Origin of the sequence: Weizmannia sp. FSL W8-0676, from assembly GCF_038593015.1 — a bacterium.
In the GTDB taxonomy this organism is placed as follows: Bacteria; Bacillota; Bacilli; order Bacillales; family Bacillaceae_C; genus Weizmannia; species Weizmannia coagulans.
Genome location: NZ_CP151954.1, coordinates 749727 through 807397 on the forward strand (window position 1 = coordinate 749727; position 57671 = coordinate 807397).

At 45.6% G+C, this 57671-nt stretch carries 51 protein-coding genes (1 of these 51 only partly in view); 39 read left to right on the forward strand and 12 right to left on the reverse strand.

Going from position 1 to position 57671, the window contains the following annotated elements; translation table 11 throughout:
• Nucleotides 1–40: 40 nt before the first annotated feature.
• Together NST20_RS03545 and NST20_RS03550 are read right to left on the reverse strand one after the other, a co-directional pair.
• Nucleotides 41–1303: a LysM peptidoglycan-binding domain-containing protein gene (locus tag NST20_RS03545; protein ID WP_342400086.1), complete on the reverse strand. Its 1263-nt coding sequence runs from the start codon at nt 1301–1303 to the stop codon at nt 41–43.
• 466 nt (nt 1304–1769) lie between these two features.
• Nucleotides 1770–3272: a methyl-accepting chemotaxis protein gene (locus tag NST20_RS03550; RefSeq protein WP_342400087.1), complete on the reverse strand. Its 1503-nt coding sequence runs from the start codon at nt 3270–3272 to the stop codon at nt 1770–1772.
• A gap of 117 nt (nt 3273–3389) precedes the next feature.
• On the opposite strand from NST20_RS03550, the gene NST20_RS03555 reads away from it, so the two are divergent.
• Together NST20_RS03555 and NST20_RS03560 are read left to right on the forward strand one after the other, a co-directional pair.
• Nucleotides 3390–5396 carry a penicillin-binding transpeptidase domain-containing protein gene (locus NST20_RS03555; RefSeq protein ID WP_342400088.1) on the forward strand — a complete coding sequence of 669 codons (2007 nt, stop codon included), beginning with the start codon at nt 3390–3392 and terminating at the stop codon, nt 5394–5396.
• A gap of 482 nt (nt 5397–5878) precedes the next feature.
• Nucleotides 5879–6916: an MraY family glycosyltransferase gene (locus NST20_RS03560; protein WP_013858600.1), complete on the forward strand. Its 1038-nt coding sequence runs from the start codon at nt 5879–5881 to the stop codon at nt 6914–6916.
• Nucleotides 6917–7227: 311 nt separating this feature from the next.
• Here NST20_RS03560 and NST20_RS03565 read toward each other — a convergent pair whose 3' ends face one another.
• Entirely contained in the window at nt 7228–7866 is a 639-nt protein-coding gene (locus tag NST20_RS03565) for a YigZ family protein (RefSeq protein WP_013858601.1), read from the reverse strand.
• Between the two features lie 273 nt (nt 7867–8139).
• Here NST20_RS03565 and NST20_RS03570 point away from each other — a divergent pair, with 273 nt between their 5' ends.
• Nucleotides 8140–9303 (forward strand): sensor histidine kinase, encoded by a 1164-nt coding sequence (locus NST20_RS03570; protein ID WP_327077345.1) that lies wholly within the window; start codon nt 8140–8142, stop codon nt 9301–9303.
• Between the two features lie 2 nt (nt 9304–9305).
• Nucleotides 9306–9989 carry a response regulator transcription factor gene (locus tag NST20_RS03575; protein WP_013858603.1) on the forward strand — a complete coding sequence of 228 codons (684 nt, stop codon included), beginning with the start codon at nt 9306–9308 and terminating at the stop codon, nt 9987–9989.
• A 280-nt stretch (nt 9990–10269) separates the two neighbouring features.
• Here NST20_RS03575 and NST20_RS03580 read toward each other — a convergent pair whose 3' ends face one another.
• A complete protein-coding gene (locus tag NST20_RS03580) occupies nt 10270–11694 on the reverse strand; it encodes an amino acid permease (RefSeq protein ID WP_161655628.1) in 1425 nt (474 codons plus the stop codon).
• A 565-nt stretch (nt 11695–12259) separates the two neighbouring features.
• Here NST20_RS03580 and NST20_RS03585 point away from each other — a divergent pair.
• The 14 genes from NST20_RS03585 to NST20_RS03650 all read left to right on the forward strand — a co-directional run bounded on the left by NST20_RS03585 (nt 12260) and on the right by NST20_RS03650 (nt 24442).
• Nucleotides 12260–13102 carry a DegV family protein gene (locus tag NST20_RS03585; protein WP_342400089.1) on the forward strand — a complete coding sequence of 281 codons (843 nt, stop codon included), beginning with the start codon at nt 12260–12262 and terminating at the stop codon, nt 13100–13102.
• A 295-nt stretch (nt 13103–13397) separates the two neighbouring features.
• Nucleotides 13398–14783 (forward strand): DEAD/DEAH box helicase, encoded by a 1386-nt coding sequence (locus NST20_RS03590; protein WP_061564853.1) that lies wholly within the window; start codon nt 13398–13400, stop codon nt 14781–14783.
• Nucleotides 14776–15483 carry a ComF family protein gene (locus NST20_RS03595; RefSeq protein ID WP_342400090.1) on the forward strand — a complete coding sequence of 236 codons (708 nt, stop codon included), beginning with the start codon at nt 14776–14778 and terminating at the stop codon, nt 15481–15483. The genes NST20_RS03590 and NST20_RS03595 overlap by 8 nt, the downstream gene beginning before the upstream one ends.
• Before the next feature lie 66 nt (nt 15484–15549).
• Nucleotides 15550–15945 (forward strand): TIGR03826 family flagellar region protein, encoded by a 396-nt coding sequence (locus NST20_RS03600; protein WP_315958108.1) that lies wholly within the window; start codon nt 15550–15552, stop codon nt 15943–15945.
• A gap of 70 nt (nt 15946–16015) precedes the next feature.
• Nucleotides 16016–16282, forward strand: coding sequence for a flagellar biosynthesis anti-sigma factor FlgM (flgM, locus tag NST20_RS03605; protein ID WP_013858611.1), 267 nt, complete (start codon nt 16016–16018; stop codon nt 16280–16282).
• A 12-nt stretch (nt 16283–16294) separates the two neighbouring features.
• Complete coding sequence (locus NST20_RS03610; RefSeq protein WP_342400091.1) at nt 16295–16765, forward strand: flagellar protein FlgN; 471 nt, start codon at nt 16295–16297, stop codon at nt 16763–16765.
• A gap of 22 nt (nt 16766–16787) precedes the next feature.
• The gene (gene flgK / locus NST20_RS03615) at nt 16788–18404 is read left to right on the forward strand and encodes a flagellar hook-associated protein FlgK (protein ID WP_342400092.1); all 1617 of its coding nucleotides are present in this window, start codon (nt 16788–16790) and stop codon (nt 18402–18404) included.
• A gap of 14 nt (nt 18405–18418) precedes the next feature.
• Nucleotides 18419–19312, forward strand: a complete 894-nt coding sequence (flgL, locus tag NST20_RS03620) for a flagellar hook-associated protein FlgL (RefSeq protein ID WP_342400093.1) — start codon at nt 18419–18421, stop codon at nt 19310–19312.
• A gap of 206 nt (nt 19313–19518) precedes the next feature.
• A complete protein-coding gene (gene fliW / locus NST20_RS03625; RefSeq protein ID WP_061564847.1) occupies nt 19519–19968 on the forward strand; it encodes a flagellar assembly protein FliW in 450 nt (149 codons plus the stop codon).
• A gap of 4 nt (nt 19969–19972) precedes the next feature.
• Nucleotides 19973–20227: a carbon storage regulator CsrA gene (gene csrA, locus NST20_RS03630; RefSeq protein ID WP_342400094.1), complete on the forward strand. Its 255-nt coding sequence runs from the start codon at nt 19973–19975 to the stop codon at nt 20225–20227.
• The gene (locus NST20_RS03635) at nt 20220–20558 is read left to right on the forward strand and encodes a nucleotidyltransferase domain-containing protein (RefSeq protein ID WP_043052582.1); all 339 of its coding nucleotides are present in this window, start codon (nt 20220–20222) and stop codon (nt 20556–20558) included. Before csrA ends, NST20_RS03635 begins: the two co-directional genes overlap by 8 nt.
• A 146-nt stretch (nt 20559–20704) precedes the next feature.
• Nucleotides 20705–21910 (forward strand): SEC-C metal-binding domain-containing protein, encoded by a 1206-nt coding sequence (locus NST20_RS03640; protein ID WP_052042106.1) that lies wholly within the window; start codon nt 20705–20707, stop codon nt 21908–21910.
• A 282-nt stretch (nt 21911–22192) separates the two neighbouring features.
• The gene (locus NST20_RS03645; RefSeq protein WP_017551640.1) at nt 22193–23437 is read left to right on the forward strand and encodes a flagellin; all 1245 of its coding nucleotides are present in this window, start codon (nt 22193–22195) and stop codon (nt 23435–23437) included.
• Nucleotides 23438–23878: 441 nt separating this feature from the next.
• On the forward strand, nt 23879–24442 hold the full coding sequence (locus tag NST20_RS03650; RefSeq protein WP_342400095.1) for a glycerol-3-phosphate responsive antiterminator: 564 nt from the start codon (nt 23879–23881) through the stop codon (nt 24440–24442).
• Nucleotides 24443–24483: 41 nt separating this feature from the next.
• On the opposite strand, the gene NST20_RS03655 is transcribed toward NST20_RS03650, so the two are convergent.
• From NST20_RS03655 to NST20_RS03670, 4 genes are all read right to left on the reverse strand, one after another.
• Nucleotides 24484–25182, reverse strand: a complete 699-nt coding sequence (locus NST20_RS03655; protein WP_017551642.1) for an MgtC/SapB family protein — start codon at nt 25180–25182, stop codon at nt 24484–24486.
• Entirely contained in the window at nt 25175–26002 is an 828-nt protein-coding gene (locus tag NST20_RS03660; RefSeq protein WP_017551643.1) for an HAD-IIA family hydrolase, read from the reverse strand. The genes NST20_RS03655 and NST20_RS03660 overlap by 8 nt, the downstream gene beginning before the upstream one ends.
• Before the next feature lie 95 nt (nt 26003–26097).
• Nucleotides 26098–26874: a sugar phosphate isomerase/epimerase family protein gene (locus NST20_RS03665; protein ID WP_017551644.1), complete on the reverse strand. Its 777-nt coding sequence runs from the start codon at nt 26872–26874 to the stop codon at nt 26098–26100.
• On the reverse strand, nt 26858–28135 hold the full coding sequence (locus NST20_RS03670) for an MFS transporter (protein ID WP_342400096.1): 1278 nt from the start codon (nt 28133–28135) through the stop codon (nt 26858–26860). Before NST20_RS03670 ends, NST20_RS03665 begins: the two co-directional genes overlap by 17 nt.
• 519 nt (nt 28136–28654) lie before the next feature.
• On the opposite strand from NST20_RS03670, the gene NST20_RS03675 reads away from it, so the two are divergent.
• From NST20_RS03675 to NST20_RS03725, 11 genes are all read left to right on the forward strand, one after another.
• Nucleotides 28655–28861 (forward strand): hypothetical protein, encoded by a 207-nt coding sequence (locus NST20_RS03675; protein ID WP_328229570.1) that lies wholly within the window; start codon nt 28655–28657, stop codon nt 28859–28861.
• Nucleotides 28798–30066, forward strand: a complete 1269-nt coding sequence (locus NST20_RS03680; RefSeq protein ID WP_342400097.1) for an amino acid permease — start codon at nt 28798–28800, stop codon at nt 30064–30066. The genes NST20_RS03675 and NST20_RS03680 overlap by 64 nt, the downstream gene beginning before the upstream one ends.
• Nucleotides 30067–30443: 377 nt before the next feature.
• On the forward strand, nt 30444–32864 hold the full coding sequence (locus NST20_RS03685) for an ATP-binding protein (protein ID WP_342400098.1): 2421 nt from the start codon (nt 30444–30446) through the stop codon (nt 32862–32864).
• 284 nt (nt 32865–33148) lie between these two features.
• Nucleotides 33149–33472, forward strand: a complete 324-nt coding sequence (locus NST20_RS03690) for a hypothetical protein (protein WP_342400099.1) — start codon at nt 33149–33151, stop codon at nt 33470–33472.
• A 401-nt stretch (nt 33473–33873) separates the two neighbouring features.
• Complete coding sequence (locus NST20_RS03695) at nt 33874–34455, forward strand: DNA-3-methyladenine glycosylase (RefSeq protein ID WP_342400404.1); 582 nt, start codon at nt 33874–33876, stop codon at nt 34453–34455.
• A 719-nt stretch (nt 34456–35174) separates the two neighbouring features.
• Nucleotides 35175–35543 carry a flagellar protein FlaG gene (gene flaG / locus NST20_RS03700; RefSeq protein ID WP_017551657.1) on the forward strand — a complete coding sequence of 123 codons (369 nt, stop codon included), beginning with the start codon at nt 35175–35177 and terminating at the stop codon, nt 35541–35543.
• A 12-nt stretch (nt 35544–35555) separates the two neighbouring features.
• Nucleotides 35556–37667, forward strand: a complete 2112-nt coding sequence (fliD, locus tag NST20_RS03705; RefSeq protein WP_026684155.1) for a flagellar filament capping protein FliD — start codon at nt 35556–35558, stop codon at nt 37665–37667.
• Between the two features lie 18 nt (nt 37668–37685).
• Nucleotides 37686–38090: a flagellar export chaperone FliS gene (gene fliS, locus NST20_RS03710; RefSeq protein WP_014095877.1), complete on the forward strand. Its 405-nt coding sequence runs from the start codon at nt 37686–37688 to the stop codon at nt 38088–38090.
• Nucleotides 38087–38434, forward strand: a complete 348-nt coding sequence (locus tag NST20_RS03715; RefSeq protein WP_026104639.1) for a flagellar protein FliT — start codon at nt 38087–38089, stop codon at nt 38432–38434. The genes fliS and NST20_RS03715 overlap by 4 nt, the downstream gene beginning before the upstream one ends.
• A 249-nt stretch (nt 38435–38683) precedes the next feature.
• On the forward strand, nt 38684–39247 hold the full coding sequence (gene raiA, locus NST20_RS03720) for a ribosome-associated translation inhibitor RaiA (protein ID WP_017551661.1): 564 nt from the start codon (nt 38684–38686) through the stop codon (nt 39245–39247).
• Between the two features lie 481 nt (nt 39248–39728).
• The gene (locus tag NST20_RS03725) at nt 39729–41339 is read left to right on the forward strand and encodes a gamma-glutamyltransferase family protein (protein ID WP_342400405.1); all 1611 of its coding nucleotides are present in this window, start codon (nt 39729–39731) and stop codon (nt 41337–41339) included.
• A gap of 229 nt (nt 41340–41568) precedes the next feature.
• Here NST20_RS03725 and NST20_RS03730 read toward each other — a convergent pair whose 3' ends face one another.
• Entirely contained in the window at nt 41569–41709 is a 141-nt protein-coding gene (locus NST20_RS03730) for a ribbon-helix-helix protein, CopG family (protein ID WP_013860635.1), read from the reverse strand.
• 87 nt (nt 41710–41796) lie between these two features.
• Here NST20_RS03730 and NST20_RS03735 point away from each other — a divergent pair, with 87 nt between their 5' ends.
• The 6 genes from NST20_RS03735 to cccB all read left to right on the forward strand — a co-directional run bounded on the left by NST20_RS03735 (nt 41797) and on the right by cccB (nt 50313).
• On the forward strand, nt 41797–42915 hold the full coding sequence (locus tag NST20_RS03735) for an RNA-guided endonuclease TnpB family protein (RefSeq protein WP_342400100.1): 1119 nt from the start codon (nt 41797–41799) through the stop codon (nt 42913–42915).
• Nucleotides 42916–43547: 632 nt separating this feature from the next.
• Nucleotides 43548–44858: a transposase family protein gene (locus tag NST20_RS03740; RefSeq protein ID WP_013858128.1), complete on the forward strand. Its 1311-nt coding sequence runs from the start codon at nt 43548–43550 to the stop codon at nt 44856–44858.
• A 322-nt stretch (nt 44859–45180) separates the two neighbouring features.
• Nucleotides 45181–47697, forward strand: a complete 2517-nt coding sequence (gene secA / locus NST20_RS03745) for a preprotein translocase subunit SecA (protein WP_017553902.1) — start codon at nt 45181–45183, stop codon at nt 47695–47697.
• 91 nt (nt 47698–47788) lie between these two features.
• Nucleotides 47789–48890 (forward strand): peptide chain release factor 2 gene (gene prfB / locus NST20_RS03750; protein WP_100181625.1). Its coding sequence is split into 2 segments (ribosomal slippage): nt 47789–47860 and nt 47862–48890, totalling 1101 coding nucleotides; the frame shifts between segments, so codons are not numbered across the junction.
• A gap of 139 nt (nt 48891–49029) precedes the next feature.
• Nucleotides 49030–49893, forward strand: a complete 864-nt coding sequence (locus NST20_RS03755; protein ID WP_029142509.1) for a YitT family protein — start codon at nt 49030–49032, stop codon at nt 49891–49893.
• A 93-nt stretch (nt 49894–49986) separates the two neighbouring features.
• Nucleotides 49987–50313, forward strand: coding sequence for a cytochrome c551 (gene cccB / locus NST20_RS03760; RefSeq protein ID WP_328014359.1), 327 nt, complete (start codon nt 49987–49989; stop codon nt 50311–50313).
• Between the two features lie 75 nt (nt 50314–50388).
• Here cccB and ltrA read toward each other — a convergent pair whose 3' ends face one another.
• Entirely contained in the window at nt 50389–51798 is a 1410-nt protein-coding gene (ltrA, locus tag NST20_RS03765) for a group II intron reverse transcriptase/maturase (protein WP_013860158.1), read from the reverse strand.
• Between the two features lie 807 nt (nt 51799–52605).
• On the opposite strand from ltrA, the gene NST20_RS03770 reads away from it, so the two are divergent.
• Together NST20_RS03770 and NST20_RS03775 are read left to right on the forward strand one after the other, a co-directional pair.
• Entirely contained in the window at nt 52606–52764 is a 159-nt protein-coding gene (locus NST20_RS03770) for a hypothetical protein (protein WP_200897832.1), read from the forward strand.
• A 28-nt stretch (nt 52765–52792) separates the two neighbouring features.
• A complete protein-coding gene (locus tag NST20_RS03775) occupies nt 52793–53167 on the forward strand; it encodes a hypothetical protein (protein ID WP_328013734.1) in 375 nt (124 codons plus the stop codon).
• Between the two features lie 177 nt (nt 53168–53344).
• Here the strand turns inward: NST20_RS03775 and NST20_RS03780 are convergent, their stop codons facing one another.
• Nucleotides 53345–53719, reverse strand: a complete 375-nt coding sequence (locus NST20_RS03780) for a hypothetical protein (protein ID WP_342400101.1) — start codon at nt 53717–53719, stop codon at nt 53345–53347.
• Nucleotides 53720–54279: 560 nt separating this feature from the next.
• Entirely contained in the window at nt 54280–55662 is a 1383-nt protein-coding gene (locus NST20_RS03785) for a transposase (protein WP_342399745.1), read from the reverse strand.
• Nucleotides 55663–56174: 512 nt separating this feature from the next.
• Here NST20_RS03785 and NST20_RS03790 point away from each other — a divergent pair.
• Both NST20_RS03790 and NST20_RS03795 read left to right on the forward strand, forming a co-directional pair.
• Nucleotides 56175–57338, forward strand: a complete 1164-nt coding sequence (locus NST20_RS03790) for an ABC transporter permease (protein ID WP_161655475.1) — start codon at nt 56175–56177, stop codon at nt 57336–57338.
• Nucleotides 57339–57671, forward strand: the 5' portion of a protein-coding gene (locus NST20_RS03795; protein WP_202622427.1) for an ABC transporter ATP-binding protein. The gene runs 366 nt beyond the window's last position; the window shows 333 of its 699 coding nt (coding positions 1–333); its start codon is at nt 57339–57341; its stop codon lies off the right edge, out of view. It abuts the gene before it with no gap.

The following is a 57671-nucleotide window of genomic DNA, read 5'->3' on the forward strand; positions in this document are numbered from 1 at the left end:
ATCTTCCGCGGTTTTTTAGTTCAATTTATAGAACGGCAAATTAATACAAACGTTTATAGCTGTCAAAATGGGATTTCCAGTAATTGTAGCTGACAGAAGAAACAGACACGCCATCGGAATTCGCGGCGATAAACCGGCCGCCGCCGAGATAGATACCAACATGCGTGATCGCGCTCGGATTGGTTCCGTACGTGCCTTCAAAGAAGACAAGATCTCCCGGTTTCGGGCTGCTCACATAGTAAGAACGGTTATAAAGGCCTGCTGCATTCGTACGGGAAATATCGTACCCGGCTTTTTTATATACATAATAGATAAAGCCGCTGCAGTCAAATCCGGACGGGCTCGTGCCGCCCCACACATACGGCGTGCCGATTAAGCTGTTCGCAATGCGGATTAAAGACGATACAGAATGGCTACTGCCTGAAGTGGTATCGTCCGCTGTGACCGATGTGGAAGAACCGGACGGGCTGCCGGTTACTTTCAGCTTCTGGCCGGCAAAAATCAAATCGGAACTCAAATTGTTCAAAGATTTGAGCTTGCTGACGGATGTCCCAAACTGTTTGCTGATGCCGGATAACGTGTCTCCGCTTTTAACCGTGTATGTAGCTGTAGCCGTGGAGCCGGAACTGCCTGAATTTGCAGTACCTGCCGTTCCCGATGTGGAAGAACCGGACGGGCTGCTGCCGGTTACTTTCAGCTTCTGGCCGGCAAAAATCAAATCGGAACTCAAATTGTTCAAAGATTTGAGCTTGCTGACGGATGTCCCAAACTGTTTGCTGATGCCGGATAATGTGTCTCCGCTTTTTACTGTGTATGTAGTCGTGGAACTCGAACTGCCAGCTGGACGCGGACTGCTGCTTGGACTGCTGCTTGAACTGGACGGGGTAGCGGAACCTGCCCCTTTGGAAATGGCTAATACGTCACCGGGATGGATCAGCGATGAAGAGAGTTTGTTCCAGCTTATTAAGTTTGAAACCGATATGCCGTGGTTTAAGGCAATCGCGCTTAATGTATCCCCCGATTTGACCGTGTACGTTTTGGCAGAAGAGGAGGGGGCCGAAACAGAACGGGCCGAAGCTTTTGCCTGGGACCCCGAAACGTTCAGCACCTGGTTCGGGTAAATCGTGTCGGATGCCAAATGGTTGGTTGATTTCAATGCACCGACGGACGTATTATACTTCTTTGCAATTTTCCAGAGGGAGTCCCCTTTTTTGACTTTATATGTCTGGGCAAATGTCTGCGATGTAAACGAAGTGGCCAGAATGGTTGTAGCGGCAACAGAAAAGATTGTTTTCTTTCTCACACTCGTGTAACCTCCATTTATATTTTTATCTCTCTATTTATCATTCTATCAAAATTTTTTCACAATGGTACCCCATTTCGGCATTTTATAGGAAAAGATTGCACTTTTTTCCAATGAAAGCAGCGCAAAACAGCGAAATGGAGCAGATGGTGCTACTGGGAGTGGATGGATTTACCATTTTGGCCAAACAGCGGGGCCGCTGGTCAAAATGCCTATCCCTCACGCGGGGCTCCCCTGTAAAACCCGGGCGGCCGTTTTCCGCATTTGCCGGAAAAGGAAAAACCGGCAAATGTTTGCGTTTTTCCTTTTCCGGCAAAACCCGCGGCTGTATGCGCATGCGCAAAATGTAAAACCCGGAAAACGGTGCAAACAAATTTGCCCTGGAAGCGGCCGTACACGCATGCGCGGAAAGGAAAACCAGGACCGGGATATGTTCTGCTTGTCCGGAAAAACGGCAGGCCGTCTGCTAAATGATTTGATCGGCAAACTTTTTCTGCATTTTTTCGGTTTTTGCCCGGAACTGCTCCGCCTGGACAGCCGCTTCGTTGAGCGTTTCTGCGATCGTATGGTGGTCATTCGTTAAGCTTTCAATCGTGGCTGACATTTCTTCCAGGCTGGCAGAGGTTTCTTGAATGATGGCCGCGAGTTCGCTTGATGCGCCTTCCACGCCATGCGCCTTTTCGGTCACTTTTTTGGATAACGTATCGAATTCTTTAAACTTCTCAACCTGCCCGTTTAAAGTTTTTAATAGTTTACGGAAATAGGTCGTTACATTTTGGCTTGATTCCGCTGTCGTCAAAATTTGCGTGCTGCTTAATTCCAGCTTATCCCGTGCCGCCGCGTTGCTTTGATTCAAATCAGCCAAATTATGGTTAATTTTTTCGGTTGTCTCGTGTGTCGTTTCCGCAAGGCGCCGGATTTCATCGGCAACAATCGAAAACCCGCGGCCCGCTTCCCCGGCGCGTGCCGCTTCAATCGAAGCATTCAGCGCAAGCAGGTTCGTCTGTTCCGTAATTTGTTTGATGCTGTCGGTAAACGTATTCGTTTCTTCCACTTTTTGCGTTAACACTGTAAATGTGTTGTTCAGCTCCATTATCGTATCTACCACATCACTGATTTCAAGCGTTAAATTTTCCACCGCCTTTTCCCCGGCTTTTGCCGTTTTCTGTGCTTCAAGTGATTCGTTTGTTAGTTCACCGGACATTTGTGTTAAAAATTCCATCGATTGCACCGTATCCCCGGCGTGTCCGGCAATTTGCGCAATCTGCTCACTTTGGGTTACACTGCCTTTAGAGATTTCATGAACGGCGGATTTCATTTCGTTCTGGGCGTGCAAATTGGTCTGGATATTGTCGTTCACATTGGAAACGCGGTCAATGATTGCTGCCATTTCCTGCCGGTAAGCCGCGCCTTGGTCTTCCATGGTTTGAATCGTTTTCTTTATGGATAAAAGAAAAGAATCCATCAAATTTTGATGCAGGTAGATCATGGCGTATAATAAAATTGCGGTTAAAACATAGCAGAGCACAGCGGTCGGGACCAGGTTGTGAATGAGGCCCGCATCGGCGGCCGGCAGCCAGTAGCTGGCAAGAAATCCGGCAATGCCAAGGCCGGCTCCGATAAAGAAAAGGACATTTTCAAACTGCAATGCCGCATAAGCAAGCAGAAAGAAAAACAAAATATTTACGGAGAAGCTGTTTTGGACAAAAAGGATGGCATATATTCTGAACAAATAAGAAATGATGACGCTCGCATAAGAAAACAGGCGGAATTTTTTCATGGCGCGCCCGAGTGCAAAATACAGGGCCAGAAGAACAACAATTTCCACTCCGTACAGGACAGCCATTCCGGCCTCTTGTTTGTACAGATAGGCTGCAAAAATGACGAGCAGGGCAACAAGCAAGGTAATAAACATCAGAAGGCTTTTTTTGCGCATGTTGTCTGCTTTTAACTGTGTAATGGTGTCCACGTTCTTACCTCCAAATCTAGTTCTTCTTATCTAATACAAATGTAACACAAAAACCGGTAAACTTCTCCATTTTTTTCTCAAAAGTTGGAAGCTTGCCGGTATCAGGGAGGAGATTTTTTGAGGAAATATGTATTCGTAGTTGCTTTGCTGCTGGGGGTTTTTGCGGCCCTTGCCGGTTGCGAAAAAACGCCGACACCGAATGAACGCCTTGCAGATTATGTAAAAGCGTGGGAGCAGGAAAAATTTGCGGAAATGTACCAAAGTTATGTATCGGCTTCCACAAAGAAAACGTATGCGAAAAAAGAGGTGGCGGACCGGTACAAAAAAGTGTACGGGGACTTGAATGTTTCAGATTTAAATGTTTCATACAAACCGTTGGATAAAGACGCCTATAAAAACAAAGAGAAAGTTACCGTACCGGTCAAAATTTCGTTCCAAACCTCAGCCGGAAAAGTCGCCTACAAGGATAAAGTGGCGCTTGTAAAGGAAAAACGGGACAAAAAAGAAAACTGGTATGTTGATTGGAAGCCGGATCTCATTCTCCCGCATTTGGCCAAAGGGGATACGATTAAAGTGTCCGAACAAAACGCTGTCCGCGGGGAAATTTTGGACCGGAACGGAAAAGCATTGGCCCAAAACGGCAGCGTGTACCAAATTGGCGTCATTCCGGAACAATTGAAAGGGGATAAACAAGCGGATATGCAAAAAGCTGCCGACCTGCTTGGCATGCCAGCAGATGAAATCAAACAAAAACTGGACGAGGACTGGGTGCAGCCTCATTTGTTTGTCCCATTAAAAAAAGTCCCAATGGAGAAGAAGGATCTCGTAAAAAAAGTCACATCCATCCCGGGCTTTTCTTCGCAAACGGTTGATGCCCGCGTTTATCCTTACGGGAAAGCCGCTGCGCATTTAACCGGTTATATCGGTGCCATCACTGGCGAAGAACTGAAAAAGCTGGAAAAGAAAGGCTATACTGCTGAGAGTGTAATCGGCAAGCGCGGGCTCGAACAGTTGTATGACCAAAAGCTCCGCGGCCGGGCAGGTGAAAAGATTTACATTGAGAAGCAGGACGGAAGCACCTACACCGTTGCTGAACAAAAAGTAAAAAACGGCGAAAATATCAAAGTCACAATCGATGCCGAATTGCAAAAGAAAATTTACAATCAAATGAAGGGGGATGCCGGCACGGCCGCGGCCATCCAGCCGAAAACGGGTGACGTGCTTGCCCTTGTAAGCACGCCTGCTTTTGACCCGAATGATTTTATTTCAGGCATGTCTTCTTCCACTTACACGAAGCTTGAAAAAGATCCGGGTAAGCCGCTCATTAACCGGTTTGCCCTTACGTATGCGCCGGGTTCAACGATCAAGCCAGTCACAGCTGCCATTGCGCTTGATACCGGGACTACAACAGCCGCGGCAACAAAAACGATTACAGGGACTTCATGGCAAAAGAGCGCTGACTGGGGCAGCTATAAAGTGACCCGCGTCCACGCCAACAACAGCCCGGAAAACATGGAAAAAGCGCTAGTGTTATCCGATAATATCTTTTTCGCCCAAACCGCGCTTGATATCGGGGCGGACAAATTTGCAAAAGGCCTGAAGGGTTTCGGATTCGGGGAAGACATTCCGTTTGCGTATCCGTTAAAGGCATCGCAAATTTCGTCCACCGGCAAGTTCAGCAGCGACATCCAGCTTGCGGACACAGGTTACGGCCAGGGGCAGATGCAAATGAATATTCTCCATCTCGCCATCAGCTATACGCCGTTTTTAAACAGCGGCGATGAACTGAAGCCAAATTTGCTTGTGGGTGAAAAGACAAAAGTGTGGAAACATGCTGCCAGCAGCAAAACTAGCGGGGAGATTTCCGGCATGCTCCGCCAGGTTGTTGCGGATCCGTCCGGCACGGCGCACGCTGCCAATATCTCCGGGGCGCAGCTTGCGGGAAAAACGGGCACCGCTGAACTGAAAAAGAGCCAAAAAGACCAAAACGGCAAAGAAAACGGCTTTTTCGTCGTATATGACGAGAAAAACCCGAATATGCTTGTTGCGATGCTGATTGAAGATGTTAAACACCGCGGCGGCAGCGGGCTTGTCGTGAATAAAGCCGTAAATCTGTTTCGATAAGTAAAATTTGCAACGGCCATCCGGCCATCCCCCTGCAGAAAACGGTAAAGCTCAATTCCGGCACAAAAAGCAGTATTCCGGGGAGCGGCACGGATGCCCGTGTGGCCGCTAAAAAGGCCTGTTTTTAGATGCCGGCCGCTTCGCTTAAACAACGCGATTCTTGTTCCAAAGGCATCCTGACGCTAAAATGGTCAGGGATGCCCTTTTTTGCAGTTTTTTGGGCACGGCAAAAAACCGCTGGCGGCCATCCCACTGCGAAAAAAAGCATGAAAAATAGTAGATTCGCTCAAATGATAGTGGATAAATTGTCGGAGAACAATTATAATGATTACAGTGAATTTCGGGTAAATATTTTTTTGAGATTGCGTTAAGGTATGATGTTTTCAAAAAGAAGTGAAACGGTTATCATGCTCAGGCATCGGTGGCGCGTTCACGACCACTTCAATCCTTATTGGTTATGATCAACCAAAGGAGGCAGCACATTGATATTCCTGACCTTGTTTATATGCTTTATGCTCACAATACTCCTGACGCCGCTGATCAAAAAACTGGCGATCCGGATCGGGGCAGTTGACAAACCGAACCAGCGGAAAGTCCATATGAAAGTCATGCCCCGTTTAGGCGGCCTCGCCATTTATATTAGTTTTATTGCCGGCGTGCTGTTGCTTCAGCCGGACAACCCGCATTCGCTGCCTATTTTGCTCGGCAGCTTGATTATTGTTTTAACGGGCATCATTGATGATATAAGAGAGCTGTCGCCGCGCGTCAAACTCATGGGCCAGCTGGCAGCCGCACTGGTTGTCGTTTTAAGCGGCATTCATGTCGAATTCATCAATCTTCCTTTCGGCGGACAGCTGGAATTTGGGATTTTCAGCATCCCGCTGACGATTTTGTGGATTGTCGGCGTCACGAATGCCATCAACTTAATTGACGGATTGGATGGGCTGGCTGCGGGGGTTTCCTCGATTGCGCTGCTGACGATTTCCGGCATGGCGATCATTATGGGGGACGCCTATGTGACGGTGCTCGGCCTGATTTTGATGGCCAGTACGATTGCGTTCTTATTTTATAATTTTTATCCGGCAAAGATTTTTATGGGCGATACCGGCGCGCTTTTTCTCGGCTACATGATTTCCGTGCTGTCATTGCTCGGCTTTAAAAATGTAACCTTTATTTCCTTGATTATTCCGGCACTTATTCTCGGTGTGCCGATTTCGGATACCTTCTTTGCGATTATCCGCCGGCTTGTCCATAAGCAGCCTTTATCGGCCCCGGATAAGTCGCATTTGCACCATTGCCTGCTGCGCCTCGGCTTTTCACACCGCCAAGTCGTGCTGATTATTTATGCGATTGCTGCCATGTTCAGCCTCGCCGCCTTTATCTTCTCGATGGCGACGCTTTGGGGCTCGCTCATTTTTATCGGTGTGATCCTGATTACAATTGAAATTTTCGTTGAAAGCATCGGCCTGGTCGGAAAAGATTATAAGCCGCTGTTAAATTTTATAAAAAACCGGTCATAGCCGTCCGGATCCACCGGGGCCGTTCCCGCAATAAATAATCCGGGGCGGTACCTGCACACAACCGCAACTGGCAGTTTCGGGTTTGCGGTTTTGGCAGCCCCTGGTCATTGTAACGATGATGCCGTTCCGGCCGGCTGAAAACCTGTTTTGCAAGTCCCAAATTTTACGTCAATCTGGCTGAGATTTCAGTATCTCCCGCCACGGCCGGTTGTGTCCGGCTCAGCGCTTGTTCAGCCGTTTGCGGTATAAAAAAGCAGAAAGCCGGATGACGGGCTTTCCGCTTCTGCTTTTTCTAATTTGTGCGTTTCTCTTTACCGGGCAACATCCGTTTCCAAATAAAGTTTTTCTCCCTCGGCCACATCCGCCTGCCCGTTCGTTAAATCTGAAATCCACGTTTCAAAAGCATGCTGTTCCCCTTCTTTTACATAAATATCCAGCTCCACCTGCCCGAGGTACCGGATTTCTTTTATTTCATAAGGGGAATGGTGCAGCGCATTCTCGACTTTTCCGAGCCACGTATAATCCAGTTTGACATGGAAAGTGGCGGTAAGCGTCCTTTTGACGATGCCGCATGCGTTGATGCCTTCTGAAGCTGCTTTGCTGTACGCACGGATCAACCCGCCGGCTCCGAGTTTAATCCCGCCGAAATAGCGCGTCACCACGACTGCCGTATCCTTCAAATCCTTCTTTTTCAGCACTTCTAGCATCGGAACGCCCGCTGTGCCGGCCGGTTCGCCGTCATCCGATGCTTTCTGAATGAGATTCTGCTCACCGATCATATAAGCGGAACAGTTGTGATTAGCGTCCCGGTGCTTCTTTTTCACAGAAGCGATAAAACTGAGCGCCTCCTCTTCCGATTCCGCCCGCTTCACATGGGCGATAAACCGTGATTTCTGGATATCTATTTCATGCACAGCCTCGCCTTTGACTGTATAATATTCTTTTAACATTGCAACCTTCCTTTAGCAAAACCTGTTTTTCTCTCATTATAACATGCTTTTGTATGATATAATTTCAGTATATAAGAATATGTTGGAACTGCCGTATATCGGTTCGTGTTTTCCTACGAAAGTACCTGGGAAAATAGTCCTGATATACGGTTATACTTTATTTTCTGATCGTTTACCGGCGGTTTTCGCGTTAAAATAACATTAGCTGCGTGTGTGCTGTGGCTTGCCCTGCTTTCGGATAAGCCTTTATTTATACCTTTTGGGGGAAGTAAGATGACTTTTAAAACATTCGACTCCAAAGCATTGGATGCGATCCTAGAGAAAATGGTTGCAACAGTTGAAGAAAGCAAACACGAAATTTTTGAAATCGGAGAAAGATGCCGCCAGGATTACGATGCGCTCATCAATGAGCTTGAGGAAGTCAAAGCAACAGTGGCTAAAGTCATTGAGCAGACAGACGAGCTGGAAACGAAGTCCAAATTTGCAAGGCGGCGCCTGGCGGAAGTAAGCCAGCATTTCCGGGACTTTTCCGAAAAGCAGGTGCGCGAAGCTTATGAGAAGGCACATACGATCCAAATCCAGCTGTCCATAAACCGGCAGCGCGAACTTCAGCTGCGTGAAAGAAGAAATGAACTGGAACGCAGGCTGTATTCATTAAAGGATACGATTGATCGGGCCAATCATCTCGTCTCGCAAACAACGGTCGTGTTAAATTATTTAACAAGCGACTTGCAAAATATCAGTGAGGCGATTGAAGATGCAAAGCATAAACAGGAATTCGGTTTGCGTGTCATTGAAGCGCAGGAGGAAGAGCGGAAACGTATTTCCCGGGAGATTCACGACGGTCCCGCACAAATGCTGGCCAATATGCTGCTCCGTTCCGACCTGGTGGAAAAAATTTATCATGAAAATGGCATGGAGGAAGCCATTGCTGAAATGCGCACGTTAAAAGAACTGGTGCGCGATTCATTGAAAGAAGTGCGGCGCATTATTTACGATTTGCGGCCGATGGCATTAGACGATCTCGGGCTGATTCCGACGCTAAAAAAATATTTGTCTACGATTGAAAACTATAAAGGGAGCCCGGTTATTACATACAGGCATCTCGGGGAAGAACGAAGGCTTCCGACCAATTATGAAATCGCGCTTTTCCGCCTCATCCAGGAATCCGTCCAAAATGCGTTAAAGCATGCGAAGGCAACAGAAATCCAGGTGAAGTCGGAGCTGAGGAAAAACAGTTTTATCGCGACAGTCAAAGACAACGGCACCGGTTTTGATGTCCGCAGCATTCGCGAAGGGGCTTTTGGCATTGTCGGCATGAGGGAACGAGTCAGCCTTTTAAATGGTGAAATTTCCATCCATTCAAAAAGAGGAGCGGGAACATTGGTGATTATCCAAATCCCGATGCAATTAGACTTGGAAAAGGAGAAAAGGTGACCATGACGGTAAAAATTGCGATTATTGACGACCACCAGTTGTTCCGGGAGGGCGTCAAGCGAATTTTGGAATTTGAAAAAACATTTGAAGTGGTAGCCGAGGGGGAAGACGGCGAGGAGGCGCTCGGCATTATTGAAAAATACCATCCGGATGTTGTCCTGATGGATATCAATATGCCGCACCAAAACGGGGTAGAGGCAACAAGAAAGCTGATCGAGGCCTACCCGGAAACAAAAATTATTATTCTTTCCATTCACGATGATGAATCGTATGTCACTCACGCATTAAAATCGGGCGCAACCGGTTATTTGCTAAAAGAAATGGATTCCGATGCGCTGATTGAAGCCGTGAAGGTGGTTGCTGAAGGCGGCAGTTACCTGCATCCGAAAATTACCCATAATCTCGTGGAAGAGTTCCGCAAATTGTCGAACCGCTATACACCGGGTGGCGCCTACCAGCAGCCGCCGGCAGTTGTCCCGCCGCTGCATTTGCTCACGCCGCGCGAGTGCGAGGTGCTGCAGCTGCTCGCGGACGGAAAAAGCAACCGGGCGATTGGAGATGCTTTATACATAAGTGAAAAAACAGTGAAAAACCATGTAAGCAATATTTTGCAAAAATTAAAAGTAAAAGACCGTACCCAGGCGGTGGTAACCGCCATTAAAAACGGGTGGGTTGAAGTCCGCTAAAACAAGGCCTTGGCCGTACACTTATGTATGTCAAGGCCTTGAATGGCGCACAAAAAGGATCTCCGGTTCGCGTCCGCGCGCCGGAGATCCTTTTTTTAACTATACACCTGTATGCCACCTTCATTTTCCGGTGTTTCATTGTAAAAGGGCAAAAAGCGTTCGTCCGTACGCTTTTTGCCCTCTTTGAAGAAAAATGGCGGCATAATGCAAATGCTATTTTGCTTTTCCGCTGCCCCGCCCGGCATTTTATACAGGTGTTGCTTTCTGCGTTTTTCCTGCTTTAATTTTTAACTGGGTCAGCTGGCGTTCTGCCATCTTTCCAATGCCCGAGTTCACTGTGCCGGTACCCGTATCCGAAATAAATGGCAAGCCCGATGATGAACCATATGAGAAAGCCAATCCAGGTCACTTTCGACAGGTGGACCATTAAATAACCGCAGGCGGCCACTGCCAGTACCGGAATAACCGGGACGAACGGGGTTTTAAAACTGCGCGGGATGTCCGGCCGTGTTTTTCTGAGCACAATAACGCTGATCGAGACAACAATAAAAGCAAACAAAGTGCCGATATTGGTCAATTCTGCAAGCTGGTTCAGCGGAACAACGGCTGAGAAAACCGTTGCCATCAGCCATGTCAAAATGATGCTTCTTGTCGGCGTTTTTGTTTTTTCCGTCAGTTTCGAGATCGATTTTGGAAGCAGGCCGTCGCGGCTGATCGCAAAGAACAGGCGCGTCTGCCCGTACATCATGACAAAGAGAACGGTTGTAATGCCAAGAATCGCACCGAGTGAAACAAAGCCTGCCACCCAATTTTGGTGGACAACACGGAGCGCAAACGCAACCGGATCGCCGACATTCAGCTTGGCATACGGAATCATCCCGGTCAGCACTGCGGATACAGCGACATAAAGGACAATGCAAATCGCTAGGGAAGAAATAATCCCGATCGGCATATCCCGTTGCGGGTTGCGAACCTCTTCTGCCGCAGATGAAACGGCATCAAATCCGATGTAAGCGAGGAATGCGGTTGCCGCCCCTTTAATGATGCCGCTAAAGCCATAAGGCATGAAAGGCGTCCAGTTCTCCGGTTTGACATAAAAAATCCCGACGGCGAGGAACAATAAAATAACGCCGATTTTGATGCAGACCATGACATTATTGATTTTGCTCGATTCCTTCACGCCGGTTAACAACACAGCAGACAGGAAGAAAACGACCACAACAGCCATCAGGTCGATATACGAACCCTTGGCCGGATTATAGGCGCCGCTTAAAGCCTGTGGCAAATGGATGCCGAATCCGCGCACCAGATCCTGGAAATAGGCGGACCAGCCGCTCGCTACAACTGAACAGGCCAGGCCGTATTCCAGAATTAAGTCCCATCCAAGCACCCAGGCAAACAACTCGCCAAACGTTGCATAACTGTAAGTGTATGCACTTCCCGAAGCAGGGATCATAGAGGCGAATTCAGCGTAACATAAAGCTGTTAACGCACAGGCAATCCCTGAAAAAATAAAGGACAGAATAATAGCCGGGCCTGCCGCCTGCGCAGCAACGACACCGGTTAAAACAAAAATGCCTGTTCCGATGACTGCCCCTACGCCAAGCATGGTCAAATCAAAGGGGCCAAGGGCTTTTTGCAGGCTCTTTTTTCCGCGGGCCTGCTTAAGCATGTAATCCATTGATTTTTTCCTGAATAATTCCATCTCGAAAATCTCCTTCTATTTGCAGCCAACCCAGTGATGAAGATGTGATCCAATAATTTTGCCAACGGAGAATTTTCAAATATTTTAAATCTGATTGTTACATCTTTTTATCTCTGAGTTGCATGCACCATTTGAGTTACCTTAGACATTCTACAAAATATGACATGATTTGTAAAGGACAGATAAAACAGAAAATTAAGTTTTGAGAAAGGTGAAAACACGAACATTTTATAGAAAAAATTCATTTTTCCATAAAAGAAAGCGCCATCAAGTGAATGATTGCATGCTGGACCATACGAATTCTTCCTTTTTTGGCTTCCAGGTATGGTATTATTTACAATTTTGTATAATTTTCGTCATTTTGTAAGGGAAAATATTTTTGCAGTGAAGAGAATCTCCGGCATGAATGAAAAATATGTTGCGCACTTGCAGAAAAACTGAAAGGAAAATTTAGAAAAAGCGCCAGCCACAAAACAGATTTCCATATTGCGCAGAAAGAAGACGGCTGACAAACGGTTCCTGATTCTATAAAATAAAAATAGTAAAGCGGAAGGGAGATGGAAAAATGAGGACGGCCATTGTGACCGACAGTACCGCTTATATTCCAAAAGAAGTACGCGAAAAATACTCGATTTACATGATTCCATTGAATGTGATTTTCGGGAAGGAAGAATACCGCGAAGAAATTGACATTACAGCAGAAGCGTTTTTTGAAAAAATGCGCATGGCGGACGAGCTCCCGACATCCTCGCAGCCGTCAATCGGCCAGTTTGTCGAACTGTTTGAACAGCTTAAAAAAGACTACGATGCCGCAATCAGCATCCACTTGTCCAAAAAAATCAGCGGGACATACCAGGGTGCCGTGGCCGCTTCCGGGATGGTGGAAGGGATCAAAGTTTACCCTTACAATTCCGGATGGAGCTGCATGGCACAGGGATTTTACGCGATTGATGCGGCGAAAATGGCGCTTGCCGGAAAAGAACCGGAAGACATCCTCGCCCGCCTCGATGAATTAAAAGCATCCACGAAAGCCTACTTCATGGTCGATGATCTCACCCACCTTCAGCGCGGCGGAAGGCTGTCCGGATCGCAGGCCGTTATTGGCAGCCTGTTAAAAATCAAGCCGCTTTTAACTTTTGTCGATGATGAAATTGTCCTGTTTGAAAAAATCCGCACCCAGAAAAAAGCGCTCAACCGGATTTTTGACCTGCTCGGCGAGGATGCCGCCAAAGGCTTGCCGCTGAAATGCTCCATTATCCATGCTAACCGGGAAGAACAGGCGCTTGAAATCAAAGATGAACTGGAAAAACGGTTTCCAAACGTCGATTTTTCGGTCAGCTACTTCGGCCCGGTCATCGCCACCCACCTTGGCGAAGGCGCGATCGGCGTTGCCTGGATGCTGAAATAAGAGCCAGGCTGTTCCAAATCGCTGGAACAGCCCGGCAAGATGGGATCGTCCGGGATAAACCTGGCATAACAGGCCCGGGGACAAGCCTTGAAACCTGCCGGGCAGCCAATACCTTTTGAGGATTTTAGCGATTAAGCGTATCCTCCCCGGGACAAGCCCTTAACCCCGCCGGCCAATCCGCGATTGAATAAGCAGTTGTAATCCATGCATCCGTACAGGCTTTTTCCCGAATCCGTTTGGAACCGGGCCGCCCCATTTGCCCACCTCCCCCGCAATTGACAAAGGAGTGATCACTTTGCCTTCTGTTTTCTCCGAACAGCTTCAACACCACCTCGCAGGGAGGATCCTGCTCGAACCGGAAATCCCTTTTTCGCCGGAACTGCTCGAACAGCACTTAAAACAAGGCTGGATCCGCGCTGAGCCGGCGATTCAGGGCGAATTCCCGCACTGTGTCTGCTTGCGCTGCGGCAACCGCGCGCCGCATCTTTTTGCCGAATTCCCTTGCGCCCACTGCGGGAAAACGAGCATCTATTGCCGGAACTGCCTGATGATGGGGCGGGTTACCGCATGCAAGCCGCTTTTCACATGGGCAGGCCCTGCGCCCGCATTCCACCCGCCCCGGCACCCGCTCCATTGGGAAGGGACCCTCTCTGAAGGGCAGCAGGCCGCATCCGAAGCGGTCAAAATAGCCATTCTCCAAAAAAATGAGCTCTTGGTTTGGGCGGTTTGCGGAGCAGGTAAAACAGAGGTCCTTTTTAACGGGATTGAAGCGGCGCTTGCAAACGGCGAACGCGTCTGCATCGCGACACCAAGGACAGATGTCGTCCTTGAACTTGCCCCCCGCTTCCGCCGCGTTTTCCCGGATATTCCGATTGCCGCGCTCTACGGCGGCAGCCCTGACCGCCATAAATGGGCGCAGCTCGTGATCTCCACTACCCACCAGCTGTACCGCTTCGCATCTGCTTTCGATGCCGTAATTGTGGATGAGGTGGACGCTTTTCCGTATACTTTCGATGAAACGCTGCAGCGCGCCGTCCAAAAAGCGGCAAAAGATAGGTGCGCCCGCATTTATCTTACCGCAACGCCGGGTGAAACATGGCAGCTTGAATGCAAGGCAGGCAAGCGCCCGTTCGTCACGATCCCGGCCCGTTACCACCGCAAGCCCCTCCCCGTTCCTATATTCAAATGGGCAGGCAACTGGCGGAGAAAGTTTGAAAAAGGACAGCTCCCGGTTCCAGTTGAAGCATGGGTAAAAAAGAGACTTGAAACCGGAAAACAGGCGCTTCTTTTTCTCCCGAACATCCGCCTCATGAAAAAAGCAGAACCGGTTTTTAAACAACTGCATCCGTCGATTGAATCGGTGCACGCAGAAGACCCGGAACGGAAAGAAAAAGTGGAAAAGATGCGCGCCCGCGAAACGCCGCTTTTGCTGACGACGACCATTCTTGAACGCGGCGTCACGTTCCCGGACATTGATGTCTGTGTCGTCGGGGCGGAAGATGCCATTTTTACGGAAGCCGCCCTCGTCCAGATCGCGGGCCGGGCTGGGAGAAGCGCCGATTTCCCAAATGGGGATGTTACGTTCTTCCATTATGGAAAATCAAATGCGATGGTGAAAGCACAGCGCCATATTCTCTCCATGAATGAAGAAGCGGGAAAGCGGGGGTTGCTCGATGCATGAATATTGCCTGTTCTGCCACCAGCCGCTTACCCGTAAACTGTCCTGGCACAATCTGATTTTTCCGCAGCCCGGGCCGCTTCTTTGCGAAGACTGCAGCGCGCAGCTTGAAAAAATTGCACCGCCCGTCTGCCCGAAATGTTCCCGGCCCCTTGCCAGGCTGGATGCTTCTTATCGGGAGGGGGATCTGTGCCTTGACTGCGCCAGATGGGAACAAGACCCAGAATGGGCGGGCGTGCTGGATGAAAACATTTCGCTTTATACGTACAACGATTTTTGCAAAGATATTTTTACCCGTTTCAAATTTCGCGGAGATTATGCGCTCGCCGCCATTTTTGCGGACGGCATCAAAGAGGCCCTCAAGTCCCGCGCATTTGACTGCATCGTGCCGGTCCCGCTCAGCCCGGAGCGCCTAACCGAGCGGCTTTTTAACCAGGCGGAGGCGCTCGCCCGTGCCGCCGGGTTCGAAACGGCAAACATTCTTCACCGCGTCCATGCTGAAAAACAATCGAAAAAAACACGGGCTGGCCGCATCCATCAGGCCCAAACTTTTTATATGGAAAAAGACATTTCAATCGAAGGCCGTTCCGTTTTGCTGGTGGATGATATTTATACGACGGGTTCGACCGTCCGCCATGCAGCAAAAGTGTTGCGTGAAGCGGGCGCCCGGAAAATTGTATCGTTAACCGCGGCAAGAAGTTAAACTCAACGGGATTTCTGCCGATATAAAAGATAGAAGACAATGTGCCGGAAAAAGGAGGCGGGCCGAATGGCGGAGTTGGCAAACTGCCCGAATTGCGGAAAATTATATGTTAAAAATCCCGTCCGCGATGTGTGCGAAGACTGCTATCGTGAGGAAGAGGCCGCATTTGAACGGGTTTTTCAATTCTTGCGGAAACGCGAAAACCGTGCGGCAACGATCGAGACAATCGTTGAAAAAAACCATGTTCCGGAAAAGCTGGTTTTCAAATGGGTGCGGAACGGCCGGCTTTTGATTGCGCATTTTCCAAATCTGGCATATCCTTGCGACCGTTGCGGCAAATTGATCCAGTCCGGAAAGTTATGCGAAGAATGTGCAAAAACGATTGCAAAAGATCTCGAACGTTTTGAAAAAGAAAAGAAACGGCAGAAAGAAATAAGAAAAAAGGCTTATCACATCAAGTAAACATTGCGCAGCTTTATCCGATATAATAAACATAATGGAACGGAGACCGTTTGAAAAAGGGGTGAGCTGAATGAAAATCAATCCGGTCAATACTTCAGGGATCAATCCGTATCAGCAGCAGACAAAGCGGGATGTGCGGCAAACCGCCTCCAGCACCCGGAAAACGGATAAAGTGGAAATTTCTTCAGAAGCCAAACAGCTGCAAAAAACGTCCCGGCTTGAGCAGGAACGGAGCCGGAAAATTGAGGCTTTAAAACAACAGGTACAGCACGGAACCTATCAGCCGGATGCGGAAAAAACCGCTGAAGGGATATTGAAATATTTTACAGGCAAGTAAGGAGTGGCGTAAATGTCTGCGGAAAAATTGATCCTATGCCTTGAAAAATTGCAGAAGCTCCATGAAAGCCTGTTCGCCCTTGCCGCCGAAAAAACCGAAGCGCTGAAAAAGCAGGATATTGGACAACTGCAAAAGATCGTCCGGGATGAACAGGCCCATATCCGTGCAATCGGCGCACTTGAACAGGAACGGGAAACGCTGGCAAAGGCGCTTACCGGCGGCAACGGGACACTGTCGGACTGCATCGCGGCGGCAACCGGGGAAGCACGGACCCGGCTGGAAACGTTGAGGGGAAGCCTGATTGGCATCACAAGGAAGCTGAAAGAGCAAAATGAGCTGAACCAGATGCTCCTTTATCAATCCCTTCAATTTACCCAATTCATGCTGGATCTGATTTATCCGAAAAATGAACCCGCCACATACGGGCCGCCGTCCGGGCAAAAAGCGACGTCCGCCATGCCACGGTTTGACTCAAGGGCCTGAAACAATACGGAGGAGGAGCAAGGTGTCCACTTTCTTTGGATTAGAAACAGCAAAGCGGGCTTTAACGGCCCAACAGAATGCCCTGTACACCGTCGGGCAGAACGTGGCTAATGCCAATACCGACGGCTACACAAGGCAGCGGGTAAACTTGCAGGCGACAGACCCGTACCCCGCTGCTTCGATGAACCGCCCGGCCATCGCCGGACAGCTCGGGACAGGGGTGGAAGCGGGCGAAGTGCAGCGGATCCGCGACAAGTATCTCGATGTCCAATACCGGGAAAACAACAGTGCAGCCGGTTACTGGTCCGCCAAATCAGATGCATTAAGCAAAATGGAAGCCGTCATGGACGAAACCAGTACGGACAGCAGTTTGGCCAACACAATGGAAGCATTTTGGGAATCCCTGCAGGACTTAAGCACGAACCCGGAAGACGTATCTGCCCGATCGGTTGTTTTGGAACGCGGGCAGACGCTGACGGATACGTTCCACTATTTAAACAGCACGCTTTCCCAGTACAAAACGGATGTTGGCAGCGAAATCAGCGTATCGGTCAACGATATCAATTCCACTTTAAAACAGATCAGCGACTTAAACCAACAGATCGCTGTCCTGGAGCCGAACGGTTATTTGCCAAACGACTTGTATGACAAGCGGGACAGCCTTGTTGATAAGTTGTCCCATTATTTGAACGTAACCGTCGAAGTCCAAAAAAGCGGTGGAAATGCAAAAGCAAATGCGGACGGCATTTACAACATTAAAATGGCTGCTGCGGACGGCACAAGCGTATACCTTGTCCAAGGTTCAAATTACAATGCAGTCGAAGTGCAAGGGGGCACCGACAGCAACAGCGACGGCATCCTCGACGGGCCGCCGGCAAACGGGGAGATAGCCGGCATCACAATCGGCGGAAAAAATTTTGCGATCGCGGATGCAACCGGCACGGCCACATTCCCGCAAGGCAAACTTTTGGGGCTGATTGAAAGCTACGGTTACCAGTATACCGGCGCAAACGGCACAGTGGAAGCAGGGGCTTATCCGGGTTTGCTCGACAGCCTGGACAAACTCGCCTACACGTTCGGAAACGTATTTAATGCTGTCCACGAAAAAGGGACAGACCTCAACGGGAACGCCGGGACTGCTTTTTTTACGTTCGGCGCCTTAACGGGCTACAAAGGGGCCGCGGGCCAAATTGCCGTCAACAGCAGCCTTACATACGACAAAATCGCCGCTTCTTCAAATGGCGATTCCGGCGACGGGCTGAATGCCATTAACCTTTCAAATGTGGATACCTTTCATTTAAGCAGCCAAAATGTGCAGCTTGAAGGGATCAGTGGCGGGCTTAACATCGCGGCACTCGGTCTGCCGCTTGCATCCGGCACCATCACCAGCAATTACGAAGGCATCATCGGAAAACTCGGGGTGGATGCCGAACAGGCAGGCAATATGCAGACAAATACCGGTTCCCTTTTGGACTCGGTCGATATGAACCGGAAGTCCGTCAGCTCGGTATCGCTTGATGAGGAGTTAACCAATATGATCAAATACCAACAAGCCTATAATGCTGCAGCAAAGATGATCACCATGACAGACGAAATGCTCGATAAAATCATCAACGGCATGGGCGTTGTAGGCAGATAGGCAGGTGAAAAACGATGCGTATAACCCAGTCGATGCTCGCTAATAATTTTTTGAACAATTTAAACACAAGCTACAGTAAACTCGCAAAATACCAGGAACAGCTTTCTTCCGGCAAAAAGATCAACAAACTCTCGGATGATCCGCTGTCCGCGATGAAAGGCATTTCCTACCGGAGAACCGTCGCCCAGGTGAAACAATACGAAGACAACTTCGCGGAAGCCAGCACCTGGATTGAATCGACAAATGACGCCCTTGATGAAGCCAACCAGGTGCTGCAGCGGGTCCGGGAACTGACAGTGGAAGGGGCAACGGACACGAAGACTCCGACTGACCGGCAGTCGATCGCCGATGAAGTGGAACAGCTCCGCGACCAGCTTGTCAATATTGCCAACACGAAAGTCAAGGACAAATATATTTTTAACGGCACAAGTACGAAGGAGAAACCGATCAGTGGCGATATCAGCACGTTTGACGGCTCAACCAGCCTCGGCATGAACACCAATCCGGTAAAAATCGAACTGTCAAATGGCATTTATCTGCAAGTCAATGCGAACGGAGCAAATGCTTTTTCCGATGATCTGTTTAAAGACTTGAACCATTTAATCAGCGATTTAAAATCCGGCACATCGGCAAGCGGCTTTGGCAGCTATTTGGACAAAATTGACGGCCATATTGACAACGTGCTGAGCGAACTGTCGCAGGCCGGGGCGCGGAGAAACCGCCTTGATTTGATGAAAGACCGCGTCACCCAGCAGGAAATAACGGCAACGAAGATCATGGCCGGCAACGAAGATGTGGATGTCGACAAGGCGTACACGGACTTTTCCGTTGCATCCGGCGCCTATATTGCTGCGTTAAAAGTCGGCGCACAAGTGATCCAGCCGACATTGCTCGACTTTTTGAAATAATACGGGGACACCAACCTGCTTTGCCGGGTGGTGCCGTTTTTTTATCTTTATAAATTTCAAACCGGACGGGGCAGGACCGGAACGACGGTTAGGAGCAGGAAAATGCTGGCGCTGCAAGATTTTTAGAAAGCGCAAAACAATATGACCATCGAAAGGAGAGAAGGCGGTTTTCCCCGGCAGCAAAAGCCGGGGACCCCTCGCTAAACATGATGAAGCTTCAAACAAAATACCACGGCAAAGTGGAAATAGAGGATGCAGATATATGGCTTTTTGAAGGCGGGATTCCGGGATTTCCGGATGAGAAATCCTTTGTGTTGCTGCCGCTTTTGGACGACGGTATTTATATGGTCCTTCAGTCAACGGCGTCCCCCTATGTCGCTTTTGTCGTCACAAGCCCGTTTTTGTTTTTCCGGGATTATGCATTTAACATTGACGATGCCACGCTTGAACAGCTGTCGATTGAAAAAGAGGAAGATGTGCGGGTTTATGCCATTTTGACGGTCCGTGATCCGTTTTCGGAAACAACAGCCAATTTGCAGGCGCCGCTTATTATGAACGAAAAGAACCATAAGGGGAAACAACTGATTTTAAACGACCGGCATTACCACACAAGGCATCCGCTCTTTGCGGACGGGCCGGACAAGGAAAAGGGGTGAGGAGATGCTGATTTTATCGCGGAAAAAAGGCGAGTCGATCCAAATCGGCGATGACATTGAAATCACCATCGCCGCGATCCATGGCGACCAGGTCAAAATCGGCATCAACGCCCCGAAACATGTTGAAATTCACCGGAAAGAAGTGTATTTGGAGATACAGAAAGAAAACGCGAACGCCGCAAAAAATATCGAAGGCCTGCTCCACCTGCTTGCCCAATCCAAGAAAGACAGTGGGAGCGAGAAGAAGAATGATGGATAAAAAAATTCAAAACCAGCTCGTTCAAATCGGCCTTTCAACAGAAAAGGTAAAGAAAATTATCCTTTTCGGCTCGAGAGCGGTCGGAGATAACACAGACCGGTCTGATATTGATTTAGCCATTGTGGCGCCGGAAATGTCAAAAGAAGAATGGGTATTGTTTGCTTTGGACTTGGAAGACGAGCTGGATACTTTACTTTCCTTAGACATCATTAAGTTTGAAGATGCCTCTCAACAATTGAAAAGTGAAATCTTAAAAAATGGCAAGCTTTTGTATCAGGATGACGATATCCCGAATGAGATGGAAAAAGACAATTTTATAGAAAGTCCATAAACTTCATCACATCATTCCATTTTTTACAGACATCTCAAAAAAGGACTGACACCACTTTTAAATTCTTAACGCGGTGCCAGTCCTTTTTCACTTGGTGTTTGATCCCGGGATCGATTTATAATACAGTTATGATAGAGGTGACGACTTTGAAACATAATCGTACGGATGAACAAATATTATTGCAAGCATTAGAAACCATTCATGATGAGACGGAAAAAATGAGGGAGAAGGAAGCAAAAAAAATTTGGTCTGAGATTTCCCTTCCTTTCTCATTGCATGCCGGGCTTTTGCGATATACAAAAGATGAGTTACACGAAATCAGAAAACGGTTGAACATCCGCAATGCAAGCAGCTTAAAAAAAGCGGATTTAACGGCTGTACTAGAAGAACATATTCCGATACTCATGAAAATCATTCTCTGCCAATTAGATGAGCATTTATTTCGCTTGATTCAAAACATGATCCACAATGGGGGCTTTATATTTGCTCCTGCCATGGAAACCTATCAAATCAAGTTTTTACAATCACTTGGGTTTATCTTCACGGGGACGTACAAGGGAGAAAAAGTACTCGCTCTGCCGGCAGATTTAATCGAGCCGCTGTCTTCACTAGAAGGTGACATGAAAGTGAGATCCATTCTAAAAAGGAACACCGAATGGATTCGCCTCACACAAGGCATGCTGTATTATTATGGTGTGTTGAATTCCCAAACCATGCTGGAAAAAATCGAACAATATACAAAAAAGCCGGTTCGTCCAATCGAGTTTTTCAACGTGATGAGGCAGGCTGACGATTTTTATAAAGTGGTTTGCTTGGAATATCAGGGCCTGATACATCAACGTGTATTTGATCCTTTTAAAATTAAAGAAGAGCAGGACAGCAGAAAAGACCTGGATTACTATCCTTTTACGAAAGCACAGTTACTCCAAGCAGGCGCACCTGACTATGTTTCGGAAAATAAAATCACCAAATCATTCAGGCGCTTCCTTCTTGACAATTATCGGATTACCCGTAAAGAAACCGACCAAATCATCATGGAATGTATCTTTGCCATCAAAGTGGGCGAATCAACAAACAATCTTCTTGAATTCATGCAAACCCAGGTTGAAATCGCCGACTTCAAAACTGCAGAAGCGATGATGAACATTTTAATTCAATTAAATAATCATACAAGACAATGGATTTTAAAGGGCTATATGCCAAGCGAAATATTTAAGGAGGAAAAAGAGGCGCTGCATCCCCTCCCGTTGAAAAAAGAAAACAACAAACCTGTAACAACCAGAAAAATCGGCCGAAACGATCCATGTCCCTGTGGCAGTGGGAAGAAATATAAGAAGTGCTGTGGGAGGTAGGGTATAACCAGTAACAGGCACCAAAACAGTAAAAGAAATTTTGCTGTTTTGGTGCCTGTTACTGCAAACACCGGATAACCACAATACATCAGCTCTCCCCCCAGTCCCCCCACACCACCTCCACAGGAAAGAAAAGAAAAAAATTCAGCAAAACTATTAAATCAAAAGTCCTGCTATCCGATATATAAAGTGAGCGGGGGAACAGGGCGGCCGACCTCGAACCCCGTTGATAAATTTCGCCCACAAGGATGTGGGTGCACAACATTCAAGGAGGAAAAACAGATGATTATCAATCACAACATTGCAGCGTTAAACACGTTGAACCACTTAAATGCTGCGACAAACGCACAATCGAAAGCAATGCAAAAACTGTCTTCGGGGCTTCGTATCAACGGTGCTGCTGATGATGCAGCAGGCCTTGCCATTTCCGAAAAAATGCGTTCGCAAATTCGTGGCCTCGACCAGGCAACAAAAAATTCGCAGGATGCCACTTCCTTGCTCCAAACGGCTGAAGGCGCACTGAATGAAACGCATGATATTTTACAACGTATGCGGGAATTAGCGGTACAATCATCTAACGATACAAATACGGATGATGACCGGCAAAACATTCAAAGTGAAATGTCACAGTTGGAAAGCGAAATTGACCGGATTGGCAATACAACCCAGTTTAACACAAAAAATCTGTTAGACGGTTCAATGGGTAAAGCTGTTACGACTGCTGTGGCAAATGAAAATACAAGCGGCATTTTTAAGGATAAAGGAAATGGGAATGCGGCTGCAACAACAGATACTTTGCTTACCGATCTTACAGATAAGGACGGCAATTCACTAGGCATTACGGCTGGGGACAAAGTCACTGTCACTTATGTCAAAAATGGAACGACAACAACAAATAGTGTAACTGTGGCAGCTGATACTAAATTATCGGATATTGGAACGAATTTAGGGGGAACACTTACTGCTAACACAGACGGCTCTCTGAAATTAGCAGCTGCTGCAGCAGGAACGGCTGATGCGATTGAAGGCATCACGATTACCGTCCAAGACCAAAATGGGAATGTCAGAACAGCTGCAACCAACGCCCTTTCTTCTTTTAAAGAAACGCAAGCAGCAGCAGATGTCCGTTCCGACGGTTCTGCAACTTTCTTAATTGGGGCAAACGGAGGACAAAATTTACAAGTAGACATCAATGATATGCGTGCCCAAGCCTTAGGTGTCAGCGGATTGCAAGTGTCGACGCAGACACAGGCAAATGCAGCGATTAAAGTCATTGACAATGCTATTCAAAAAGTATCGGCTGAAAGAGGCAAACTTGGTGCTTTTGAAAACCGTTTAGACCATACAGTTAACAACCTGACAACTTCGTCAGAAAACCTGACTTCTGCTGAATCGCGTATTCGTGACGTTGACATGGCGAAAGAAATGTCTGAACAAACAAAGCAATCGATCCTTGCCCAGGCTGCTCAAGCTATGCTGGCTCAAGCCAATCAACAACCACAGCAAGTATTGCAATTGTTGCGTTAATTTTATATTTCACAAAGGAGGCCTTTTCCGGGGTCTCCTTTATATTTTTGTGTATATTTGATTCCCTTCATGATACTTCTTGATAAGCGTATGGCGTTTTTCCGGCATCTGCTGGATTGAAGTGAAAAAACCTGTTTACACCGGTAAAGATCTCACGTATAAAAGATAAGTACAGTCCAGAAGAAAAAATAGAAATAAGAGGAAAGCATTGGGGCAAATATGCTTTCCTTTTTTTAATGGCTACGGGAAAAAGACACTTTGCCATTTGCTAAAATAACGAATGGAAATCACCCCAAATCGTTAAACCATGAACACAATCGGGGTAAGAAGTATTTGCCAATTCTTTCTATTGACGGCTGAGGAGAGTTTTTTATGAAGGAATTCCAGCAAGGTTAAAGGAATAAGTACATATAGCATGATTATAAAAAGGGGGTAATTATTTTGAATATTGTTGATCTTGTTCAATCGCAGGTCATTGCTTCAGTGAAGAAAGAAGAAGATATTGAAAAAGCAGCTTTGAGCCGTGCTAATATTGTGTTTCTCTTAACAGGGGATTTGCTGAATTCGTCAGATTATCTTGAACAGTTAAGAAAGGCCGGAAAGCATATTTTTATACATATGGACTTTATTGAAGGGTTGTCCAATGCAAGGAGTGCTGTCAAATTTATCGCTCAAAAATGGAAGCCAACCGGAATTATCACCACCAAACATTCTTTAATTAAATATGCAAAAGATGAAAAACTGATGACCATTCAGCGCATCTTTCTCATTGATAAATCCGCTGTCCAGAAGGGAATTGACACGAGTAAAACCTGTAGTCCTGATGCCATTGAAGTGCTTCCCGGTCTGATGCCAAACATTATCGACCAGCTGACAAGAAAGGTAAAATTTCCGATTATTGCCGGTGGTTTAATTGAATCAAAAGAGGATATTTTGCAAGGATTAGAGGCAGGCGCACTGGCGATTTCAACAGGGGATTCTTCACTTTGGAATTTTGATATTTAATTTGATAAAAAAAGAAACGGCCTTTTGTGCCGTTTCTTTTTTTATCCGCTGATTTCCGAACGCTTGATTTCATTCATTTGAATGATTTCACTATAAATATAAGCAATGCTTGTTTTTTCTCTGACTTTTATTTTCAATTCAAGCTGGTATGCTGCATGTTCCAGATCTTTAATATGGGTTTGGATGATTTTCATATCTTGTTTTTCTAAGGAGCGAATGACTTTTTGGATATCACGGCTGTCCTGTAAGATAAGATTGAGAGAAATCTCTTTTGCGTACAGCTTTTCAAAACCAATTTTTTTCATCAATCCCGGAATGATCTCCACGCTAATGATGAGCAGTACGCCCCCTGCAATTGCTTCCATATAAAAGCCTGAACCGGTGGCAATTCCAATACCGGCTGCCCCCCAAACCATGGCAGCCGTTGTTAAACCGGAAATGGTATCATCTTCTTTCCGTAATATTACGCCCGCCCCAAGAAATCCGATTCCGGAAACAATCTGGGCAGCGAGCCTTAAAGGATCCATTTGAATACGGACAAAATCGGATTGCGGAAACGAATAAGCAGACTGGATGGAAACAATTGTCAATAAACAGCTGACAATTGAAATCACAAGACTTGTTTTTAATCCGAGTGGTTTTCTTTTTATTTCCCGTTCAAGCCCGATTGCCAATCCAAGTATGGAAGACATGACGAGTTTTAGGAGCATTTCGCTGTCAAACTGAAAAAATTCAATCATGCAAAGCACCTCGTCTTTCTGCTTTACAGTCCGTAATCTCGGACATTTGCATAATTTCTTTTACACTTTCAAGAATGTACTCCGGTTGTATCCCTGTTGTTTTGATCGTTTGTTGCGTGCTGATCCCTGTTAAAACCAAAATGGTATGTAAGCCATACACATTTCCCATATGAATGTCAGTTTCGAGGCGGTCACCGACAATATAGCATTGTTCCGGCTTCAGCTTTAATATATGGTTGACAATAAGATCTGTAGCAAACCTCGAGGGCTTTCCCATAATATGGTCAATCTTGATGCCGCTCACGCCTTCAAATGCTCCAATTAATGCACCACAATCCGGAACCGGTCCTTCTGCAGTAGGGCATGTACGGTCAGGATTGGTGGCAATGATCAAAGCATGATTGTTTCGCCATGCCATATATGCCTGCTTCAGTTTTTCATAAGTAAACTGGCGATCCCACCCCAGCACAATATAGTTTGCGAGATTAGCATCTTCTGTAATTAAAATTCCTTCTTTTTCTAATTCATCATACAAAGCTTTTTCTCCGATCACATAGGCAAGCTCTGATGGATTCATTTTTTGCTTTAAAAATCTTGCAGTCACATAGTTTGAATTGATAATGTCTTCAAGTGAGGTACGGATCCCCAAATGGTTCAATTTTTTTACGTAATCAGTTCTGGTGGCAATAGATTTATTGGTAAAAAAAACAACATGGTGTCCCCGATTCTGCAAGAAGTCAATCGTTTCCGCACTCCCTTTTATTAATTGATTGTCGAGATAAATGGTTCCGTCCAAATCAAAAATAAATCCCTTTTTCAATTGCTTTCCCTCCCAGTAAAAGAAAAATCCCCCAGTTTAATAAACCTTGAAAAAGGTTTACTACCAGCTGGGGGTTTCTAAAGTCTCTGCCCGTGTTATTTTTGCTTTTCTCTAAACTTTGCCATATTATCTGCTATATTTTTTAGAGTATATTGATAAGGATTAATTTCGAATACAACCGGCCCTGTAAACTGATACTTTGTCAAAATATCAATCAGTTTTTCTGTATAATGGTTCCCTTCCCCCGGCAGCAAATGCAAATCCGCTTTTCCGTCATTTTCTGATACATGTATCTCTCCCAACAATTCACCAAGCTGTTTTACAGTCTCTTCCAGTTCATTTCCCATGATCGCCAGGTGTCCCGTGTCCAGGCATGCCTTCAAATTACAGGCTTGAAGCAGGCCGGTCCATTCTTCTAAGCTAGAAGCAACATGGTGGCAGTAATTTAACCGGTCAGGGATTAGATTTTCAAGCAACAACACGATCCCCCGCTTTTGTGCCGCTTCATTTAATTTCATGAGCCGGCTTTGAACACGACACAGCGTTTCATCACGTTCTTCAGAGGACCAGGCATAGCCACCGTGCAAAACGGCATGGCTGCCTCCGTATCCCGCTAAAATATCCATCCATTCATTTAATACATGAAACGCCCTTTCATAGATAATCGTGTCCGGCGTGGCAATGTTCAAATCATGGAATGGAAGATGAATGCTCGTTCTTAAGCCAGTTTGCCGGGCATATTCAAAGGTTTCTTTTGCCCGTAAATGCTCTGCCCAAATTTCAACGCCGTCAAAGCCGGCCTTTTGAAGTATTTTAAAATCATCCAGCGTGCTCTCCTGCCCGATTGACCATATACTAAGCCAAGTTTCCATTTTTACCTCCTGCTTCAGCATTTTTTTCATCAAATTCCTGATTAATAAGTTCGAGGTTTTTCCCTTTTGTTTCCGGTGCTAAAATAGCCGAGATAAGAAGTCCCAGCAATCCGGCGGCGGCAAAAAACCAGAGGGCTTTGCTGTTACCCCATGCCACAACAAGGTTTGGGAATACCAAAATGCCCATGATTGAACCAATCCGGCTGACGGCAGTTGCCAATCCGGAAGCGCTTGCACGAATGCCGGTTGGAAATAACTCAGTTGGATATACAAAATTAAGAATGCCGCCACCCATGTTGGCAAATAGTACGGCAAAACTGAATAAGATGACAAGAAAAGCCATTGTCGGAGAAGGGTTCAGTGCTAAAATGATTAATGCAATGGATAAGCCGGTAAAAGAAGTAATGATCAACGGCCTTCTGCCAATTCTTTCAACCAAATTCATCCCGATAATTGCTCCGATTAAGCCCAACAAACTAACCGTTCCGGAACCAATATATACCATCATTTGCGATCCGTGAGTAAATGGTTTTAGAATGGTCGGTGTATACATGGAAATTCCGTAATAGGCAACGGCATAGCAAAACCAGAATCCGCAAACAAAGAAAGTGCGACGGAAAAGTCCTTTCGTGAAAAGGCTGCTAATCTTTTGTTTTGGCTTCATATTTGGCTGAATTTTGACTTTCTGTCCGGTAATTTTCAGCATAATTTCTTCTGCTTCTTTTTCACGCCCCCTTGCAGTAAGCCATCGTGGTGATTCCGGAAGCGTTACACGGAAAAAGAAGACAATGAGAGCAAAAATGGCGCCAGTAAGTAACATGTAACGCCACGCATTTTCGCCGAGCGGGACAAGCAGTATGCCAACCAGATAGGCAACAACCGCTCCGACAAACCACATGGCGCCGAGTGATGTACTGTGCCTTCCCCGGCTTTGCGTCGCACTGAATTCGGATACAAGCGTAGCGGAAATCGGATAGTCTGCCCCGATCCCTATGCCAAGTAAAAATCTGAAGAGGGCCAGTTGCCAAGGTGCCAGGGCAAACGCCGTAAGTGTCGCAAAAACGACAAATGCCAACAAATCAACCACGTACATGGCTTTCCGTCCATACTTATCTGTTAAATTCCCCAGCCAGATTGCTCCGATAAAAGAGCCAATGACAGCTGAGGAAGTAATCAGTCCCTGCATGCCCGGCCCGAATTCCCAGTGATCAAGGATCAGCGGCATGGCAACAGCAATTACCGTTAAATCAAAGCCATCCAAAAAAGTACCGCCGGCAGACAAAAGTGTGACTTTCCTTTGGAAGCGCTTTAACTATGGCGAGTCTAAATGCTCAAAACTCATTTTTCTCTCCCTTTCTTTTCCGTATAATCCTGCCGAAAAATAAAAGCCATAGCCAAAAAAAAACATTTGTCATGTTTTTGGCTATGGCTTCTCATCGTCTCCAGCCATAGAGATTATACGTTTTTTGTTGTTAAATTATTTATACAAGATTTAGGCTAGGCTGTCAATACAAAAAACAAAATTTTTTATCAGTTCAGATTTTACTCCTCCTTCTTTTCCTTTCTATCCATTGTCCCGTCCGTCAGTGTTTTGTCAGCCAGCTTCTTCGTTTTCTTCTTTTCATTTTCTTCTTCGTTCTTCAACTGTTTATCGGACATGGTTTCACTCCCTTTTTGTCGTTAGTATACCCCGAGGATTGGAAGCTGAAACATCCGCCGGTTTTGTTTAAACGGTTGGGCAAAGGGTATGCAGACAAAAAAAGCGAATGGAGTTGGAAGGATGGAGAATGACAGAAAACAGGGCAATCATTTAAGCCGGTCGCTGAAAAACCGGCATATTCAGTTTTTGGCATTAGGGGGCGTCATCGGCGTCGGTCTGTTTTACGGCGCTTCGCAGGCAGTGAAGATGGCGGGACGGGCGTTTTGGCGGCGTATATTGCGGCCGGCCTGGTTGTCGCCATTGTCATGCGGGCGCTCGGGGAAATGACGGTTGAAAAACCGGTGGCCGGATCATTCAGCAAGTATGCGCATGATTTGTTCGGCGAGCGGATGGGCTTTGTTTCAGGCGGCATGTGGTGGTTTTTATGGGTGGCGACTGTGATGTCGGAGCTTGCCGCGATCGGAAAGCTGGTCCAGTTCTGGTTTCCGCATTTTCCGGCCTGGATTCCAGGATTTTTGGCACTCATTTTATTCACAGTTTCTAATTTACTGGCTGTAAAAATTTTTGGCGAGATTGAGTTTGTGTTTGCGATTTTAAAAGTCTTTGCGATTCTCGCCTTTATGGTTTTCGGCGCGCTGATGATTTTTACCGGTTTATTTAATGGTGGAAAAATCGTTGGCTTTTCGAATCTTTGGGCGCACGGCGGGTTTTTCCCGGCCGGGTGGTTCGGCGTTTTCCAGGCGGTTGCGATTGTGATTCAGGGATACGCCGGCATTGAAACGCTCGCCGTGGAAGCAGGCGAATCGGACAACCCGCGCCAGTCGATGCCGAAAGCATTCAGAAGTGTTACATACCGGATTTCCTTTTTCTATATCGGATCCATTTTGATCATGTTGTGCGCGTATCCGTGGACGCAACTTGCGGGGCATGACGGCAGCCCGTATGTTCTTCTTTTCTCGCAAGTCGGCATTCCGGTTGCGGCGGCGCTGATGAACCTGATCATTATTTTCTCCGGGCTCTCATCGTGCAATACCGGCGTTTACGGCGGCAGCCGGCAACTTTACAGTATGGCGAATGAAGGATTGCTCCCGCGTTCCCTCAACAGACTCAACAAACAGCGGATTCCGTACGCCGGCGTGTTTGCAACTGCTGTGGCCATGTCGGTTGGAACCATCATGACGTATCTTGCGCCGGATACTGTCTATGTTTGGATCACAAGCGCTTCCGCCTTTTCGGCTATTTTTATCTGGGCACTGATCCTCGTGCTGGAACTTGTGAACCGGGCCGCATCCAAAGACAAAGGCGCAAGTTTTCATTACAAAATGCCGTTCTGGCCGGTTTTGCCGATTGCCGGGCTGGCCATGCTTCTTTTGGCTTTTATCGCGATTGCCATTTCACCGTTAACCCGCATATCCGTTTTCGCCGGTGTTCTCTGGCTCGTCTTTCTGCTTGTATACTACCAAATCGTAGTCGCCCCGAAAGTGCGCGCGGAGAACACGCCACTCAGGAAAACGCCTGTAAAAGATTACTAAGCTCTGAAGTGAACTGCTCCGGATCGAACCGGAGCAGTTTTTCGTGTTTCGATATTTGGTCCTGGAAGATTGCGGCTGCTCTGCGTTTTTCCTGCCGCGAAATGCCCGGGTTCTTCGCAATGTTTGCGCGTTTTCCCTCTGCAAATTTTCGCTCTGGATGTGCTGCCATAGAATGCCAAAAAATCTTTTTCAGGATGTTCCTGCTTTGGGAAAAAACAGATTTTTCCTGTCACCTGGTGAAATGCCGGAGAAAAATGAACACAACAGATTCCGTTTTAAAAATGTTCACTTTTTGACATGCCGCCATTTTGCAGGAATTCCGAAAAAAATGTCGAAATGCTACAGGAAGAGCATTGCCTATATTGGGAGGGATTGCAATGAATCAGGAAGAATATGAAACAGTTTTATCCGTACACCGTGTGCCTGTCTCATCCTTACGTTCGGAATGCAACCCGGACGAGTTTCCGTTTGAAACGACAGATGATTTAGAAACGCTGCCGAATGAAATGATCGGGCAACAGCGGGCGGAACAGGCGATGGATTTCGGTTTGTCTGTCGAGCAGTCCGGTTACAATTTATTCGTCGTCGGGCCGTCCGGGACGGGCAGAATGACGTATACGCAACATAGTGTCGAAAAGCTCGCATCCGAACAGCCGGTGCCGGATGACTGGTGCTATGTCAACAATTTTGAAAATCCGGACCGGCCGCTTGTCATCAATTTGCCGGCTGGAAGCGGCCTCCGTTTTCAGCGCAAGATGGAAACCCTTTTGATTGATATTGAACGGGAACTCCGCGCCACTTTTTCAAATGAAGAAACGGAAAAGAAGAAGCGGAATATCATTGACGCGTCGCAAAACCAGGTCGAGGCACTTTGGAGAGAAACGGAAATGTTCGCGTCCGGGCTGAATTTTAAATTGGAGCGGACCCCGGCCGGCATTCAAACCATTCCGCTTTTTTTCGGCCGGCCGATGGAAAAAGAAGAATACGAGCGGCTTTCCGATGCCAACAAAGAAAAATTGAAAGAACGGGAAAAACAGCTTGAGGAAAAAATCAATGAAACGGTGTACCAGATCCGGAAAATTGAAGAACAGCTCCGGAAAAATCTCGACCGTTTTCATAAAGAGACAGCTGCTTTTACCATTGAAGGCCTGTTCCAGCCGCTAAAAGAAGCTTACCGAGATTTTCCAAAAGTCCTCCGCTATCTCGAAGAATACAACCATGATGTTGTCGAGCATTTTTCGCTGTTTTTAACCGACCAGGAAGAAGGAAACGCCGTCGTCCAGGCGCTGACCGGCAGCAAAGAGCAGCAGCTCCAGCGCTATGCCGTCAATCTCCTTGTCAGCCATAAAAACGGCCAGGGCGCGCCTGTCATCTATGAAACGAACCCGACATACCAAAACTTATTCGGGAAAATCGAGTACCGCGGCGCGTTCGGCAGCTGGACGACCAATTTCACGCTCGTTAAACCGGGCGCAATCCATATGGCGAACGGGGGCTATTTAATTTTGCAGGCTGCCGAACTGCTGTCGCAGCCGTATGCATGGACCCTTTTAAAACGCGCGTTGCAAACGGGGAAAATCCAGATTGAAGACCCGTTTGCTGAAAGAGGCGCTTTCCCGACGAGCGGCCTTAAGCCTGAGCCTGTCCCGCTCAATATCAAAGTGATCATTATCGGGTCTTACTATTTATACGATTTGTTATCAAGCGTGGATGAAGATTTCCATAAGCTGTTTAAAGTGAAAGTCGAGTTTGACACGGTGATGAAGCGGGATGCGGAAAACCGCAGGAAAATGGCTTATTTTATCAAAAATTATGCAGATCGGAAAAACCTTCTCCCGTTCCACCGGCGCGCCGTTGCGAAAGTCATTGACCACAGTGCGCGCCTTGCCGGAGAACAGGAGAAACTGACAGCGCGCTTCCAGGACCTGACAAAAATTCTCGTCGAATCAGGTTACTGGGCGAAAAAAGAAGGAAGCGCCTGCGTAGACAGCCATCATATCCGCAAAGCGCTGGAAGAGCAGGCAAACCGGACGAACCATATTTCCGAACAATACCGCGAAATGATCCATAACGGGACGATTATGGTGGATACGGACGGCGAACGGGTAGGCCAAATTAACGGCCTGGCTGTGATGGGGACAAGGGATGCGACATTCGGCATTCCGACAAAAATTACGGCGCAAACGTTTGTCGGGAAAAGCGGCATTATGAACATTGAACGGGAAACCTCTTTAAGCGGACAGATTCATAACAAAGGGCTGCTCATTTTAACCGGATTTTTATCCGGCATGTTTGCAAAAAACAAGCCGATCCCGCTTTCGGCAAGCATCACATTTGAACAGACGTATTCGCTTATTGATGGGGACAGCGCTTCCAGTACCGAATTGTATGTGCTTCTTTCATCGCTTGCCGGAGTACCGATCAAACAGGGCATTGCCGTTACCGGTTCAGTGAACCAGTGGGGCGAGATTCAACCGATCGGCGGTGTAAATGAAAAAATAGAAGGCTTTTTCGCCATTTGCAAAGATCGCGGGCTGACAGGGCGCCAGGGCGTCATTATTCCGCAGCAAAATGTTTGCAATTTGATGCTGCATGATGAAGTCGTGGATGCCGTGAAAGCCGGCCAATTCCACATATGGGCCGTTCGCCATATTTCGGAAGGGATTGAAATTTTAACCGGCGAAAGCGCGGGAGCAGAACGCACTTCCGGCGGCCGCTTCCCGGACGGCACCATTTTTGCAAAAGTGGAAGCCCGTTTTCAAAAAATGTATGAATCTGTAAAAGAAACGAAACAATAATGTAATCTGGCGGGCAAAGAGAGCCCGCCTTTATTATAATTTTTCGACAAGAACTAGTCTGAAAGGATCATTTCCGTTTTACGCTCTATAATGGTTCCTTCTTTTGCGGTTATAATAATAAAACAGGCAAATGTGAAAAATTTTCATCATCCCGTTTTTAATCGTTTCAAATCCGTATTGCATAAAGGGGGAAGGGGGGGGCGCTGCTGTGGCAATGCAAAAAAAGATACAGAGCGTGCAGCCCGGCATCTGCATAGTCGTGTAGAAAGGATTTGAGTTTGAAATTGAGCAAAACATCAAGTGAAGATTTAAAAAAAATTCCGTTGAGTGAGAATCAAATCAGAGGAATTCTCCACTCTTTCATGCATTCGTTTGAATCGATTGAAGTGCAGACAAGCAAAGACAGGCACCGGGAATTGACAATCGAGCAAGCAATCGATTTGCTTGTCCGCAATATGAGCAGGAAAAGTATACTCGATTTTATCCACCAGCTTAACATCATCCGCGAGCGCCGTTCGAGCGTGCTGGCTTATGTGAAATACATTTTGACAGCATTAGTCGTGCGCCTGGAACAAAGCGGAAAAAGGGATATCAATCGTTATAACTAAACTGGAGATGGCTGCCTTTTCCCCGGCTCCGGTAACTGCTGTAACGTAACCGTTATCGTGCAAGGCATGTTTAAAAATACGAAGGAACCATTGCCGGATGGAAAGCTGTTTTTATCTCCGGCTTCTGCATGGATGGGAAGAAGGGGTTTTCGAAGCGTTCGGGATATCAATCGTTCATTGCATGGGAAGAGGGTTCACTCCGGTTTTCGTTTGTGCTCGGCGAAACCGCTGCCGCATGTTTAAGCGCGTGAAAGATCCTTTATTGCACGGAAAGATGCTTTTGGCCGGATACCATATGATATGGAGAAAGGAGTTAAAGTGCCCTTTGCCGGGTATCATTAATGTACGGAAAGTAGCGCCCCATATAGAAAGGAGGCATTCATGTGAGAAAAGCCCCGCTTATGCCTTTGCCGGCGGCTTTTTTTAAACAAGATACGCTGGAGCTGGCGCGTGCCCTTCTCGGTTGCCTGCTCGTCAAAGAGACGGAAGAAGGAACGGCGGCCGGTTTTATTGTCGAAACGGAAGCATACATGGGTGCATCGGACAGGGCCGCGCACAGTTATGGAAACCGGCGGACGAAAAGAACGGAAATCATGTACCATGGCCCGGGTCACGTGTATACATACCAAATGCATACCCATTGCCTCGTGAATGTCGTCAGCGGCCGGGAAGGTACTCCGGAAGCCATCCTGATCCGCGCCTTGGAACCTTTTATGGGAACGGAGCTGATGTTTGCCCGTCGGAAAGTCAAGGAAGCAAAGCAGCTTACAAACGGTCCGGGGAAATTGGCGAAAGCGCTCGGCATTACAATGGAAGACTACGGGCGCGTATTTTACGAACGCCCGCTCTTTATTGCGGAAGGATACGAACCGGAACAAATCGAAACCGGCCCGCGCATCGGGATCGACAACACCGATGAAGCCAAACATTACCCGTACCGGTTCTGGATAAAAGAAAACCGTTATGTATCGAGGCGGGCGTAAACGGTAGGGTGGTGCGTGAAGAAAGTGCCGAAGAGAAAAAACACCGGCATGTAGCCGGTGCCGAACGATTTTATGAAAGCGGATTTTTCTCATCCCCTGGGTCCTACGATCATCGCTTATCCAAACGAGCAAATGATCCGTTTTTCTATTTTTTAATGGAGGCCGGCAAAATTGGGATAAGCCGGCCTCTTTCGCCAGTCTACCAGAAAAACCCGTAGCCGTACGGGAAGCCGTATCCGCCGTAAAAAGCCGGTCCGAGCAATGCCGATGTTGCTAGGCCGCCTGCAAACCCTCCAAGGAACGGGCCGAAACCGAATCCCCACGGTCTGAATCCCCATGGCCGGAAACCCCATGGCCGGAAACCCCATGGCCGGAAACCCCACGGCCGCAATCTTACATCTTCTTGGTGAAATGTTTCATAATAAGGAACTCCCTGATAATCTGTATTCAAAGTTTTTTCCTCCTCAACCCCATTATTTTTTGTACGATAAAGCATATGTGAAAAAACCGGTGTCTGTATGGGTATCTGCCTTTTATCCCAAAAATTTGCGCTGCATCCCCCGTGCGGCTCAAGTAAGGCATTCGCCAACGTGAAATTTTAAAGCGGCGGATGTTAAAAACGGCTGGAAATATCCGATACAAATAGTAGACAAAAAAGCGGTTTTGTTCCGCCATGAAACAAGGGGCGGGACACGCCGGAAAATAAGGAGATACTTGCTATGATTGGAGCGACGCAGTGGCAGGCTGCGCATCCGCCTCTTGCAAACAGCACACCGCAGGCACAAAAGGCAACCGAGGCGGATCAGGCCAGGCCAATTGTGACAAAAGAAAACAGGGAACAAAGCCTTCCCGCCAATGAAGAAACGAAAGAAAAAGTGAAAAAAGCGGTGGACCAGCTGAACCATTTCTTGTCCGGATCATCCACCCATTTAAAATTTCAATTTCATGACCAGCTGAAAGAATATTATGTTACGATTGTCGACGACAAGACGGACCAGGTGATTAAAGAAATTCCGCCGAAAAGGATTTTGGATACGTATGCCGATATGCTGCACCATGTCGGGATTCTGGCCGATGAAAAGGTATAAGGAGGGAATTGAATGACATCCATACAAAGAATCACAGGGCTTGCGAGCGGCATGGACATCGATTCCATTGTCGAAAAAATGATGACCGCGGCAAAACAGCCTTTGGTCAAACTGCAGCAGCAAAAGCAAATTTTGGAGTGGCAGGAAGAAGACTACCGGACGCTGAACCAAAAATATTTTGACTTCCGCTCCACGCTGTCCAACATGAAATTGACAACCAAGTACAGGGTGCGTACGACAACCTCGTCAAACGAAAATAATGTGACGGCCACTGCGGCAAATAATGCTGCACTCGGATCAGCAACCATCCAAAGCGTTACGCAACTGGCAACGGCTGCGACAAAAATCAGCGGATCAGGATCTGAAACGGCAACAACGATTTCCAAATCCGGTGCCAAAATCAAAGCGGACGCAAGCCTTTACAGCCAGACCGGGAACTTTTTAAACGGCATTACTTGGAACAACGGGGTCGTGGTCTCCCAGTCTTTTTCAGGAGACGGGGATGCGACGGCATCGGTCAAACTGTCCAATCCGCCTGTTTCAACAACGACGGACGGTATTACCTATTATGCTATGAATGTAAAAGTCAATGGCAAAACCTATCAGGTTGTAAATGATAAAAGCAATATTCCTGACAATGAAAAAGGCAATTATGCCGTTTATAACGCGGAAAGCGGCGTGTTGACATTTGACAGTGCGGTATCTTCGGGATCCAGCATCAATGTGGAGTATGTCGCGGGGGCGGTGACAGAAACAAAAACATTGGCCCAGGGTACGGCAACGATGCAGCTGGGGCATGGCTTGATCGCAACGGATGCGGGCGGAGATCAGGCGTTCAGCTTAAAAATCAACAATACAAACTATGTGCTCGAAAACGACAAACTGTACGCAGAATCCGATACAGGAAAAAGCAGTCCGATCGGTACGCTGGATGCTTCAACCGGCCTGATCACGTTTACGGATTCATCTGTATTAAGCGGAGAAAGCAACACAGTTTCCGTCACTTATTCATCAAAATATGCCACCATGTCGCTCGGAAGTTATAATGAAGACGGAAGTATAAATAAAGCGACTTTTTATATTGATGGCACGGATTCTTTAAATACTGTCATGGCAGATGTAAACAACCATTCGACACTTGGGATCGGCATGTACTATGACGCAAATGCGGACAGGGTTTCGCTCACGAGAAAATCGACTGGAGACCTTAACAAAGACGGTGATGAAATCATCATTGGCGGGTCTGGCAATGATTTTTTAAATCAAACATTGCAGTTTAATGGCAGCAAAGAATCCGGCGGTGAGAATGCAAAATTTACGATGAACGGCCTGGAAACAGAACGTACGTCCAACACGTTCGCCATCAACGGCGTAACGTACACCCTTAAAAGCAAATTTGATACACCCGTCACGGTTACGGTCTCTAACGATACGGACACCATTTTCAAAAACATCAAAGATTTTGTGGACCAGTATAACAGCCTGATTGATGCCGTGCAGTCGAAGCTGAATGAAGACCGCTACCCGGATTATGCGCCGCTTACGGACGACCAACGCAAGGAATTGACGGACACGCAGCAGGACCAATGGGATAAAAAAGCGAGAAGCGGCCTTTTAAGGAATGATATGACGCTGAAAAGTTCCCTGTCGAACATGCGGTCATTGATTTATTCAAAAGTAAATAACGCCAATATTTCATCCGAATACAGCCAATTATCAAGCATCGGCATCACGACAACTTCCGACTGGCTGGAAGGCGGCAAGCTGGAAATTGATGAAGACAAGCTGAAGGCTGCGATCCAAAACGATCCGGATTCGGTTGAACTCCTGTTTCGCGCGTCCGGTAGCACAACATCGGAAAAAGGCATTGTCCAAAGGCTGTACGACAGCGTCAATCAAACGTATAACACGATCGTTGACAAAGCCGGAAAGTCCACTTATGTGAACACCCAGTTCACGATTGGGAAAAACATCAACGATTTGACGGATAAAATTAGTGACATGAATGACAAACTGGACAAGCTTGAAGACCGTTATTATGCGCAGTTTACAGCGATGGAGCAAGCGATCCAAAAATATAACAGCCAATATACTTATTTATCCAGCTTTTTCAGTCAGCAATAGTTAAAGGAGGGGCCGCAAATGGCAACACGTAATCCATACCAGGCGTATCAGAACAACTCGATTGCAACCGCATCGCCAGGCGAGCTGACATTGATGCTGTACAATGGCTGCCTGAAGTTTATCCATTTGGCGAAAAAAGCCATTGAAAACAAAAATTTTGAAGAAAAAAATAAAAACATCCAAAAAGCGCAAAACATCATCCGTGAATTGATGATGACGCTCGATACGGGCAAATTTGAAGATGCAGAAAAGATGCTTTCCCTTTACGATTTTATCCTGCGCGAACTGATCCAGGCCAATGTGAAAAATGATATGTCAAAACTCGATACAGCGGAAGAGTTGGTAACGGGTTTCCGCGACACCTGGAAGCAGGTCATCCAGGCGAACCGCCGGCAAACATACGGGCAAGGCGGCAAAGTATGATGGGCGATCTAGCCGCCTGCCTGGAGCTAACGGAAGCGCTGCTTTCGGAATTTCATAAAGAGCAGCCGAGGGATACCTTGATCCAAAACGTCCACCGGCTCCTTGACCGACGCGGCGCGCTGCTTGCTGCCATGAAACCGCCTTTTTCCGCTGAAGCGCAATTGCTTGGAAGAAAAATCATGGATCTTGACAAACAATTGAAGCCCCTGATGCAGGAAACGCTGTCCGGCATCCGGAGCGACATCCAACAAGCTGCGAAAAAGAAAACGTCCATGAAGCAGTATATTAATCCGTACCAGTCCCTGCAGTTAAATGATGGAAGGTTTTATGACCGGAAAAGATAGGAGTTCTGATCAATGCAGAACTTCTTTTTTTTTCAGGGAAAGCCGTGTAAACTGCTTTTTACAGCACCATCGGAGGGGGATGACAAATATTTCTAAGAAAAATTCGCCAAAAAAGAAGGAATTTAGACAGGCAATGTGTAAATATATAAGTGTAAGATTATTAGAGAAGGCAGCGCTTTCACTGTTCAAAGTGAAAGTACGAGCATACCGCGGTATGCAAGGGGCTGCCAGTTATGAGGAGGGGTCCACATGATGAACTACAACATTCGTGGCGAAAACATTGAGGTAACTCCGGCGATTCGGGATTATATTGAGAAAAAAGTGAACAAGTTGGATCGGTATTTCGTAGAAACGCCAGACACTTCCGTCAATGTAAAACTTAAAGTCAATCCGGATAAAACTTCCAAAGTGGAAATTACGATTCCGATGCCGCAGGTTGTATTGCGTGCGGAAGAAACCAATGAGGATATGTATGCGGCAATTGACCTGATTGCTGACAAATTGGAGCGGCAAATCCGCAAACATAAAACAAAAGTAAACCGGAAACTGCGCGAAAAAGGAAGCACGAGGGAACTGTTCACTACTCAGGACACCGGACTTAAAGAAAAACAAGCCAGGAAAGAAGAAGACTCAGAACTGCAAATTGTGCGGACCAAACATTTTAACTTAAAACCGATGGACAGTGAAGAAGCAGTGCTGCAAATGAACCTTTTGGGCCACAACTTCTTCATTTACACCGATGCGGAAACAAATCATACGAACATCGTATACCGCCGCAAAGACGGCAAATACGGGCTGATTGAAACAAAATAAGGGAATGGCGAAGCAAGCACCCGCGGTGAATCCGCGGGTGCTTTTGCAGCATGGGCCTATCCGGTGAAAGCAAAGCGGGCCGGGGGCGGTTTTTTAGCACACAACTCGAGCCGGCAAGGAACGCGGCTCCGGCAGAAAGGTGAAAACGAGCCGGTGCCTATGTTCAGGATAGAAGACCTAATTAGACAATTCGCCCTGCTTCGCCGGTGGTTTTGTCAATTGGAGCTTCTATCGGGACAAAACCCTTGGCAGACATGGCTCTTTTGTCTAATTAGCCGCCATGCTGCAGTGGACGCGGCCCCGGCAGAAAGGTGAAAATGAGCCGGTGCCTATGTGTAGGATAGAGAAGAAAAAAGGCAAGCAGGAAGCGAGAAAAGCCCGGATGGCGGACTGGAAACCGGGGGGCGGGCAGCCGGCAAGGCATCCGCTTGCAGGAAAGGCCAGTGCAGGGACAGACATTTCTATACGAGGGGGAAAGATGATGGACCTGGATTACTTGTATCATCCTTATGTATCCACCAGAAATACCGTTTTTGCCAAAAAAGGAATGGTTGCCACTTCACAGCCGCTAGCTGCCCAGGCCGGCCTTGAAGTTTTACAAAAAGGCGGCAATGCGATTGATGCCGCTATTGCCGCAGCCGCCGCCTTAACGGTCGTGGAGCCGGCCTCGAACGGCATCGGTTCAGATGCATTCGCCATTGTTTGGGCGGGCGGGAAACTGCACGGTTTAAATGCAAGCGGGCCCGCACCGCAGTCGATTTCCATTGAGGCCGTGAAAAAACAAGGGTATGAAAAAATGCCGGCTTATGGGGTGGTCCCGATTACGGTGCCAGGCGCGCCGGCAGCATGGGCGGCGCTATCGGAAAAATTCGGGCGGCTCCCGCTGGCAGACGTTGTGCAACCGGCAATCCGGTATGCGGAAGAGGGGTACCCGCTTTCGCCGGTTTTGGGAAAATACTGGGAAAGGGCATTCCGCCAGTTTCAAACGATTTTTAAAGAAGAAATGTTCCGGCCATGGTTTGACACGTTTGCGCCGGACGGCAGGGCGCCAGCAATCGGGGAAGTGTGGAAATCGCCCGGGCATGCCGCGGCATTAAAGGAAATTGCGGAAACGAAAGCAGAAAGTTTTTACAGGGGGCCGCTTGCAGAAAAAATCAGTGCCTGTATCCGGAAATGGGGCGGCTTTTTAAGCAGGGAAGATTTGGAGGCTTATCATCCCGAATGGGTGGAGCCGATTTCCGCCAGCTACCGGGGCTATGAGGTGTGGGAAATGCCGCCGAACGGGCAGGGGCTTGTTGCGTTGATGGCGCTCAATATTGCGCAAGGATTTGAATTTCGTGAAAAAGACTGCGTGGATACCTATCATAAACAAATTGAAGCAATGAAACTCGCTTTTACAGACGGCAAAGCGTTCATTACAGATGTCGGTGAAATGAAGGCGGACATTGCACACTTGCTTTCGGAAGGCTATGCTGCAAACCGGCGCAGGCTGATCGGGGATCTGGCGCTGGATCCGGAACCGTATGAACTGTCAAAGAGCGGCACTGTCTATTTGGCGGCAGCGGACGGGGAAGGGAATATGGTTTCTTATATCCAAAGCAATTATATGGGATTCGGCTCCGGCATTGTCGTTCCGGGCACAGGAATTGCTTTGCAAAACCGGGGGCATGATTTTTCTTTGGATGAAACGCATGTGAATGCATTGAAACCCGGCAAAAAGACGTATCATACGATTATTCCCGGCTTTTTAACAAAAGACGGGGAAGCGGTCGGGCCGTTTGGGGTGATGGGCGGCTATATGCAACCGCAGGGCCACTTCCAAGTGATCATGAACACGATTGATTTTCATCTTCATCCGCAGCAGGCGCTCGATGCCCCGAGATGGCAATGGACGGAGGGGAAAAAAGTGCTGGTAGAACCCCATTTTCCGAATCACCTTGTGCAAGGGCTGATCCGAAAAGGGCACGATGTCCAAGTGGCTGCGGATACTGGCGGTTTCGGCCGCGGCCAGATCATCTGGCGCAACCTGGACACGGGCGTACTGATGGGCGGCACGGAATCGCGTGCGGACGGCATGGTGGCGGCCTGGTAAAACGCTTTTCCAATTCCAAATGGGTGCTCAGGCCTCTTCATTTTTTTCAGACAGCGGCCCGGGCATGCCGAACCGGGAAAGCCGGAATCTCCCTGGAGGTTAAAAACCGGTTGCCTGGCATGGATTTTAACGTCTTTCCGAAAGAAGTCTCCCATCCTCAAGGAATGTGAAGGTGCGAATCGCACCAATGAGTAGGTGGGAGATGAATTTCGGTTGGCTTTAGCCAAAGTTATTTTTCCAATCCTTTTCTCAACAATTCTAAGATTGCGGCTGTTCTAGTTGGAATCCCATTTTCTTTTTGATATTGCTCCAATTTTTCTAATATCGTCTTAGGCATATGAATTTCTACACGTTCTTTCTCTTCTCTCATGATTATCACCTCATATTGATTGTACGGATTTTTTACGATATAATCAATATATACGAAATTTTTCCGCACAAAGTGAGGTGAATTGATATGGCCAAGCAAAACAAAGCTTTCAAGTTTCGTTTGTTACCAAACAAAGAACAATCCGCATTATTAGCTAAGACATTTGGTTGTGTTCGCTTTGTCTACAATAAGATGTTAGCTGAACGCAAAGAAACGTATGAAAAGTTCAAGGATGATAAAGAATTGCTTAAAAAGCAAAAGTTTCCGACTCCTGCAAAATATAAAAGTGAATTTCCATTCCTAAAAGAAGTGGATTCTTTCGCTTTGGCAAATGCACAAATGAACTTACAGACTGCTTATAAGAATTTCTTTGAAGGAAATGCGGATTTTCCAAAGTTCAAAAATCGTAAAGCAAAACAATCCTATACAACTAATATGGTCAACGGAAATATTAAGCTAGAAAATGGTCATATCAAACTGCCAAAAATCAAAAAGCCAATAAAAATGAAACAGCATAGAGAGATACCTGCTGATTATAAAATCAAATCTTGCACTATTTCTAAAACAAAGACAGGCAAATACTACATTTCAATTTTGACAGAATATGAGAAAGATATTCGTCCAGTTAACATACAGAAAGTTGTTGGTTTGGATTTTGCTATGGATGGTCTATATGTCGAGAGTGAACAGGGTAAGAAAGCCAATTACCCACGTTACTATCGGCAAGCCTTAGATAAATTAGCAAAAGCACAACGAATTCTTTCTCGAAGAAAGAAAGGTTCTGCACGTTGGAACAAGCAACGACTAGTAGTGGCTAAGTTACATGAGAAAGTGGCGAACCAACGCATGAATTTTCTTCATCATAAGTCAAAAGAATTAGCTTCTAACTTTGATGCTGTCGTGATTGAGGACTTGAACATGAAAGGGATGTCTCAAGCCCTTCACTTTGGGAAAAGCGTTCATGATAACGGCTGGGGTATGTTCACTACTTTCTTAGCGTATAAGCTAAAAGAACAGGGGAAACAACTTGTGAAAATTGATAAGTGGTTTCCCTCCACTAAGAAGTGTTCATGTTGTGGTGCAGAAAAACCTGTGAAACTATCTGAACGCACCTACCGTTGTTCGTGCGGTTATGTGGCAGATCGCGACTATAATTCAGCAATCAATATCAAAAATGAAGGTATACGCTTATTAGCGTTATCATAAGTAACAAAACTCTTGGAACAAGAGGGTTAGCTCGGTCAGTTTTCGTTGGCTAGTAAAAGCAACGATAAGTCGAGAAGCCCCCACTTCAATCAAACCGTAAGGTTGATAAGTGGAGGGTAGTTCACATGACGATATAGACGATATACCTGAAGTTGTGCATCAGCCCCGGGCGTCCATTTGCATGGCGATGGCTTTTTGCAGCAGGCAACAGAGCGGCAATATTTTGTTTATTTTTTATGGGATTTTTAGCCTTAAGCACCGGCAGCCTGTCTCCGGGTTCTTTTGTTGTATGCGCTCCGTTTCAGTGTTACAATACAATAAGGTATATTTCAGGAAACAAAATACACGCACCCGGCAAATCCTGGGCTGTATCATCGGAATTTTCCCCAAAAAGCATGGAAACCCTGGTTTAACACGGCCGGGAAAACCCGGCAGCTCTGAGGAGTAAAAATTTTTCGTGATAATTTAACTATTCCCCCCCAAAAATGCGGCTAAATATGTAATAATTTAAATAATTAGAGCTTGCTGGACGAATATTTTGGCATGGCTTAGTGACAAGTCGAATACAAGCTAAAATTTGATTCGTTCAGCAAGCCCTAATTAAACTTGGCTGTTTTGAGGGGGTTTTTATTTTGGTTACTAGAAAAGAAAAAAGAAATCGTGAAAAAGAAGCAAATTATTTTTTCGAGTTCCTTAAAATTCAGAAGCATTTTTTCAAAGACCTGATGAATAACCTAAAAAAGGTAGCAGACCACCGACATCAAAGCTATATCACTTATGGTCCAGAGGTCCTTTTATTTACGATGATGTTGAAAAATATGACCGGCCTAAAATCCATGAGAAACATGAGTGAGAGTTTTAATAAAGAAGAATGTATTAAAAATGTAGGGAAGGTGTTAGGCTTAGATTCTCTTGAAGAACTTCCACATTATGATACAATTAACGACTTTTTATCTGGCTTAGATGTAAATGAATTAGAAAAAATTAGAACGTATATGATTAAAGAATTATTGAAAAAAAGGTCTCTCGAGTCTTATCGAATTGAAGGAAAGTACTGGGGTGTCATCATTGATGGAACTGGATTACACACCTTTCATGAGAAACATTGTAAACACTGCCTGAGACGGGCATATACAAATAAAGAAACAGGAGAAACGAACGTACTTTATATGCACCATGTACTTGAAGCCAAGCTTGTCGTGGGGGATATGGTCTTCAGTATTGCCTCCGAATTTATCGAAAATGAATCAGAAAATGTTTCTAAGCAAGATTGTGAATTAAAAGCCTTCGACAGGCTGGCAAAGAAAATAAAAAAAATATTTAAAAGACTACCGATTTGTATCTTGGGAGATAGTCTCTATGCATGTGAAACGGTATTTAATCTGTGCAGGGCGCACAAATGGAAATATATATGCAGATTTAAGGAAGGGAGAATTAAAAGTATCTCGACGGAGTTTAAGGCAATAAAAGAGCTGGAACAAAGTAAGGATCAGAATTCATTAGTTTGGGTGAATGATATTGCCTACAAAGACAGAACGGTCAATCTGATGGAGGCCACAATGAAAACAGAGGATGGGAAATCGAAAGAGTATGTATTTATAACGGATATTAAAATCACGAAAAAGAACGTGGAACGACTCATCGCTGCAGGAAGAAGCCGCTGGAAGATTGAAAATCAAGGATTTAACGAACAAAAAAATAATCGTTACAATATAGAACATGCCAATAGCCAAAACTACACAGCCATGAAAAATCATTATTTATTAGTTCAAATAACAGATATTATTAGACAGCTGTTTGAAAAAGGTTCGTCAATCTTAAAAGCACTCAAAAAAACGGCAAAAGAAAAATCCTCAAATCTGTTGGAATCGTTTCGGACACGTATTTTAACAGACGAGGATTTCACCCATTTAAGTAAGCCAATACAAGTAAGGTTTACTTAATGGTTATATTATAGCAAAGGATGTGATGTAAAAAAAGGTTTTTTTGAAGTTATCCACAATTTTAAAAAAGAAATTTGCAAATTCGGCTCTTTTTGACTTTGAAAGCAGAAAAAATAGATGGAAAAATTTTCTAAATGTGGATAAGTCATTTTATCATAAAACATCTAAAAATTGATGAATTTACTCTTCAGAACTGAAAACCCGGCGGAAAAAGAGACGCAGAAAAGAAACTGTGCTATAATTAAAATTTAAAAGTCATGGCAATTACAATGATAGGGCCGAAACAGTCCTGTTTTGATACTGAAATAAAGGAGCGTTTTGAATGGTGGCTTTTTTGGACAAAGTTTTTGATGCCAACAAACGTGAACTGAAACATCTTGAGAAGATCGCAAACCAGATTGAAGAATTGGCGTCGGATATGGAAAGGCTGTCGGATGAGCAGCTGCGCGACAAAACGGAAGAGTTTAAGCAGCGTTACCAAAACGGCGAGAGCCTTGATGACCTGCTTGTGGAAGCTTTTGCGGTTGTCCGGGAAGGCGCCAGGCGTGTGCTCGGGCTTTATCCTTATCATGTCCAGCTGATGGGCGGTATTACGCTCCATGAAGGAAATATTGCCGAAATGAAAACCGGTGAAGGGAAAACGCTGACCGCCACGATGCCGGTTTATTTGAACGCCCTGTCCGGGAAAGGCGTCCATGTCGTCACGGTGAACGAATACCTGGCGAAGCGGGATGCCGAGGAAATGGGCGAGCTGTATAAATTTCTCGGGCTTACTGTCGGCCTGAATTTAACCAATATGTCGAACGAAGAAAAACAGGCCGCATATGCAGCAGATATCACATACGGGACGAACAATGAATTCGGCTTCGATTATTTGCGCGACAATATGGTGCTTTACCATGAACAAAAAGTGCAGCGGCCGCTTTATTTTGCGGTCATTGATGAAGTCGACTCGATTTTAATCGATGAAGCGCGGACGCCGCTTATAATTTCCGGACAAGCTGAAAAATCGACAGCACTGTATACACAAGCGAATGCATTTGTGCGTACATTGGAAAAAGAAAAAGATTACACTTATGATGTGAAAACGAAGAGTGTGCTGCTGACGGAAGAAGGCATCACGAAAGCTGAAAAATATTTTCACATCGACAACCTGTATGATCTCCGCAATGTGACGATCAACCACCATATTAACCAGGCGCTGAAAGCCAATGTTGCGATGCACCGGGATGTCGATTATGTCGTGCAGGACGGGGAAATCATCATCGTCGACCAGTTCACCGGCCGTCTGATGAAAGGCCGCCGTTTCAGTGAAGGGCTGCACCAGGCGATTGAAGCAAAAGAGGGCGTGGAGATCCAGAACGAAAGCATGACGATGGCCACGATCACGTTCCAGAATTATTTCCGGATGTATGCGAAGCTAGCCGGGATGACCGGTACGGCGAAAACGGAAGAAGAAGAGTTCCGCAACATTTATAATATGCGTGTTGTCGTGATCCCGACAAACCGCCCGATCATCCGCGACGACCGGCCGGATTTGATTTACAAAACGATGGAAGGCAAGTTCAGGGCCGTTGTCGAGGATATTAAGCAGCGCCACGATCTCGGCCAGCCGGTGCTTGTCGGGACGGTTGCGATCGAAACGTCTGAATTGATTTCCCAAATGTTGAAAAAGAGAGGCGTCCCGCATAACGTGTTGAACGCGAAAAACCATGCGCGTGAAGCGGAAATCATCAAACAGGCAGGGCAAAAAGGCGCGGTTACGATTGCGACAAACATGGCCGGGCGCGGTACCGATATCAAGCTTGGCGAAGGTGTCGTGGAACTGGGCGGCCTTGCCGTTATCGGAACCGAACGCCATGAATCAAGGCGGATCGACAACCAGTTGCGCGGGCGTTCCGGACGCCAGGGAGATCCCGGGGTAACACAGTTTTATCTGTCAATGGAAGATGAACTGATGCGCCGCTTCGGATCGGATAATATGAAGAGCATGATGGAACGGCTCGGTATGGATGATACGCAGCCGATCCAGAGCAAAATGGTGTCGCGCGCCGTTGAATCCGCACAAAAACGGGTGGAAGGCAATAACTTCGACGCCCGGAAACAACTGCTCCAATATGATGATGTTCTCCGGCAGCAGCGCGAGATCATTTATAAGCAGCGCGATGAAGTGCTGACGGCGGATAATTTGCGTGAAATCGTTGAAAAAATGATCCGTTCGGTCGTAGAACGCGTTGTAAACGCCAATGCGCCGCTCCATGAAGATGAGGAAGAATGGAACTTGCAGGGCATTGTCGATTATGTCCTGACCAATCTGCTGCGTGAAGGCGACATCACACGGGAAGATTTGCTTGGAAAAGAACCGGACGAAATGGTTGACCTTATCATGGCAAAAGTGAAGATGCGCTATGATGAAAAAGAAGAAGCTTTCGGGCCGGAACAGATGCGCGAATTTGAAAAAGTCATTTTGCTGCGCTCCGTTGACTCAAAATGGATCGACCATATTGATGCGATGGACCATCTCCGTGAAGGGATCCACTTGCGCGCGTATGGCCAGATCGACCCGCTGCGCGAATACCAGTCGGAAGGCTTTGCCATGTTTGAAAATATGGTTGCATCCATCGAGGAAGATACGGCAAAATATATTATGAAAGCAGAAATCCAAACCAACCTGGAGCGGCAGGAAGTGGCAAAAGGCCAGGCTGTCGTGCCGGGCGGGGAAGAAACCGCTGTGAAGAAAAAACCGGTCCGCAAAAAAGTGCGCATCGGCCGGAATGACCCTTGCCCGTGCGGCAGCGGCAAAAAGTATAAAAACTGCCACGGCCGGCTTGAGGCTTAAAATCAGGCAGGCATACGCAAAAAAAGAAGGGGCAAAACGCCGCCCTTCTTTTTTGCGGAAAACAGCAGAAAAATTTAATGAGGTGAATGGAATGGAATTATCGGAAATCAGAGCAGAATTGGAAAATACAGCTAAGAAATTAGCGGGTTTCAGGGGGTCTCTTTGAATTAGAAGAAAAAGAGACGCGCATTGCCGAATTGGAAGAAAGAATGCTGGAGCCTAACTTTTGGGACGACCAGCAGGAAGCGCAGAAAATTATTAATGAATCCAATGCTTTAAAAGAAATGGTAAACGGCTACCGTGAACTCGAGTCGCAACAGGAGGATCTCGAAGTCACGTACGAACTGGCCAAAGAAGAAAATGACCAGGAACTGAAAGAAGAGCTTGAAGCTGAGCTTGAAGGGTTTACGGAAAAATTAAATGAATACGAGCTGCAGCTGCTGTTAAACGGGCCGTATGATGCGAACAATGCGATCTTGGAACTGCATCCCGGCGCGGGTGGTACGGAATCCCAGGATTGGTGTTCCATGCTGCTCAGAATGTATACACGCTGGGGCGAGAAAAAAGGCTTTAAAGTCGAAACCCTCGATTACCTCCCGGGCGACGAAGCCGGTGTGAAAAGCGTCACCCTCCTTTTCAAAGGGCATAACGCGTACGGTTATCTTAAAGCGGAAAAAGGCATTCACCGCCTTGTCCGGATCTCGCCGTTTGATGCAGCCGGCCGCCGCCACACTTCGTTCGTCTCGTGCGAAGTGATGCCGGAAATAGACGACAACATTGAAGTGGAAGTCCGGCCGGAAGATTTGCGTGTCGACACATACCGGGCAAGCGGGGCAGGCGGCCAGCACATTAACAAAACGTCTTCGGCTGTCCGGATTACCCATATTCCGACCGGAATTGTCGTCTCCTGCCAATCGGAACGTTCGCAAATTCAGAACCGCGAACAAGCCATGAAAATGCTGAAAGCGAAATTGTACCAAAAAGAAGTAGAAGAGAAAGAGAAACAATTGGCGGAAATCCGCGGCGAACAGAAAGAGATCGGGTGGGGCAGCCAGATCCGTTCTTATGTTTTCCATCCATATTCCATGGTAAAAGATCACCGGACAAATGTTGAAACAGGGAATGTCCAGGCGGTGATGGACGGCGAAATTGATCTGTTCATTGATGCTTACCTGCGCTCACATATTTCGTAATAAGAAAAAAGTTTTCCTGAAAATTGAACGCATGACAGGCCCGGATGCCACAATGCCGGAAAATATATGAGGGGTGCGAAACAAGCGGTCCTGTATATTGGTGTGTGGCATCCGTTTTTTTATGAAAAGGGGGATGGACATGGCAAAGAAAAGGAGAAAACCGGCGAACAAATACCGGACGATGATGATGGAATATGGATACATACTTGCCGGGTCGGCAATTGTCGCGATTACATTTAATGTTTTCCTGCTTCCGAATAATATTGCGTCCGGCGGCGTCAGCGGGATCAGCACGATTTTTCACGGGCTGTTCGGATGGAAGCCGGCCTATGTGCAATGGGGGCTTAACATTCCGCTGTTTCTTGCCGGCCTCATTTTTTTAGGTTACCAATTTGGCGTCAAAACACTTGTTGGCACCGTATTTTTGCCGTTTGTTGTTTTTTTGACGGAAAATTGGCAGCCGTGGACGCATGATGCACTGCTGGCTGCACTGTTTGGCGGAATCGGCGTCGGAGCGGGGCTCGGGATTGTGTTTCTCGGCAGGGCTTCAACCGGCGGAACCGATCTGGCCGCGCAAATTATCCATAAATTTACCGGCATCTCACTCGGGAAATGTGTGCTTGCGATTGACGGGCTTGTTGTCCTGTCAGCAGCTGCTGTTTTCGATATTGAAAAGGGTTTGTATGCAATCATCGGGCTGTTTGTCACAAGCAAGACCATTGACCTCGTCCAGGTCGGCCTGAACCGTTCGAAAAATGTGCTCATTATTTCCGACAAATACGAGGATATCCGGAAAGAGATTTTGTTCCAGATCGACCGCGGGGTTACAAGGCTCCCTGCATATGGCGGATTTACCGATCAGGAAAAACCGATTCTGATGTGTGTCGTCGACCAGTCTGAATTTATTAAGTTGAGAAACCTTGTCAAAACCATTGACGGCAAGGCATTTGTTGTTGTGATGGATGCCGCCGAAGTGCTGGGCGAAGGTTTTAACATGCCGTAGCCGCGCGTTTACGCGTTTTTCGTATTTCTTGCCAAGCCCGGGCGGCCATCCGGTATAATGGAAGAAGAATGTGCACAGGAGGGAGGGCTTCATATGAAATGGCGCGCAGCTTTGGCGGTGATTCTACTTGCAGCTGGACTTTCCGCCTGTGGGAACGGGTCTCCATCATCAGACGGCGGGAAAAACACGGCAAATGGCGGCGATGCCGAAAAACTGGTAGACCAAAAATGTTCTGCCTGCCATGGCGATCAATTGCAAGGGAATGTCGGGCCGAATTTGCAGCATATCGGTTCTAAGCTTAGCGAAAAACAGATTTTAAATGTCATTGAAAACGGAAAAGGAGACATGCCAAAAGGGCTTTTAAAGGGAGATGATGCCCAAAAAGTCGCGAAATGGCTTTCCAAGAAAAAAATCGAGTAGGAGGCTAATCATTATTTGATTAGCCGACCTCTCACACCACCGTGCGTACGGTTCCGTACACGGCGGTTCTAAAGTTTACGACCGTACAGACAGATAATAATCCAGAAAACTTATATACCTTGCTCTTCGGAAGAGTTCGTTTGTAAGGGTTCTGGCTAAGATATGGCTGCCGGAGATTCTCCAGTAGCCTTTTCTTGTGTTAGCCCATTCCCACGCCTTTCTTTTATTGATCCCTAATTTCTTGAGCCAATAAAATCTTGTGCGTACTCTCTTCCATCTTTTCCAAGTTACCATTCGCATTCTTCTTCGTGTCCATTGGTCCAGTCTGGTTACCAGACTTTTCATATCCGCTAGCTTGTAGTAATTTACCCATCCTCGGACAGTGTCATTTAGCCTTTTCTTTCTTTCCTCTACGCTTAATCCGTTGCTCCTTCCTGTGATTGTGCGAATTTTCTCCTTTAATTTTTGAACACCCTTCGGGTGTACCCGGAATTTGCATTTTCCTTCATAAAGGTAGAATCCATAACTTAAGAATTTGATGTTTCTGATATGTGTGATCATCGTCTTCTCTCGGTTCACTTTGAGTCGCAATTTCTTCTCAATGAATGGGAGAATGTTATGGTATGTTCTTTCACAGCTTCTTCGGCTTTTGCAGAATATGATCACATCATCAGCGTAACGGACAAATCGGTGATTTCTTGCTTCCATTTCTTTATCCAATTCGTTTAACATTACATTGGCAAGAAGCGGACTTAGTGGTCCTCCTTGTGGAACACCGAAATCATTTGTTGTCCTTACCCCTTTGATCATAACACCTGCATTTAGGAATTTATGGATTAAGGAGATTACACGTCCGTCGTGAATTGTTTCACTCAATATCTGGATAAGCTTACTATGGTTTACCGTGTCAAAGTACTGTTCTAAGTCCAGATCTACTACATACTGGTATCCTTCATTTACATTCCTTTGGCACTTGAGAAGTGCCTGATGTGTACTTCTATGTGGTCGGAAACCATAGCTATTGTCTGAAAACTTTCTTTCATATATAGGGACTAGGACCTGCGAAATGGCTTGTTGGATGACTCGGTCCACTACCGTTGGTATTCCAAGTTTCCTTGTTTTTCCGTTGTCTTTTGGTATTTCTACCCTTCTAACGGGTTGGGGCTTGTATGTCCCATTTCGAATGGAGAGGACGAGTTCCCTCTGGTGTTCAGTTAGGTATGCCAAAAGTTCACCTGTTTTCATTCCATCGACACCGCCCGCACCTTTGTTTTTCTTTACCTTTTTATAGGCACGGTGCAGGTTATTACTTGAAAGGATTCGTTCAAGCATCCATTCGTTCTGTCTGTTGGTGTTAGTGGTGTTGTTTTCGGTTATCCTCTTGAAACTATGCCCTCTGTCATATCCTTCCTGTTCCGCAGTATCTTTTTGACAGCAGGTTTCTTCCTGTTTTCTGCATTTGTTCGTTTCTTCGGTAACTTTCATTGACTTCCACTTCCTTTAGTTCAGCCCTTCCTTCGATGCCCCAGGCATCTCCGTACTATGGCTTCTGCTGACTTCTCACGGCAAATCTTGTTTCAACCAGGTTTCATACTCTGTTTCCACCTGTCCGTGAGACCTCCCGTGGTAAGGTGATTCACTTTCATTCCATGTACCCGCACCATTTACGTTTCCACATCCGGATAGCTTTTGGGCTTTGACTTGTTCAGCAGCCTTACCCTGTGAGAGTACGCCTAATGATGTTCGTGTTCCTCGGGTCAGAATTTTGCCTCCAGCTTCCTTCAGATTCCATCTCACGATGGACACCCTTGCTCTTGGCTAATGGTTGGTCGCTACCTACCCCCATAGCGGACTTACACCGCCTAGCGAATCGCCATGCACGGCGCACTGACAAAAACGGACCGGAAAACCGGCCCGTTTTTTGGTATAAGTGGAAATTTTTCTACAGCAACTGCAAAAATATCGGCTCAGTATGGGCTAAAAAGGCAAGCGTTACGCGAGCTTTTTGAAAAAACGAAAAAATAAAATTAAACGTTTACAAATATAAAAGCCGTGTGTTATAATGTAAAAAAAATTCCAATTGGTTGTAATACAGGGAATAAATTCATACGATGCAACAGTCCTATAGTCAACCAAAATGAGGTTTGCACAAAGAGAGACTCTTTGGTGTATTCCATTTAAATGTGGAGGAGTGATAATTATTTGGTGTAGATCAATATTTATGAGTCTTTGAAAATGAACGAGAAATTGAGAGTCAATTGATCTTTATGGAAGAATGCGGAGGGGAAAATCATGGGGTTTTGGGTCATGCTTTTTTGCTTTGTTGTTGGCATTGTTCTTCTTGTGAACAGCTTTAAGTACAGGAAAAACAAGACAGCAAGATTTGGGATTGAACTTGTAATTGGTTTAATTTTTTTGGCAATATCAGTATATATGGCACTGCCGAAATAAAAATTATAATTGGAAGGGGAGAATTTTCATGAAGAAAAAATCGCTTGTGACAATCTTACTGGCTTTGTTCTTATTTATGGGGGGGATTCCGGTACTCGCACAATCGACTAATTATGCTAAAAGTACAGAAATATTGGAAGTCAAATATAATGGCTATATCCAATTTAAACCAAGTTATAAAGTCCCTAAAAAAGCTGGTTATGGATTAAAAGCAGGAAAGTATGTAAAACGTGCTTATATTAATTACACTAGAAACGGAAAATCTGTTATTGGCGGTCGTAAATATACAGCTACAAAAACTTCTGGTAATTCAATTGTATCGACAAGCGCGACATGTTGGGACTCTCCATTATGGGGAAATAAACATACAACGAAATTCAACTACGGTTGGGTATACAGATAAAATTAATAAACTTTATTGTTATGCAAACGTATAAGTAATCTTTATACGTTTGCATAACATTCCAAATTCTTCCATGTCTCTCGGGTGATTTTGAAAAAATTCTTAGTAGTTACATATTACAAATTTATTAAAAAGGACCGTTCTCATGAGACGTTATGTCAACACGCCATATTTTTTTCAAATTTTTCTAATGCTTTTGCTCTCTTTTATTATATTCACGGGGGCCTGCTTTCTTCTATACTCCTCATATGTTGATTTGCCGGAGGATGTATTTGAACAAGCTAAAAATCTTTCAATTATTGAATCTATTTTCTTTATATTTAATAAAGTTATTTTTTCGTTGCCAATACCTATTATTATTCTGCCAATGCTGCTTTTAATTGCATTATTGGGCACATATAATGTTTTAGATATTTGGATTAAGAAGCGAAAAAAAGAAATAACGATAAAACGGGCCGTTGGAGCAACGAAAAATAATATTATCTTTGAATTTATCTTAACCTTATTTATTATTAGTTGTTTTTCATATTTTTTTTTAAGAGCCTCTGCCAAAATAAAAATATACCCTTGAGCGAGGCTCTGGAAAATTAATTATCCCGATTTTTTTGCCTTTTCATCCAGATTTTCAATTCAATAGAAGTAAAACGGTCATTTTTCTTCAAAAAAAGGGCATACGTATCCCGCCTTCACAAAATGGTTTTTTTCACTACCCTTTGTGGAAAGAAAACGTTCATTTGAGTTATTCACATATCCACCTGTGAATAACTTAATTTGCTCTTTGCAGTCGATTGCGTGTCCATCCACAATTGGCCTTTCCTGTCTGATGGTACGCCATATTTGCCATGATATGCATAGATATCATGCATCGATCTACATGAGCTTCAACTGCCTGTTTCCCACGCTTGTGAACACGACGGAGACTGTATCTGTTTATTGCAAAATTAAAGTGCAGAGATGTGCAAAATTTCTATGCAAATGGTTATGCAGAGGGGCTTTACATGGAGGGGTAGCCATGATAACCTGTTTGGGTTTGCCAAATCTGTTACAGCTGGCCGCTTGGCAAAAGAATCATGGCTGCAGAGGCTCCATGTCAAGCCCTTAATAGCGAGAATTCAGATTGAATTTTTATGCGGTATAAACGAATTTATATACTGCAATACTCTGCACTTTTTTCTTGCAAAAAACATGTATCCGTCTTTTAGAATGCCAAAGATTCTTTCGATGATCGTCCTGGCACTATATAACACTTCAAATGTGCGCCCATGTTGCGGCAACTCGACATCTACTTGAGGCGTTTGATCAAAGTCTATCCTAAATACTCTTCCTTGTGCTGCCCCATTACAACATTCCGCGTGATTCGCTAGCGGGCAGGTGAGACCTTCTTGCTTGGCATTTGGATGAAATACAGGACAAGTGTAAATATATTGCCCCTTTTCCCGATCAGATCCTCTAAGTTCCATTTTATGTCCACTGATACAGATGGGAGTGCCGTACCGGTTGATTTTTTCAATCCCCCGGGCGGTAGTTGGTTTATCTTTACGGTTCCGTGGATTGATCGGTGCCACCAATTTCGCCTGTAATACATCCTTTGTCACTTTTTGATTTTCCGGCGTTTGGTAGATTCCATCTGCCAGGATAAAGCTCAACTGCTCAGCCATCTCGGGGTGCTCTGTCTTAAACGTTTCCAATGTCGGTTCTAATGTTTTCCCATCGGGTGTATTTCCTTTAAATACTTCCCGCGTCAAAGGCAAACCGGATCTCACCCCGCATACCATTGATAATTTATGCGCAATATAGGAGACTGCATTACTTTTACGCATTACCCCTACATTGTCGTCCGTAAGGACTTTGGGGCAATCGCAATCACCCTCACAAGAACACGTCTTCCTTGTTTTATTCAAGGTTGCTTCTGCCTCTATATGCGATGTATCCACGGCGGCTGCTTCCTCATTCGTTTCAACCACGCCTTCCCCTTTATTATATTCAACAACCAATAGCCGGGCTTTTTCCCAAAGACCATTTGTTGTCATGATTTGATCAAAACGAGCAAAGGAACGGTAGCTCGGAATTTTCTCCGTAAATCCACACATGGTGGCAAATAGCGGGTTTGATTTCACTTGCAAATAGACACTCTCCACCATCACTTCAATATACTGTAAAGAGGCCAGTTCAAAAGCACGAAAAAAGGGCATGAAAGGATGCGGTTTTCTCCCAGTGGAAGGGAGATGAAATAATGAAGACGCAGACTTGTCTTCTTCCTCCGTTATTGAAAATAGTGCCGGTTGTATTTCATTAGAAGGATCATGTGCTCTTTCATTTTTTAGGTGCAAATATAAAAGGGTGTAGTATTCTCGTTCAATCGGCTTAAAAATCTCCCATGGGAAACACATGGCTGGAATGACAAATGGTATATCGGCATAGTCTTGCCAATTGTGGGGAATCAAATTTTGTTGTATTGAAAAGTCTCTGGTTTGTGTTAGAATAGAAATAGTCATGAAATCACTCCCTGGATATTTGGTCGTACTTATATCTTAACAAAGGAGTGGCTTTCATGGCTCTTTTTTTTCAAAAAAAATCATCCTTTTCCGTTTTACAATATTTACCACAGGAATGAGTAGCTTAATCTATTGAAACCCGCCCAAAACCGACCAAAATGGAAAAATTTAGACACTTATCATAAATAAATTTACCCCATTAAAATCAAAAACTCACAATTTCTTTTTACATTTGTCACAATGTTCCTACAAACGTCTTCTTTCTTTAGTGGAATAAATCAACGACCTTTAATTGTCTGACTGCTTACAGTTTCAGGGGATATAGCATTTTGGCAAGGGCTCTAAACGTATTATTATTAATATTACTCATTTTTATAAAAATAAGCTATTTTTACGTAGTTAAAATGTCCTTTATATCTTTTGTTTTTCTATTTATAATCTGCTTCATTATCACAACCATTACGTTGGAAATCACTTTTCGGAATAGTATTCGTTGATAAGAGGGTAAACTAATGAATCATTTAAAAGTTCTTTGGTTAGATTTTAATTCGAATAAAAAGTCGTTTATAATTTTCTTTGTATTGAAGGTTATCATTATTTTCATGATATCCTTAACTGTCAATGAGTGTTCGATTTTAATTAACGGGTTGCAACGTTTTAATTCAATTGACGGTAATAAAGTATACGTTAATACTGACTCAACTTCGGATCAAAAAGTTTCAAAACTAATGGAGGAGTCAGACTCCATTTCCCGTATGAAGGATCTATATGATTTTGTTTCTGACAACTTTACAAAATATTCCTATTGGGATTATCCAACAGGTAAATTTGCGGGGGACCAAGAAATATTACAAGCAAGCACCGATTTGTATTTCTTTGAATTATTTAACATAAAGACAGTAATGGGAAGAAATTTTACAAAAGATGATTTAACTCCAAAAGATGATAATGTGCCGATCATTGTAGGGTTTGAATTAAAGGATAAATATAAATTGAATCATACGTATAATATGATTGACCCCAATACAGGAGAAAAAATAAAATATAAAGTAGTTGGTGTCCTGAAAAATAATGAAAGCCGTCCCTCGTTTTATGATATTGGATATAACTATTCATTAAATTATACATATTTTCGCTTACTGGACACGTCCTCTTTAGATTCCTTTGCAAATTTAGACATGGCTCTTGGTTCTCTTGTTGTTTTCTCAAAAGACGCAGCAAAAGTTAAAGAAATCGAGAAAAAATCGGCAGAGTTAAACCTGTTTGATATGAATTTCCAAAAGGTTAGCAACAATGTTTCCAATTACCTGAAACAAGTGAAAAAAGGTCTTTTTATCTCATTATCCCTCTTAATTGGAATTATTGTGATTGCAATTTTAACGACAGGAAATAAAATATTGCTTATATTAAAGGCAAATGCAAGAGATTATCTTATTCGCATGTGCTGTGGAGCAACTGCCAGGGATCTGTTTATTGAGTTCTTTTTGCAGCTCAGCTTTCTGGATTTGATTGCTCTTCTGCCCACAATTGTATATATTGTTAAATACAATTCATCTCCAATGGGCCTCTTGATTGCAGTGATTTGTAACGTCATGATTAATATGGTTCTTTTAAGTATTCCTCTGCACAGATTAAAAAAACAAAGCTTAATTTCCTTTGCAAGGAGCGAACAATAAATGACAGAGGCAAATGGCAGTACAAATTATATTATTCAAACAAAAGGTTTATCAAAATCCTATAAAGGACAAAGGGGTGTAATAGAAGTCCTGAAAAATATCAATTTAGTTGTGAAAAAAGGGGAAATGATAGGAGTAATAGGGGAATCAGGCGCAGGCAAATCTACTTTATTAAACATATTGGGGCTTTTAGATAAACCCACTTCGGGTCAATATTATATAGAGGGAGCCATCTGTAATGACTTTTCTGATAAAAAAAAGTCGCTTTATAGAAATTCCCTTTTCGGGTTTATTATTCAAGATTATGCATTAGTTGAGAAATACACAGTAAGG

Bases quoted from the DNA above. Each gene is read 5' to 3' on its own strand.
- NST20_RS03565 (WP_013858601.1), bottom strand. From the start codon at position 7,866: ATGTTAAAAGAATATTATACAGTCAAAGGCGAGGCTGTGCATGAAATA.
- NST20_RS03570 (WP_327077345.1), top strand. From the start codon at position 8,140: ATGACTTTTAAAACATTCGACTCCAAAGCATTGGATGCGATCCTAGAG.
- NST20_RS03575 (WP_013858603.1), top strand. From the start codon at position 9,306: ATGACGGTAAAAATTGCGATTATTGACGACCACCAGTTGTTCCGGGAG.
- NST20_RS03580 (WP_161655628.1), bottom strand. From the start codon at position 11,694: ATGGAATTATTCAGGAAAAAATCAATGGATTACATGCTTAAGCAGGCC.
- NST20_RS03585 (WP_342400089.1), top strand. From the start codon at position 12,260: ATGAGGACGGCCATTGTGACCGACAGTACCGCTTATATTCCAAAAGAA.
- NST20_RS03595 (WP_342400090.1), top strand. From the start codon at position 14,776: ATGCATGAATATTGCCTGTTCTGCCACCAGCCGCTTACCCGTAAACTG.
- NST20_RS03600 (WP_315958108.1), top strand. From the start codon at position 15,550: ATGGCGGAGTTGGCAAACTGCCCGAATTGCGGAAAATTATATGTTAAA.
- flgM (WP_013858611.1), top strand. From the start codon at position 16,016: ATGAAAATCAATCCGGTCAATACTTCAGGGATCAATCCGTATCAGCAG.
- NST20_RS03610 (WP_342400091.1), top strand. From the start codon at position 16,295: ATGTCTGCGGAAAAATTGATCCTATGCCTTGAAAAATTGCAGAAGCTC.
- flgL (WP_342400093.1), top strand. From the start codon at position 18,419: ATGCGTATAACCCAGTCGATGCTCGCTAATAATTTTTTGAACAATTTA.
- fliW (WP_061564847.1), top strand. From the start codon at position 19,519: ATGATGAAGCTTCAAACAAAATACCACGGCAAAGTGGAAATAGAGGAT.
- csrA (WP_342400094.1), top strand. From the start codon at position 19,973: ATGCTGATTTTATCGCGGAAAAAAGGCGAGTCGATCCAAATCGGCGAT.
- NST20_RS03635 (WP_043052582.1), top strand. From the start codon at position 20,220: ATGGATAAAAAAATTCAAAACCAGCTCGTTCAAATCGGCCTTTCAACA.
- NST20_RS03645 (WP_017551640.1), top strand. From the start codon at position 22,193: ATGATTATCAATCACAACATTGCAGCGTTAAACACGTTGAACCACTTA.
- NST20_RS03655 (WP_017551642.1), bottom strand. From the start codon at position 25,182: ATGATTGAATTTTTTCAGTTTGACAGCGAAATGCTCCTAAAACTCGTC.
- NST20_RS03665 (WP_017551644.1), bottom strand. From the start codon at position 26,874: ATGGAAACTTGGCTTAGTATATGGTCAATCGGGCAGGAGAGCACGCTG.
- NST20_RS03675 (WP_328229570.1), top strand. From the start codon at position 28,655: ATGGAGAATGACAGAAAACAGGGCAATCATTTAAGCCGGTCGCTGAAA.
- NST20_RS03685 (WP_342400098.1), top strand. From the start codon at position 30,444: ATGAATCAGGAAGAATATGAAACAGTTTTATCCGTACACCGTGTGCCT.
- NST20_RS03695 (WP_342400404.1), top strand. From the start codon at position 33,874: ATGCCTTTGCCGGCGGCTTTTTTTAAACAAGATACGCTGGAGCTGGCG.
- flaG (WP_017551657.1), top strand. From the start codon at position 35,175: ATGATTGGAGCGACGCAGTGGCAGGCTGCGCATCCGCCTCTTGCAAAC.
- fliD (WP_026684155.1), top strand. From the start codon at position 35,556: ATGACATCCATACAAAGAATCACAGGGCTTGCGAGCGGCATGGACATC.
- fliS (WP_014095877.1), top strand. From the start codon at position 37,686: ATGGCAACACGTAATCCATACCAGGCGTATCAGAACAACTCGATTGCA.
- NST20_RS03715 (WP_026104639.1), top strand. From the start codon at position 38,087: ATGATGGGCGATCTAGCCGCCTGCCTGGAGCTAACGGAAGCGCTGCTT.
- raiA (WP_017551661.1), top strand. From the start codon at position 38,684: ATGATGAACTACAACATTCGTGGCGAAAACATTGAGGTAACTCCGGCG.
- NST20_RS03725 (WP_342400405.1), top strand. From the start codon at position 39,729: ATGGACCTGGATTACTTGTATCATCCTTATGTATCCACCAGAAATACC.
- NST20_RS03730 (WP_013860635.1), bottom strand. From the start codon at position 41,709: ATGAGAGAAGAGAAAGAACGTGTAGAAATTCATATGCCTAAGACGATA.
- NST20_RS03735 (WP_342400100.1), top strand. From the start codon at position 41,797: ATGGCCAAGCAAAACAAAGCTTTCAAGTTTCGTTTGTTACCAAACAAA.
- secA (WP_017553902.1), top strand. From the start codon at position 45,181: ATGGTGGCTTTTTTGGACAAAGTTTTTGATGCCAACAAACGTGAACTG.
- NST20_RS03755 (WP_029142509.1), top strand. From the start codon at position 49,030: ATGGCAAAGAAAAGGAGAAAACCGGCGAACAAATACCGGACGATGATG.
- cccB (WP_328014359.1), top strand. From the start codon at position 49,987: ATGAAATGGCGCGCAGCTTTGGCGGTGATTCTACTTGCAGCTGGACTT.
- ltrA (WP_013860158.1), bottom strand. From the start codon at position 51,798: ATGAAAGTTACCGAAGAAACGAACAAATGCAGAAAACAGGAAGAAACC.
- NST20_RS03770 (WP_200897832.1), top strand. From the start codon at position 52,606: ATGGGGTTTTGGGTCATGCTTTTTTGCTTTGTTGTTGGCATTGTTCTT.
- NST20_RS03775 (WP_328013734.1), top strand. From the start codon at position 52,793: ATGAAGAAAAAATCGCTTGTGACAATCTTACTGGCTTTGTTCTTATTT.
- NST20_RS03785 (WP_342399745.1), bottom strand. From the start codon at position 55,662: ATGACTATTTCTATTCTAACACAAACCAGAGACTTTTCAATACAACAA.
- NST20_RS03790 (WP_161655475.1), top strand. From the start codon at position 56,175: ATGAATCATTTAAAAGTTCTTTGGTTAGATTTTAATTCGAATAAAAAG.